This window comes from Streptomyces litchfieldiae, from assembly GCF_031845365.1.
In the GTDB taxonomy this organism is placed as follows: domain Bacteria; phylum Actinomycetota; class Actinomycetes; order Streptomycetales; family Streptomycetaceae; genus Streptomyces; species Streptomyces litchfieldiae.
The window spans coordinates 56095-112110 of the sequence record NZ_JAVREL010000020.1 but is presented as its reverse complement, the minus strand read 5'-3'; the positions used below and the strand labels follow the sequence as shown (position 1 = coordinate 112110).

The following is a 56016-nucleotide window of genomic DNA, read 5'->3' as shown; positions in this document are numbered from 1 at the left end:
CTGCGCGCGGTGAACATGTCGAGGGCGATCAGCGGCGAGCCGCCGCGCGCTATCAGCCGCCGCTCATAGGAGATGAAGCAGCCGAGCAGCACGAGGGAGCCGGCCATCATGACGAACGACCAGGCGGGCCAGCCCAGTTCGCGCCCCTGGGTGAGCGGGTACACGAGCATCAGCACACTGGCCGCCGCGAGCACCACGCCGACGACGTCCAGGCGCGGGGCGTCGGGGTCCTTGGACTCACGCACGAAGTAAAGCGCGGCGATGAACGTGGCGATGCCGACGGGCAGGTTGACCAGGAAGATGGGCCGCCACGACCAGCCGAAGAGGTCGGCCTCGACGAACACGCCGCCCAGCACCGGGCCCAGGATGACGGCCAGCCCGCCGATGCCGCCGAACATCCCGAAGACCTTGCCGCGCTCCTCCGCCGGGAAGGTCACATGGATGATGGACAGCACCTGGGGCACCATCAGCGCCGCCATGGCGCCCTGCACGACCCGGGCGGCGACCAGCATGCCGGGGCTGTCCGCGATGCCGCACAGCAGCGACGCGACGGTGAACCCGGCCATGCCGATGAGCAGCACGCGCCGCCGCCCGTAGATGTCGCCGAGCCGGCCGCCGGTGATCAGCAGGGTGGCGAAGGAGAGGGCGTAGCCGGCGGTGATCCAGGCGACCGCGGAATAACTGGCGCCCAGATCGCCCTGGATACTGGGGACCGCGACATTGACGATCGTCACGTCCAGCAGATCCATGAACGCGGCGAACAGAATGACCGACAGGGCCACCCAGCGCTTGGGATCCGGCGCGTCGGCGGCGGCCTCGGGCCGTTCCGCGAGATCCTTCAGCTCCCTCTCGCCGGGTTCCTCGGTGGTTTTCTCGGTGGGCACGGCCATGGGGCTTCCCGACCTTTCCTCACATCAGTCCGGGCAAGGACAAGCGCGCCCCGCCTGCCGGGCGTCCATCCGATCGTGCAACGAGTCGCCGGAGGGGCCAACGTTCACCAGTGCACTCTGTCAAGTGACGTATTCACAGCAACCAAGACACTTTAATACTAACTTGCTTGACCACTAAGTCTCTTGCGGAATACCGTTTCTGATGTGGGCCGGGGTGGACGCAGTGGCTCGGCCCGCCATGCCAAGAGCGCCCGCAAGGAGTTCTGATGACCACCAATGACAGCGATCGCGCCGACGCCACCGGTACGCCCGTCCGCAAGCGCGACCAGCCGCCCGGCGCGGTGGACTTCACGATGATGTATCTGACGCACGACGCGTTCCTGCGCGATCTGCGCCGCCTGGAGGCCGCGGTGGCGGCGGGCCGCGCCGGGGATCCGGCGGTGCGCAACGGCTGGCAGACGTTCAAGGAGCAGCTCCACAGCCACCACGTCGGCGAGGACGAGGCCGTCTGGCCGCAGCTCCGGGAGAAGCTCACCGCCCCCGAGGACATCGCGGTCCTGGACCTGATGGAGGCCGAGCACGGCCAGATCGACCCCCTCCAGGAGCGCATCGACGCCGCCTTCGAGACCGGCGGTCCCGAACTGGAGGCGGCCGTCAAGGAGTTCACCACCTCGATCGCCGCGCACATGGAGCACGAGGAGGACCAGGCCCTGCCGCTGGTGGAGACCCACCTCGGCCCCGAGGGCTGGGCGAACTACAGCCAGTTCATGCTCCGCACCCAGACCATGTCCGACGTCGGCGCCTACTTCGCGTGGCTGCTGGACGGCGCGAGCAACGAGACGCGCAACCGGGCGCTCGGCCCGCTGCCGCCCCCGCTGCGCTACATGCTGCACCAGGAGTGGGAGCCGGCGTACCGCAGTGTCCCGCGCTGGAGCGACACCCCGGCCTGACGGCCGCCGCGCCGCCGAGCACCGTGAAACGGCCCGCCCCGTGAAGGGGCGGGCCGTTCCGCTGCGCGGGGAGCGAACCGGCTTACTCCACGTGGAAGTTGGCCATCATCGCCATGTCCTCGTGTTCCAGGTTGTGGCAGTGCATCATGTAGCGGCCCTTGTGCCCGGCGAACCGGGCCAGCACCTCGACCACCTCGTACGGGCGGACGTCCACGGTGTCCTTCCACCCGGCGTCGGTCGGCTCCGGCGCCTCCCCGTTGCGGGAGATCACCTGGAAGTGCGCCAGGTGCAGATGGACGGGGTGGTGGAAGTCGCTGCTGAACCGCCAGAGTTCGACCGTGTCCAGCCGCGGGTTCGCCCAGGAGTCACCGGTGCTGAACGGGCGTCCGTTGACCGTCCACATCTCGTGGCCGCCCTCGTTGGTGAGCCGGAAGTCGAACGTCCGCTCCCGCACCGACTGGGAACGGGCCACCCGCACCGGCTCGGCGAGCAGCCGGTCGGGGACGCTGGAGTCGTCCTGCGCGCGGCGGGCGACGCGGAACTGCATCACCTGGCGCATGGCCCCGTCCTCCAGCGTGTTCACCAGGTTGACGCGGGTGTCCACCGGGAACTGGGAGAAGTCGACGACCACGTCGAACCGTTCGGCCGGCGCCATGGTGATCGTGTCGTGGGACACCGGCCGCTCCAGCAGCCCGACATCGCTGCCGATCTGGACGATGGGCCCGACCCGGCGCCCATCGGCCTCCAGCGTGAGCTGGTAGCGGCGGGCGTTCGACGCGTTCAGCAGCCGGAACCGGTAGCGGGTGGTGGTCACGTCGAGCACCGGCCAGGGCGCGCCGTTGACCAACTGCACATCGCCGAGGACGCCCGAGTGGTAGTCGGACTCCACGCCCGGCTCGCCCGACAGCGACGGGTCCAGCGAGGGGTAGCGGAACGAGCCGTCCTCCTCGAAGGCGCGGTCGCAGATCATCAGCGGTATGTCCCGCTCCCCCTGGGGCAGCGGGAGCCCCTGCTCCTCCTCGTCCCGCACCAGGAAGAAGCCGGCCAGCCCGCGCCAGACCTGCGGCGCGCTGAAGTCCATGCGGTGGTCGTGGTACCAGAGCGTGGCGGCCCGCTGTCGCAGCGGGTACTCGTACGTCTTCTCCCCCGCGTGGAGCGTCCAGTCCTCGGGCGCGACGTGCATCCCGTGGGCCGTGTCGGGCGTCCAGTTGCTCTCGGGGGCGTCGGGGTCACTGCCGACGGGCAGCACCAGGTCGGTGGGGTAGCCGTCGGAGTCGGGCGGGGTGACGCCGCCGTGCAGATGCGTGGAGGTGGGCACCGGCAGCGAGTTGCGCACGGTGACCAGCGCGGTGCGACCGCCCTGGGCGATGAACGTCGGGCCCGGGAAGGTCCCGTCGTAGCCCCACACGGTGGTCTGGAGGCCGGGCAGGATCTCCACGGCGGCCTTGCGCTGCTCGACCTCGAACCGGTCGACGCCGCCCTCCTGGCTGACCGGCCGGGCGACCTGGGGGATCGGCAGCGGCACGCCGAACGGCTCCGGCAGCGGGGCCGCGCTGGTGACGATCTTGCCGGTGGTCTCCTTCGTCAGCTCGCCGCAGGCCGTGACGCCGGCCGCCACCACGGCGGTGCCACCGGCGAGTTGGAGGACACGGCGCCGGGACAGCGGGCGGGCCTTCACTCCTCTCCCTCCGCCCCGACGAGCGCCCGCTCCTCGGCCGGCTCGTCCGCCGCGGCGTCGGGCGTGCGCGCCGGCCGCAGCAGCGCGAACGTCCACAGCACCAGGGCCGCCTCGACGGCGCAGATGGCCATGCCCAGCGGCATGTGGCCGCCCAGGGTCCGGCGGTCGCCGAGGATCTGCTGGATGGCGACCATGACCAGCAGGCCGAGCGCCGCCGCCATGGGCCACCGCAGCCAGCGGTTGCGCCGCCACAGCAGCACGGCCAGCACGACCTGGGCGAGCGTGAGGACGTTCAGCGCCATCGCGTACGTCTCGTGCCAGTCGAGCATTTCGATGTCACCGGTGACGAACAACCCGGCCACCGCGGCGAGTCCGATCGTGGTGATGAGGGCCAGGAGGCACACCGTCCGCAGCAGACCCACGACCACGCGGCCCGTCACGGGCCGGATGACGGCCACGTCCCCGGGGAGCGATCGCACTTCAGCGTCCGGCGCTCCCGTACTTAAGCGCTTCACAGAGTTACCCATTCCTTCCGACATGTCGCGGCCGGCACAGGCTGGTTCGTCCGTACCGATCGCCGGGCGCCAACGGTCATACGAATCCCCAGTAGAGGCGGTCCGGCCGTGTGCCGACCAAGACTTCGAACAAGATCTGTCACGTCTGATTCTTTCAGCCCCACTGGGACCGCACACGGGGCCACCGCAGCGCGGTGGCCCCCCAGGTCAGTCCGTCTCCGAACGCGGCGAGCAGCACCCGGTGACCGGCGCCGAGGGCGCCCTCGGCGGCGGCCCGCGCCAGCAGCAGGGGAACGGCCGCGGCGCCGGTCGGCGACCCGTCGCCGGCGGGCGGCAGGCGGCGTTCCGGCGGCACGCACAGCCGCTCGGCCACCTCCCGCAGCACCTTCGCCACGTCGCCGCGAGGGGCGGCCAGTTGGTCGATGTCCCGCGCCGACCAGCCCGCGGTGTCGAGCGCCTCCAGGCTGGCGGCGTAGACGCGTTCGGCGGTGTGCCGCGACGCGTCGGCGTCGGCGCGCTCGTCCTGCTCGCCGTCGCTGCCCAGCACCACGCGGCCGACGGCGCCGGCCTCGCGGGCGTGCCCGGCGCGGAGCACGACGGCCGCGGCGCCGCCCGGCGCGCCGGCGGCGGCGCGATCCGCGGCGACGAGCAGCACGCGTTCGGCGGCGCCGGAGGTCACCAGGCCCGCGGCGCTGGCCAGTCCGTACAGGAACCCGCTGCACACGGCCGCCACGTCGAACGCGGCCACGCCGCCGAGGCCGAGCCGGGCCGCGACGCGCGGGGCGGTCGGCGCGGCGGCGTCAGGGGTCGCGGTGGCCAGCACGACGGCTCCGGCCGCCACCGAGCCGGAGGAGGCGAGCGCGCGGCGCCCGGCGGCCACGGCCAGCTCGCAGGTGTCGGCCGACTCCCCGGCGGGCGGCGGCAGATGACCGCCGATGCCCTCCAGCACGGCGGCGCGGCCGGGCGGCGGGCGCAGCGGGGCGTATCCGGCGGCCACCAGCAGGGTGCTGCGGTGCTGAACGGGCACGCCCAGATGGTCCGACAGCCGCAGCAGCAGGCCCCGGCTGGGGCGCGCCCGGCCGTTCTCCACGAAGCTCAGGTGCCGCGCCGAGACCTCCGCCCGTTCGGCGAGCTCCAGTTGGCTGAGTTTCCGTCGGCGGCGCCACTCGCGGATGAGCGCGCCGGGTTCGGCGGATGTCTCGGTGAGGGCCACGCTTGGCATGCTAGGGAGCGGCCGGGCGCGGTGCCCTCGGCCGGGAAGTTCTTCGTCACCTCCCGGCCGTCATCAGCCCTGTTGAGCAAGGCAGTTCACAGATCGTCGGCGGAGACGATCGTGGGCTCGGGGATCGGAACGATGAACCGGCCGCCGTTCTCCAGGAATTCGCGTTCCTTGCCGATGATCTCCTCCGCGTAGTTCCAGGCCAGCAGCAGGTAGTAGTCCGGCGGGTTCTCCTTGCCGTACTCCGGGGTGCGCACCGGGATGTGGGAGCCGGGCAGCACCCGGCCGTGCTTGAGCACGGTGGTGTCGATGGAGAACTCCAGCTCGTCGGTGCCCAGTCCGCACACGCCCAGCAGCGTGTTGCCCTTGGCGGGGGCGCCGTAGCCGGCGACCCGCTTGCCGTCGGCGACCAGGGAGCGCACCAGGGCCGGCAGCTTCTCGCCGATCCCCGCCACGCGGCCGGCGAACTCGGCGTAGGTGGCGTCCTCGAAGAGCCCGAAGTCCCGCTCCTGCTCCCGCATCCGGTCCACCACGGGGCGCGGCTCCCAGGGGCCGTCGTCGCGGCCGACGAAGACGAGGATCGATCCGCCGTGCACCGCCAGCCGTTCGACGTCCACCACGCGCAGCCCGTGCCGGCCGAACAGCGTGGCGAGCGTGTCGACGGCGAAGTACGACAGGTGCTCGTGGTAGATCGTGTCGAACTCGTTGTGCTCCAGCATGTCCAGGGCGTAGGGCACCTCGACGGCGAACACCCCGGCGGGTTCGAGGAGTTCACGCACGCCCACGGCGATCTCGGCGATGTTGTCGATGTGCGCGAAGACATGGCGGCCCAGGATCAGCCGCGCGGGCCCGTACTCCTTCAGCACGCGGCGCGCGGTGGGCCCGGAGAAGAAGTCGGGCAGCGTCTCCACGCCGCGCTCCCCGGCCGCGGCGGCCAGGTCGCGGGCGGGATCGACGCCCAGGGTGCGCATGCCGATGTCCTGGAACGCCGAGAGCTGCTGCCCGGTGTTGCTGCCCATCTCGACGACGAACGAGCCGGCGGGCAGCGCGAACCGGTCACGGCACAGCGCGGCGACATGCCGCATGTGCTCGGCCATGGTGCGGGAGTCGGAGGTGACGTAGAAGTACCGGCGGTAGAGCACCTCCGGGTCGACCACATGGGTCAGGCTCATCAGCCGGCAGGACCGGCAGGAGACGACGCCCAGCGGGTAGGCGGGCTCGTCGTCGTAACTGTCGGCCGGTTCAAGGAAGCTGTTGGCCAGTGGCAGCGGGCCGAAGGAGACGACCTCCTGCCAGTCGTTTCCGTCGCAGACCCGGCAGGTGTCGATCAGCCGCACCGGCTCCCTGGTGTCCTCGTTCACGAACGTGCCTCTCTTCCGATGCCTGTACTGACGTGTCGTTCCGGGTCGGGCGCGGGCCGGCCGGGGAAGGGCCCGGACAGCGCCGTGGTGAGCATGTCCCGCCAGTGCGCCATCGGCGGCAGCCCGGCGGCGGCCCACCGGTCGTGCGCCAGCACGCTGAAGGGGGGCCGGGGGGCGGGGCCCGCGTGGTCGCGCGTGCTGCCGCGCGTCACCAAGTCGGGGTCGAGTCCGGCCAGTTCGACGGCCGCGCGGGCCAGGTCGAACCAGGTGGCCCGGCCGGCGGCCGTGCCGTGGTAGACGCCGCCCGGCGCGTGACCGGCGTGCGCGCGGCGGCCGAGCTCCACCAGGCGCTCGGCGAGCGCCGCGGCCCAGGTCGGCTGGCCGTGCTGGTCGTCGACCACCCGCAGCGTCCGGCCCGCCGCGGCGCGGCTCAGGATGGTGCTGACGAAGTTCTTGCCGTGCCGGCCGTAGAGCCAGGCAGTGCGCACCACGTGGCCGGTCTCCGGCAGCAGGGCCGCGACGGCCTCCTCGCCGGCGCGTTTGCTCCGGCCGTAGGCGTTGATGGGGCGGGTGGGGGCGTTCTCGGCGTAGGGGGTGGCGGTGTCGCCGGGGAAGACGTAGTCGGTGGAGACGTGGATCAGCCGCGCCCCGTTCGCGGCGCAGGCCGTGGCCAGGGTGGCGACGGCCCGGCCGTTGACCGCGACGGCCTCGGCCTCGTGCGCCTCGGCGCCGTTGACGTCCGTCCAGGCGGCGGCGTTGACGACGAGGTCGTGCCCCGCCACCGCGGCGGTCACCGCGTTCGCGTCGGTGATGTCGAGCGTGGCGCGGGAGGCCGCGGTCACCCGGGCGCCGGGGTCGGCGGCCAGGACGGTCAGCAGCTCACGGCCGAGCATGCCGCCCGCGCCCGTCACCAGCCAGCGCGTCATGCGCCCGCCACCGCCTCGGCGGCGGGCGCGCGCCACCAGTCGCGGTTCTCGCGATACCAGGCGACGGTGGCGGCCAGGCCCTCGGTGAAGTCGATCTCCGGGGCGAAGCCCAGCTCGTCGCGGATCTTCTCGGCGGACAGCGCGTAGCGCCGGTCGTGGCCCTTGCGGTCCGCGACGTGGTCCACGGCGCTCCAGTCGGCGCCGCAGGCGGCCAGCAGCCGGCCGACGAGCTCGCGGTTGGTCAGCTCGGCGCCGCCGCCGATGTGGTAGATCTCCCCGGCGCGGCCGTGCCGCAGGACGGTCTCGATGCCGCGGCAGTGGTCGTCCACGTGGAGCCACTCGCGGACGTTGCCGCCGTCGCCGTAGAGCGGCACGCGCTTGCCCTGGAGCAGGTTGGTCACGAAGAGGGGGATGAGCTTCTCGCAGTACTGGTACGGCCCGTAGTTGTTGGAGCAGCGGGTGATCACCACGTCCAGGCCATGGGTGCGGTGACAGGCCAGCGCCAGCAGGTCCGAGCCGGCCTTGGAGGCGGAGTACGGGGAACTGGGGGCCAGCGGCTGGTCCTCGCGCCAGTGCCCCTCGTCGATGGAGCCGTAGACCTCGTCCGTGGAGACGTGGACGAAGCGGCCGACGCCGTGCCGCAGCGCGGCGTCCAGCAGGACCTGGGTGCCCTGCACGTTGGTGGAGACGAACGGGAGGGCGCCGGCGATCGACCGGTCGACGTGCGACTCGGCCGCGAAGTGGACCACGGCGTCGTGGCCGGCCATCACCCGCGAGACGGTGTCGGGGTCGCGGATGTCGCCGCGCACGAAGGCGTAGTCGGCGTGCCCGGCGACCGGGGCGAGATTGGCGAGGTTGCCGGAGTAGGTGAGGGCGTCGAGCACGGTCACCCGCTCCGCTCCCCCGGTCAGCAGTCGCCGGACGAACGCCGAGCCGATGAAACCGGCGCCGCCCGTGACGAGAATGCGCATGGCTGCCGCTCCTTGTGGCGCTGGATGGTGAAACGGGCGGCCCGGCGCCGCCGTCCATGGGGTGGGTCCGTCTTCGAAGGGGGCGTCCGTCCGCCCGCGTCGTCTGGTGCGTGCGATCGCAAGGCGCCGGATCGCAGCTCGTACTTGTTCGTACTCGCGCGATTCGGCAACGCAGCGAGTGTGCGTGCCAGGCGGCGTGGGCAGGGCGGCCTCTTCGAAGACGGGCCCTGTCCCATGGTGGTCCGGCCGGGCCGCGGGATCTCCGCGGGGGTCTCCCGGAGGGCGGTCCCCCGCAGGCAGTCCGGCGGAGGGTCAGTCCTTGCCGGTGATCTCCCTCAGGTGGGCCTCGACGGTGGCGGGGTGGGGCATGGCGCGCATCTCCTCGCGCACCTCGGCGGCGGCGGTGCGCAGCGACGCGTCGTGCAGCAGGGAGTCGATGGCCTCCTTGGTCAGCTCGGTCGCCGCCTGGGCGATGCCGGCGCCGCGGGCCGCGATGAGCTGGGCGTTGGCGTAGCGCTCGCCCTCCTCCGGCATCAGGATCTGCGGCACGCCGTGCGCGAGCGCGGCAAGCGTGCTGCCGGCGCCGCCGTGGTGGACCAGGCCCGCGCTGGTGCGCAGCAGCAGGCTGAGCGGCACCCAGCCGCGGATCTCGACATTGTCGGGCACCGTGCCCAGCTCGGTGGTGTCGACGTTGCCGAGGGCCAGCAGGAACTCGGCGTCGATGTCGGCGGCCAGCGCGATCAGCTTGTTCAGCGGGGACAGGCCGCCGAACGCCGGGGCCATGGTGCCCAGGGTGACGGCGATGCGTGGCCGCTCGGGGGCGGTGCGGAAGTCCTCGGGAACGACGTAGCCGCCGTTGTAGGGAACGCAGCGCATCTTCCAGCCGCGGGTGTTCTGCGCGAGGCTGGGCGGGGCGATGTCGATGGCGTACTGCCGCTCGGGCAGTTCGACGCCGTAGCGCTCGAACAGCGGGGCGTTCCACTCGCGCAGCTTCTCGCTGAAGCCGTCGTAGTGGATCAGGCCGATGCCGTGCTCCACGACGGGCACGCCGACCTTGGCGGCGGCGAGCAGACCGCCCACGTACTGCGGCGAGTTGATCACCACGTCGGGGCGCCACTCCTCGGCGGCCCGGACGACGCCGTCGGTCATCACGGTCTGGTGGTTGGTCAGCTTGGCGTAGACGCGCTGGACGGCGTCGAAGTCCGCGTGGTCGATGCCCGCGTACTCGCCGGCCAGTTCTGGGTGCTTGGCGAACGTCTCCAGGACCATGCCCACGGCGTTGTGGCCCGGCATGATGTCCTCGACCGGCAGACCCGCGTCCTTCGCCTTGAGGCCGTCACCACCGGTGGCCATGAGCACCTCGTGGCCGGCGAGCCGCAGGGTCCAGGCCAGCGGTACCGTCGAGAGGGCGTAATTGGCTCCGGGGGTGGCTGCGAAGAGTACACGCATGATTGACTCCCTTTCCCTTCCGTCCATCCAATTTCGCCATCCGCGGGATCTCCGGTCCATTACCTGGCAGGTAATAACTCGCCACCGTCAGTGGGCCGTCAGGAAGGTGTCAGTGGCGCGTCAGTGCATTGTCAGACGCATGCCGCACACTATTGCTCTCCCCTATGAAAACAGGAGTTGCCGTGAAGGGTTTGGTTCTGTCGGGGGGTTCCGGTACCAGGCTGCGCCCCATCACCCACACGTCGGCGAAGCAGCTCGTTCCCGTCGCCAACAAACCCGTGCTGTTCTATGTCCTGGAATCACTCGCGGCGGCCGGAATTACGGACGTCGGCGTGGTGGTCGGCGAGACGGCCGAGGAAATCCGGGCGGCGGTCGGCGACGGTTCCCGATTCGGTCTGGACGTCACATACATCCGCCAGGACCGGCCGCTCGGCCTGGCGCACGCGGTGCTGCTGGCCCGTGACTTCCTGGGCGACGAGGACTTCGCCATGTATCTCGGCGACAACTTCGTCGTCGACGGGATCACCCCGCTGGTCGAGGAGTTCCACCGGGCACGGCCCGACGCGCAGATCCTGCTGACGAAGGTGGCCGATCCGTCGGCGTTCGGAGTCGCGGAGCTCGACGAGAACGGCCGGGTCGTCCAGCTCGTGGAGAAGCCGAAGTTCCCCAAGAGCGACCTCGCGCTGGTGGGTGTGTACCTGTTCACCCCCTCGATCCATGACGCGGTCCGCGAGATCCGGCCCTCCGCGCGCGGGGAACTGGAGATCACGGACGCGATCCAGCACCTCGTCGACCAGGGCCACGAGGTCCGTTCGTCGCTGATCTCGGGGTACTGGAAGGACACCGGGAACGTCACCGACATGCTGGAGGTCAACCGGCAGGTGCTGGAGAGCGTCGCCCCCCGCGTCGACGGGGACGTGGACGAGTCGAGCGAGATCATCGGCCGGGTCGCGATCGCCGAGGGCGCCCACATCCGCAACTCCCGCATCATCGGGCCGGCGATCATCGGCGCCGACTGCCGCATCACCGACACGTACATCGGCCCGTTCACCTCGGTGGCCGACGGCTGCCGGATCTCCGGCAGCGAGATCGAGTTCTCCATCGTGCTGGCGGACTCCGCCATCGACGGCGTGCACCGGATCCAGGCGTCGCTCATCGGGCGCCGGGCCGAGGTCACCGCCGCGCGCGAGGCGCCGAAGAGCCACCGGCTGGTCCTCGGGGACCACAGCAGCGTGCGCATCCGCATCTGACCCCCCTTCCTGAATCCGAAAGAGCCCACGGACAAAGGCCACGGCGAGGAGAGCCATGGACATCCGGCCGCTGGACATCGACGGCGCCTTCGAGATCGTTCCACAGCAGCACACAGACGTCCGCGGGACGTTCCTGGAGTGGTACCGCTTCGACCGGCTGGCCGACGCGGTGGGCCGTGACGTGCGCTGGGCGCAGGCGAGCCTGTCGCGCTCGGCGCGCGGTGTGACGCGCGGCATCCACTTCGCCGATGTGCCGCCGGGGCAGGCGAAGTACGTGACGTGTGTGCGGGGCGCGGTGTTCGACGTCGTCGTGGACCTCCGGGTGGGCTCCCCCACCTTTGGCCGGTGGCAGGGCGTGCGGCTGGACGACATCGAGCGGCGCGCCCTGTTCCTCGCCGAAGGGCTGGGGCACGGCTTCTGCGCGCTCACCGAGGACGCGTCGATGAACTACCTGCTGTCCACGACGTATGCGCCCGGCCGCGAGCACGTGGTGCATCCGCTGGACCCCGAGCTGGCCATCGACTGGCCGGTGGCCGACCCCGTCCTGTCCCCCCGGGACGCCGCCGCGCCGACGCTGAAGGAGGCGCGGGTCACGGGCCTGCTGCCGGACAACGCGGCCTGCCGGCGCTGGGTTTCCGGGGAGTTGACGAATAAGAATCCAATTCCCACAGCGAATTCGAGCCCTCTGCTACCGTGAAATCATGGAGAAATTCACGAGGCGTCATTACGACGTAAGGGAAATCCCGATCGCCGAACTGGTGCGGAAGACACTGGGCGTTCCCGATCTCGAAGGGCTCGACGCGAGCGACAAGGTCCACACCGTGGAAACGGACCAGAGCACGCACTACCACAAGCTCTTCTACGACAATCTGGACTCGTTTCTTCCCACCTACCGGAAGCTCGCCGCCGCCCTGCTCGGCAGCGACGCCGACCGGTTCTACATCCAGCGGGTGCCGACCTTCCGCGTGCACCTGCGGAACTCGGTCGCGGTCGGTTCCTGGCACCGCGACAGCGACTTCGGTCACGACCCCAGCGAGACGAACTACTGGGTGCCGATGACCCGTGCCTACGGCAACAACACGGTATGGATCGAGGGCGAGCCCGTCTCCGCCGAATACGGTGACGTGATCGAGTTCGACGGCGCGAACCTGTGGCACGGAAACGTCGTCAACGACACCGAGACCAGCCGCGTCAGCATGGACTTCCGCACCATACCGCGGGCGTCCTACCGGCCCAGCGAGAAGCGTTCAGCGTCCGCCGGGGTGCCCTTCACCCTCGGCGAATACTGGGACGTTCTCTGAGCGAGCCGACGGCCATGCGAACAACCACTCTGGCGGACGGCCGGACATGCGGGGCCATCGGTCTCGGCTGCATGTCGATGTCGCACTCCTACAGCCCGATGGAACGCGATGACGCGGAGTCGATCGAGGTCATCAACCGCGCCGTCGACCTGGGGATCACGTTCTTCGACACCGCCGACATGTACGGCCCGTTCACCAACGAACGACTGCTCGGCCTGGCGCTGGGCAGCCGTCGCGACGAGGTCCTCGTCGCCACCAAGTGCGGTCTGCTGGCGGGACCGGACGGCAGGCTCCGGCGGGACGCCCGGCCCGAGTACATCCGCGCGGCGTGCGACGCCTCGCTGAAGCGGCTCGGCACGGACGTCATCGACCTCTACCAGTTGCACCGCGTCGATCCCGCGGTGCCGCTGGAGGAGAGCTGGGGCGCGATGGCGGAGCTGGTGCGCGAGGGCAAGGTGCGCGCGCTGGGCATCTCCCATCCGACCGTGGAGGAACTGGAGCGGGCGCGGGCGGTGTTCCCCGTCACCGCGGTGCAGCACGAGCTCTCGGTGTGGGCGTCCTACACCCGCGAGGACGTGCTGCCGTGGTGCCGGAAGAACGCCGTGACGTTCCTCGCGTTCGCCCCGCTCGGCCGGGGGTTCCTCACCGGGCGGCTGCCCACGGCGCCGTTCCCGGAGAACGACTCCCGGTCCCGGGATCCGCGCTTCGCCAAGGGCGCCATGGCCGAGAACCAGGCCATCGTCACCGCCATCCGGATGGTCGCCGAGCGCCATGAGGCGACGCCGGCGCAGGTGGCGCTCGCCTGGGTGCTGGCGCAGGGCGAGGGCGTGTTGCCCATACCCGGCACCAAGAAGATCCGCTGGCTGGAGGAGAACGCCGCCGCCACCGAGCTGACGCTCAGCCAGGAGGATCTGGAGGACCTTGATGCCATGCCGCCGCCCGCCGGGCACCGGAGGTGGGTCTGAGCGAGCGGCGCGCCCCCGGAGGGCGGCACGGCGGGGTGGGTGCCCGCCGTGCCGCCCTCATTCTTTCGCCCCCGTGACACCGGGCGCCCAGGGGCAGCGCTCACGGCAAAGGCCCCGCCGGCGGCGGGGCCTTTCCCGAATCGTTGGGTGCCTGAATCGTTCGGTGCCGGCCGTCAGGCGCCGGCGGCGGTGCGCAGGGCGTCGACGCGGTTGGTGGACTCCCAGGTGAATTCGGGGAGTTCGCGGCCGAAGTGGCCGTAGGCGGCGGTCTGGGCGTAGATGGGCCGCAGCAGGTCCAGGTCGCGGATGATCGCGGCCGGGCGCAGGTCGAAGACCTCGGTGATGGCCTGCTCGATGCGATCGGTGGGGACGGTCGCGGTGCCGAAGGTCTCCACGAACAGGCCGACCGGCTCGGCCTTCCCGATCGCGTAGGCGACCTGGACCTCGCAGCGCCGGGCCAGGCCCGCGGCCACCACGTTCTTGGCGACCCAGCGCATGGCGTAGGCGGCCGAACGGTCCACCTTGGAGGGGTCCTTGCCGGAGAACGCGCCGCCGCCGTGCCGGGCCATCCCGCCGTAGGTGTCGATGATGATCTTCCGGCCGGTCAGCCCCGCGTCACCCATCGGGCCGCCGATCTCGAACCGGCCCGTCGGGTTGACCAGCAGCCGGTACCCGTCGGTGTCCAGCTTGATGCCCTCGTCCGTCAGCAGCTTCAGCTCCGCCTCGACGACGAACTCCCGGATGTCGGGCGCCAGAAGAGAGTCCAGGTCGATGTCGGACGCGTGCTGGCTGGAGACCACCACGGTGTCCAGCCGGGCCGCGCGGTCGCCGTCGTACTCGATGGTGACCTGCGTCTTGCCGTCCGGGCGCAGATAGGGCACCGCGCCGTTGCGCCGCACGTCCGAGAGGCGGCGGGCCAGGCGGTGGGCGAGGTGGATGGGCAGCGGCATGAGCTGCGGGGTCTCGTCGCAGGCGTAGCCGAACATCAGGCCCTGGTCCCCGGCGCCCTGCCGGTCCAGCTCGTCGTCGTCGCCCTCCACGCGGGCCTCGTAGGCGGCGTCCACACCCTGCGCGATGTCCGGCGACTGCGCGCCGATCGACACCGACACCCCGCAGGAGGCCCCGTCGAAGCCCTTCTTGGAGGAGTCGTAGCCGATCTCCAGGATCTTCTCCCGCACCAGGGCGGCGATCGGGGCGTAGGCCTGGGTGGTGACCTCGCCGGCCACATGGACCAGGCCCGTGGTCAGCATGGTCTCGACGGCCACCCGCGAGGCGGGGTCCTCCCGCAGCAGCGCGTCCAGAATCGTGTCACTGATCTGGTCCGCGATCTTGTCCGGATGCCCCTCGGTCACGGACTCCGAGGTGAAGAGACGACGAGGCACAGCAGATCTCCTTGGCGATGACGGTGAATGGTCGGTTGCACCGGTGAACTGCCGCATGCCGCGGGCGAGGCTGCCCGGCCCGCGTCAGATCGCGTACGACAGGTCCGCGGCTCTACTTTCCCGGTAGTCCAGGTCCGGGTCGTGCCCGAGGATGGCCAGCTCCGTCCGGCGCAGTACCGGAGAAGGCTCAATTCCGAGATCGTTGGCCAGGCGGGACCACATCTGACGATAAGTGGCCAGGGCCTCCGCCTGCCGTCCCGAACGGTAGAGAGCAAGCATCAATTGCTCGCAGAAACGCTCCCGCAGGGGATTCGCCGCATGCGCCTCGCGCAACTCGCCCAGAATATGGGTGTGGTTGCCAAGCGCGAGTTCGCTTTCGAAAAACAACTCCAGCGCGTGTATCCGGTATTCCTCATAGCGCACCGCGGCGGCCTGGCACAGGACGCCGTGGACATCGCCGCCGAACACCGGACCGCGCCACATGAGCAGGGCAGCGCGCAGGACCTCGGACGCCCGGCGCGGGTCCCGGGGCAGGCTCTCCTGCGCCCGGCGCACCTCGGACACGAAGACCGTGGCGTCCAGCTCGCCCTCGGCGACGAGGAGCTGATAACCGAAGGGATTGCCGACCAGCCGGGAGGAGGTCCGGTGCGGTTCCAGCGCGCCGATTTTCTTGCGCAGCCGGCTGATATGCGCGTGCAGGGCGTTCGCGACACCATCCGGCGGCGATTCCCCCCAGAGCTCGCCGACCAGGGACTCGGCCGGCACGATCCGGCCCTCGCTGGCCAGCAGGACCTGAAGCAGGGTGCCCTGAATTCCGCCGCGCACCGCAAACCTGCCGAAGGGAGAGTGAGCTTCCAATCTTCCCAGCAAAAAGAAATTCAGCATCAACGTCTCCGGTTCTTGCGCGGGCCGGCGCCTCGACTGGTTTCAGTTCAATATCGCTTCAGCCGCAATCCAGGCGTACTCATCGACGAATACGGTCAACGTAGACGGCAGCCGTCCGGACCGTCAAAGTCCCGACTGCTAATCCGTCACCTGCCGGGACGCGGAACGGCGCGCGTGGCCCTTGGCAACACCCGGGGGAATGAGCAGACTCGGAGAGATTGTCAGGATCATGTCCATTCTCAGGAGGAAGCGTGACCACACAGGACCCCACCTCCGCCAGACGCCCGGCCCGGTGGGCGCGGCTGATCGCCGCCGCCACCGGCTTGCTCGCCCTGACGGCCGTCCTCGTTCCCGGCGCCGCGGCCCAGGCGGCACCGGCTTTCACCGCCGCCCAGCTCGCCACCGCGGGCGAGGCGGTACGGGCCGCGGACGTCGGCGGCACCGCCTGGGCCGTCGAACCCGCCTCGGGCACCGTCCGGGTCGCGGCCGACGAGACGGTCTCGGCCGGGGAGATCGCCCGCATCGAACGCGCCGCCGGCCGCCTGGCCGGCGCCCTGGACATCGAGCGCGTTCCCGGCCGCCTGGAGCCGTTCCTCCAGGGCGGTGAGCCCATCTACGCCGACGCCGGGTGGCGGTGCGCGGCCGGGTTCAACGTCCGCTCCGGCACCACCGATTACTTCGTCACCGCGGGCCACTGCACCGAGGGCCACCCCAACTGGTACGCCAACGCCTCCCACACCACCCTGCTCGGGCCCACGATCGGCAGCAGCTTCCCGGGCAACGACTACGGGCTGGTCCGCCACGCCAACACGGCGGTGCCCCGGCCCGGCACGGTCGTCTGCAACGGCCAGGTCATCGACATCATCGGCGCGCGGAACCCGGCCGTCGGCGAGATCCTCTGGGTGGCCGCGCCCAGCGGCTGCCGCTCCGGGGGCGTCACCGGCCTCAACTACACGGTGAACTACGGCGGCGGCGACATCGTCTCCGGCCTGGGCCGGCTGAACACCTGCACCGAGCCGGGCGACAGCGGCGCCCCGGTCTTCACCGGCAACTACGCGGTGGGCATCATCTCGGGCGGCTCCGGCAACTGCGCCAGCGGCGGCACCACGTTCTTCCAGCCGATCCTGGAGATCCTCAACGCCTATGGTGTGACGATCACTTGACGCGACGCCGCCGCCTCCCGGCGCACGGGAGGTGGCGGGGCCCTGCCGCACAGGCAGCGGGCGGGCAAGCGCCCGCCCGCTGTCCGGTGCCGGGTCAGGCGAGCGTTCCGGCGGCGGCGTCTCGCAGCAGGGCGGACACATCGATGCGCTTGCCGCCCATGGCTTTGTTGATGGCGGCGATCTGGTTCTCCAGGTCGTCCACGACGGCCTCACGGCCCTGCTCCGCGATGGCGACCGCTTCCAGCCCGGCCGCGGCATAGCCGCAGACACCCCGTTCTCCCGCGGTGACCGCGAAGTCCCCCTTGGGCAGGGTGACCCGGTCCGTCCGGGCCCTGGCGATCAGCAGGAATCCGCCGGTCGCGAAGCCCAGCAACGCCCCCAGCGACCACTCCTCGATGCGGCCGCCGGCGGTGTCCTTGTCGCCGGACCCGGTCTGCGTATCGGCGTCCTCGGACGTGGGCGGTGTGACGACGGACGGGTCCAGAAGCGCCCCACCGAAGGTGCGGTTCTCCAGGATCGCGCGGGCCTGCACCGGGTCGGTGCCCCGGGTGATCACCACGGTGCCCTGGGCGCTGAGCTGATTCAGGGTGGTGGGCTGCTTCTGCGACGCCACCACCAGCTCGGACGACGTCGCTTCGTTCGTGCGGTCCTGGAAGCGCTCAAGGCACCACTGGTAAGCCTCGGCGGCGCGCCGGACCCGGTCCGCGGCCTGCCCGTGGAGATGGGCGTAGACCGAGGCGACGTGCGTCTCCCGGTAGGTCTCCCTGGCGCTGATGGCGGTCATGGTGACGCCCGTGAGCAGCCTCATGGCCTGCGTCCCGGACTCGGGTCTGTTCTCGGTCAACCGCGAGGCGATCACCTTGGTCGCCCCGATGAAGTCGGATAACGGCTTGTCGTCGATCGTCAGCATGTGCGGCATCTCTCTGCTCGCCCCGGGGACGAAGGATGACGCCCCCCCGTTCCGGCCCGTACGCGGGACAGAACCGTACAAGTATGGTGCCCCCGGCGGATTTTCGGGCGAGTTCGGCGGAACTGGGACGTGGGGGGCGGGCAGCGTCCGGCCCTACCTCCGTGGGGCCGGTCCTGGGGCGGCGGCCCACGCTTGCGTGTCGACACGTTGGTGTGCGGCCGGGGCCGTCACCGATGTGGCCCAGGAACGCTTCGTGGCTCCGCGCCGCCGGACCTAGGTTGGCACATAAGACGCTCTCCGGGCATATCGGCGGGCGGTTCGGCCGGGCCCGCCCCGCCCGCCGGTGTGACCGAGGGAGAATCATGGAACCCCTGTTCCGCATGCTGCTGGTGCGTCCCGCGGTGGGCGCGGGAGCTCCGCTCCGGCCCATCGCCCTCGGCGACGAGACCCCGCTCGCCCAGATCTTCGCCTCCGCCGCCGAGGACCGGCCCGCCGTTCTCAAACGCACCGCCGCCGATGTCGCCGGCAGCGCGCGGATGGTGCGCCGGAGCGGTGATCTCGACAGCGCGCCCCGGCTCGCCGCGTTCGCCGCGGCGCTGAAGGATCTGCTGGCGGGGCCGGGACCCGTGGGCCGCGCGGAGGTGGTGGCCGCGGCGCGGGCGGCCTTCGGCGCCGCCCCCGACGACGCCACGGTCGCCGCGCAGCTCGGCCAGGACCGGGCCCGTCTCGTGGAGAGCATTCTGGCGATCAAGCTCCTTCCCGAGCTGCACCGGCTGCCGCTGGCCGAGCTGGTCGACTCCCTGCGGCTGATCGCGCTCATCCGCCGGACGGCCGAGGACACCGACTTCCCCGAGGGCCCCGAGGAGTTGCGGCGGGCCCTGGTCGCGCCGGTACGGCTGCCCGGCGACGGGCGCGTGACGCCCGGGCCTCGCCGCCCCGCCCGCCCGACCCGGGGCCGGCGGAGGAGCGGCACCGCCTCATCGGGGAGCTGGTGGACCGGTATCGCCGGCTGGACCACGCCGTCGAGGAGCTGCACGCCCTGCCGGGAACGGCCCTGAGCAGCACACAGGTGACGGCCTCGCCGGGGCGGCTGCCCGCCGCGGAGTTGCGCCCGGTGGAGCTGGCGCGGACCGCCGTGGCGGCCCGGGGGCAGCTCTTCAAGGGGCTGAACGAGGTGATCGCCCGCCTCGGCCAGGATCAGGGAGGGCGGGAGGCGGCGGTGACCGCCGTGTCGGTGGCCGCCGGAGAGGTGCGCAAGGTGCCGTCGGTCACGCGTCTGCTCGCCGGCAGCCCGGCGGTGGGGGCACCCGAGGGCACAGTCGGCTTCCGGCTGTCGGCCCAGGCGGCCGCGGCGCTGACCCAGACGACCCGCCGGGCACTCGACGAGAACGGCCTCTCGGCGGCCGAGCACGGTCTGAGCCACCTGGTGAACCGGCTGACGGCGGCGAAGGCGCGCGCGCTCGGCGCGCTGGAGGAGCTGGACTCGACCACTTTCCACCACACGTTCAAGCACGTGGGCGACACGCTGGTCCGCATCAGCACCCCGGTCGCCACGAGGGTCAACTGGCTGGCCCTGGGCTCCACGGAGCACGCGCTGCCCGAACACGCCGCGCCGGCCGAGCGCGTTCCAGGCACGCACGGCGACGTGAAGCCCGCTGGAATCGGCGAATTGCTTCTGGTCCAGCAGCAGCTCGTCGGGTACGAGACCACCGACATCGCGCACGTCGAGAACGTGCTGCGCGGGGAGCGGCAGCTTCGTGAGCACCGCCGTCGCCGGGTCACCGAGGAGTTCACGCTGCGCGAGACGGAGACGACGACGGCCGAGGAGCGGGACCTCGAATCGACCGACCGCTTCGAGATGCGCCGCGAGACCGCGGAGACCATCAAGACGGACGCCTCTCTCAAGGCCGGACTGACCGTGTCGGGGAAGTACGGCCCCACGGTGGAGTTCTCGGCCAGCGCGGAGGGGGCGTTGTCCCGGAGCCGTGAGCAATCGACCGAGGCGGCCACGGAGTTCGCCAAGGAGGTCACCCAGCGCGCGTCCTCCAGAATCGCCGAACGGGTGCTGCGGAGGGAGACCCTGCGCGTCACCAACGAGGTCGAGGAGCGCTCCGAGCACACGCTGGACAACACCGGCGGGGCCGAGCACACCGTGGGGGTCTACCAGTGGCTCCAGAAGGTCTACCAGGCGCAGATCTTCAGCTACGGCATGCGCACCATGTTCGAGTTCATGATTCCCGAGCCGGGGGCGTTCCTGGTGGAGGCGTTCCGCCGGGCGAACGCCACCGCGCTGGAGGTGGACAAGCCGCCCGCCTTCCCGCTCAGGCCGGAGCAGATCAGCGAGGCCAACTACGGCTACTGGACCCGGGTTCTCGCCGCCACGTCCATCAAGGCGCCGCCCGAGCCCTATGTGACGAAGACCCATACCTTCAGCTCCCCCCAGGGGGAGCCGGAGACCAATGTCTCCCATGCCGCGGACATCGCCATCGACCCCGGCTACGAGGCGGTCTACGGGCATGTCGGGCACGCCATCAACGTGTGGGACAGCACCTGGAGCATCGACGTGGTCCTCGGGCGGCACACCCATCGGTTCGGCGAGGGCCGGCCGGCGCTGTGGAGCCGGGCGCTGGACGGGGAGACCGGCGCGGTACCGTTCGCGGTCAACACACTTGACGTGAGCACGGGCGCCGTGACCGTCGAGGTCGTGTGCCAGCGCACCGCCCGTGCCATGCAGCAGTGGCGGCTGGACACCCACGCGGCCCTGCGCGACGCGCACCGGGCCCGGCAGGCCGAGTACGAGGAGGCGCTGGCCCGGGCCCAGGCGGCGGCGGGCCTGGTCGTTCCCGGCAGACCTCCAGCGTTCAACCTGGAGCTGATGAAGGACGAGCTGAAGAAGGCGTGCGTCACCATCCTCACCGAGCAGCACTTCGATCTCTTCGACGCCATCGAGACGGGCAGCAACGGCCTGCCGCAGATCGACCTCCACGAGAACGAGGCCGAGGGCCCCTATGTCCGCTTCCTTGAGCAGGCGTTCGAGTGGGAGCACATGACGTGGCTCACCTACCCGTACTTCTGGGGCCGGAAGTCGCAGTGGACCGATCGTCTGGCCTTCGAGGATCCGGACCCCTCCTTCAACCAGTTCCTCAAGGCCGGGTACTGCCGGGTGTCCGTCCCCGCTCGACCGGGCTTCGAGGGCGCCGTCGACCACTTCATGACGTTCGGCGAACCCTGGCTGGGCGGCCCGCTCCCCACGATCACAAGCGACCTGTACCTGCCCATCTCCGAGGAATTGGCCGAGCGACTCGACCGCCCGGGCGACGAGGTGCCGGTCGGCGAACCCTGGCAGGTCCGGATTCCCACCACGCTCGTCCGGCTGCGCCCGGACGGCTCGCTCCCCACCTGGCGTCAGAACCAGGACGGCGCCTGGGTGGAACAGTGACGGCCCCGCCCGCGGCGACGCCGCGCACCACGGCGGGCCTCGGCCGCTACCGGAGCGAACTGGCGGACTGTGAACGCGACCTGGCGCAGGCGCTGCTCAACAGCCAGGCGTACGGTCCGGTGGGCGTGGCCATCATCCGTGAGACCGCCGCTCTGATGCGGAGGCACCTGGAGGTCGCGCCGGATTCCGTGCTCGCCTTCGACTCCCTGCACGAGGACGGCCGTTCGGGAGCGGCACTCTGGCGGTACCGGATGTTCCACCGGGCGTGGCTGCGATACGACCGGCGGCACGCGGACCCGCCGGGGTACGCCGCCAAGTACGCGGAGTTCGTCGCGTTCGCCAGGCTGGAGCTGGCTCGGTGGTCCGCCGAAGAGGTCATCCGCGTGCCCGAGGAGGGCATCGTCTATGTCGTCCGCCGCAACCGGGCCGCCGTGGAGATCATGGGAGTGGTGCTGGAGGAACTGGTCGGCCGGTTCGAACACCACACGACGGAAGCGGATTTCTACGGGATCTCGCCGCTGGACGCCTACCGTCGCATGCTGCTGGAGCGTGACGATCTCCTGGCCGCGCTGCGTCTGGGGCAGACACTTCCCCTGGACTCGCGGAAGTACCGCGTCGGTCTTCCCGCGCGCCCGGCGTGGGCGGAGGCCGTGGAGCTGGGAATCGGGTTCATTCCCGTCGTGGGAAGCCTGGTCGCCGCCTACGAGGCATACTCCGGCAAGGATCTCTTCGGCTATCCGCTCAGTCCCGTCGAACGTGCCGTGCTGGGGGCCTCCGTGCTGCTGCCGGCCGCCGCCCGCCTGGCGAAGGGCGGCCGGGCCCTGTACTCGGCCGGCCGGATGCAGCGCATGTACGGGCGGGAGGCCGCCGCCTGGTCGCGGGTGTTGGGCAGCGCCGAGCGGCTCAGCGCCAGTCCCGAGACGCTGCGCGTGCTGCGCGCCGCGGAAGCCGGGGTGGTCGCCCGCTCCCCGCTGTCCCGCGCGGAGAGCCTGGCGGTGTCGGAGGCCCTGGAGACCGCGGCGCTCGGCCGCACGGGGGTGCCGGCCGCCATGCCTGTGGTCCGGGCCGAGGTGCGCGAGGCGTTCCGGGCTCTCGCGCACAGCCACCCGGGCATCGCCGAACTCGACGAGCTGGCCGTCAACCGCGTGCTGCGCCGCGGCGCGAACACGGACCACGTCAAGGGCCAGTTGCTGGAGGAGCTGCTGGAGACCCAGGCGGCGCGATGGCTGCGGGATCCCGCGGGGCTCACCGCGCTGGGCCTGCGACCTCGGCGCGGCCCGCTGGAGTTCATCCCCGGCCACCTGATCCGTGACGCCCTCGGGCGGCAGCTCACCGACGGGATGATCGCCCTGCGCCGCGGCGGGAGGCTGGAGGTCCTGGTCATCTTCGAGGCCAAGGGCGGGCAGCGGGCGGCGCGTGAGCTGAGGATCACCCCCGCGGGCCGGGAGAAGTCGCCCGAACTCCGCGCCTACGCCGAGGACTGCCACCGGGAAGTGGTGGAACGGGCACGCCTGTCCGGGAGCGACGTCACCGTCTCCGTGGAGGAGATCGAGGCGGAGATCGCGCGGTCGGAGCGGGGCGGCCAGGTGCGGCGTGACATGGAGCGGCTGGTGCCGGTGGCGGGGGATGACCCCACCGGCCGGGCCACCAGGTTCACCGACATCTTCATCGGCGGGGTCAGCACGCCGGTGTGGGTCTCCCCGAGGCGGACGAAGATCTTCGGGGTGGTGCCCCGCGACGTGCGCCCCGGCCGCATGGTGGAGGATCTGCGGGCCCTCGGCTACGACTTCGAGATTCTCGGCCTGCCGATCACCCAGCGGCAGCTCACCGAAGCGGCGGCGACGCTCACGAAGGTCTTCGAGGCACTCTGAGGGCAGCCGCGGCACGGGACGGCAACGGGGCCGGGAGCGATGGTGCACCGGGCGCGGCTGGCGCGCGGAAAGCCGTTGCCGGCCGGCGGCGGGTGCGTGAGGCTTTGGTGAGCCTGACGGGCCATCGGTGGAAGGGACCCCGCATGTCTGCTCAACTACCGGTCGACGTAGCCGAGTTCTACCGGACCCAGTCGACCGTCACCGACCCGGGCGAAGCGGGCCGGGCGTTCCTCGGCGGGCTGCCGAGTGACCCTGGCGCGCTGGCCCGAGTCGTCCGGGGGCTGATCATCCACCGTCTGGAGGCCGATCGCTTCGACTACCGGCCACCGGAGGAGCGGCTGCATCACGACGCCGAGACCCGCTACGTCGACGACATGCTGCGGATCATCCGCGAGCGCCGCGACGCACCGCTGACCGAGCGCCGCGAGCCGGACGAGCGGTTGGTCGGCACCTGCCGGGACTTCGTCGTGCTGCACGTGGCCCTGCTGCGCGAAGCCGGGATTCCGGCCCGGGCCCGGGCCGGGACCTGCACGTACTTCTCACCGCACCACTGGGTCACCGAGTACTGGGACACGGCGCGCGGCTGGACGCTGGTCGACCCGGAACTCACCTTCGCGGCGGGCGAGGAGACGCACGGGTTCCCGTTCGACCCCTACGACGTTCCCCGGTCGGACTTCCTGCCCGGGGGAACGGGCTGGCGCCGGGCGCGGGGACACGACGCGGAACAGCCGGACTCCCCCAACTGGCCCGTGCTCGTCAGTGATGTGCTGCTCGACCTGGCCACGCTCAACAAGGTGGAGATGCTGCCCTGGGACAGTTGGGGCGCGTCGGACCTGCTGGAGAACGGAGAGCCGGCCGCCGGGGAACTCCGGCTCCTGGACTCCGTGGCGGCGGTGACCGGACTGCCCGGCCCGCCCCTCGCCGAGCTGCGGCGGATCTTCACGTCCGACGACCGGCTGCGCGTCCCGGCGGCGGTCACCTCGTACACCACGCACCTCGGCGTCCGGAAGGTCACCCTGCGCCGCTGAAGCCGGTTGGCGCTCAGCGCTCGTTGCCCGCGCGCAGCCAGGCGATGTAGTCGGCGACGGCCCGTTCGGTGTCGTAGGCGGGCCGGTATCCGGTGTCCTGCTGGAGACGGGTGATGTCGAGGTGGTTCCGGGGGCCGGCCTCGCCGGCGGGCAGCTCGATCCGGGCGTCGGGGACGACCGTCCTGATCGCGGCGGCGACCTCGGCGTTGCTCGTCGCGCGGCCGGAGGCGACGTTGTAGGTGCGGTGGCCCAGCCGGTCACCGAGCTGGAGGAGCGCGATGGCCCGGCCCGTGTCCTTCACGTAGCACAAGTCGATCGAGTCCTCCGCGTGCGCGGGGGCGCGCAGATGGGAGAGGTCCGGCTCGGTGCCGCGGGCGGCGGCGTGGACGAGCTCGGGGGCGGCGAAGAACGGATCGACGTGGCCGCGCGGTCCCCACGTGGCGGAGATGCGGTAGTTGACGATGTCCATGCCGGTGGCGCCGGCCAGGTGGTCGTTGAGGAGCTCACCGATCTTCTTGAACGCCGGGATCAGGTGGGGCGACGTCATGGGCAGGGGCATGTCCTCATGAAGCGCGCCCTCGCCGGCGACGCCGGAGTACACGCCGATCGTGCTCGCGACGCCCACCCGCGCCACGCCCCAGCTCCGGGCGGCCTCCAGGATGTTGAACAGGCCGCCCAGCGCCCTGCGCGTCGCGTCGATGGGCTCGTCGGAGCCGGGGGGCCACGGCATGGACCCGGCGAGGTGCACGATGCCGGTGATCTTGCGGCGTGTGCCGATGTCGAGCAGCGACGGCAGATCGGTGATGTCGGCCCGCTCCACCGCCGCCCGCGCGGCGTCGAGGAAGGCCGGCACCTCGGCTTCGCGGCGCTGGACCAGCACGCAGTCCTCGCCCATGTCCTGAAGCGCCCGCACGGTGTGGGAGCCGATGAAACCAAGACCCCCGGTGACCAGAATCATTTCCGACACTCTCCCAACGTCTCTCCTCGAATCCGTGGCCGCCGGTCATGTGGCCGGTGGCGGATGAGGCGGACAGGAACGACCCGCTTCGGCTAACCTCGAAGCGGAGCAATGTTCCAGAACTATACGGAGCAACGTTCCGATTTGTCAACGGCCATCGGAAGGAGAGCGCGGTGTCCACCACAAGCCCGTCCGAGGAGGTGCCGGCCCGGAGCAAGCGGGCCGACGCGCAGCGCAACCGGCAGACGCTGCTCGCCGCCGCCGCCGAGGTGTTCGTCACCTCCGGCGTGGACGCGCCGATCCGGGAGATCGCGGCCAAGGCCGGCGTCGGGATGGGGACGATCTACCGCCACTTCCCCACCCGGGCGGATCTCGTCGTCGCCGTCTACCGCCACCAGGTCGAGGCGTGCGCCGAGGCCGGCCCGACGCTGCTGGCCAACGCCGACTCCCCGCTCGCGGCACTCCGTCAGTGGGTCGACCTCTTCATCGACTTCCTGGTCACGAAGCACGGACTCGCCAACGCGATGCAATCGGACAGCAGCGGCTTCGACGCCCTGCACAGCTATTTCATCGACCGCCTGGTGCCCGTCTGCGCGCAGTTGCTCGACGCCGCGGTCGAGGCCGGCGAGATCACGTCCGGTACGGACGCCCAGGAACTGATGCGCGGCATCGGCAACCTCTGCGTCGGACGCGACAGCGACCCCAGCCGCTACGACCCGCGCCGACTGGTCGACCTGCTGCTCCGGGGACTTGAGCAACCGCGGGCCACCTGAGGGAAACTCCGTTGACGCCGGCGTGCGCCCGCGATTAGAACGTGTGACTCGCGGGCCCGGAGGAACGGGGCGCGGCGACCCCACACAGGAATGGAGGGCCACCTCGTGCGCACGAGTGGCGTCCGGCAGCAGAAGGCCCGCGGCGCGGCCGAACCCGGCAAGCCGTGAGGCGGCCGCGAGCCCGTGACGGCGCCGCGTGGGCGATTCCGGTGGCACTGGCCATCGACGCCATCGGCACCGGACTCTATCTCCCGCTGTCCATGGTCTACTTCCTCACCGTCACCGACCTGTCGGAGACCCGCGTCGGCCTGCTGCTGACCGCCGCCATGGCCTGCTCGCTCCTGCTGCCGCTGCTCGTCGGGCGGATCGTCGACCGCGTCGGGCCCCGGCCGGTGGTGATCGCGGGGCAGTTGATACAGGCCACCGGGTTCTTCCTGTACCTGGGGGTGAACGGTCCGGTGTCGCTGTTCCTCGCGGCGCTGGCCGAGGCGGTGGGGCTGCGGGTGTACTGGTCGTCGGTCTTCACGCTGATCGCCGAGCAGGCGGACGGGGAGGCCAAGGACCAGTGGTTCGCCCGGGCGGGCATGATCCGGGCGGCCGGCACCGGCGCCGGAACGGTGCTCGCGGGCGTGCTGCTCGGGCTCGCCTCGGAGCAGGCGTACCGGGGAATGGTGCTGGCGAACGCCGTCTCCTTCGTCGCCGCGGCGCTGATCGTCGGGCTGTTCGTGCGCGGCGCGCCGCGGCCGGCCGGCGGACCCGGCGGGCAATCCCCGGACGCGGTAAGGCAGTTGCTGCGCAACCGGCCGTATCTGGGGCTGATCGGCGTCAACGTCCTGTTCAACATCTGCACGGTCTTCCTCGCCGTGGCGATCCCCGTCTACGTGATCCGCGGGCTGCACGCGCCGGGCTGGGCGGTCGGCGTCTTCTTCACGATCACCACGGCGGTCGTGGCCACCTGCACGGCCGAGGTCACCCGCCGCGCCCGCCGACGCACCTCCCGGGGCGGCGCGATGGCCTGGGGAGGCCGCCTCTGGGCGGCCTGGTGCGCCGCCGCCGCCCTGGCGGTGCTGCTGCCGCGCGGCCCGCTGCTGGTCGGCTACCTGGCGCTGGTGATGCTGCTGTGGGCGACGGCGGAGATGATGCACGGGCCGGCCTCGAACGCGCTCTCCGCGGACGCGGCGCCGGAGGGGATGCGCGGCACCTACCTGGCGGCGTTCCAGTACTCGTTCGCGACGGCGGACATGGTGACGCCCGCTCTGTTCGGCGTCCTGTACGGCGTGCACCGGGTGCTGCCGTGGGTGGCCGTGGGCTGCCTGGCGCTGCTGGCGAGCGTGGCGATCCGGCCCCTGGAGCGGCGCCTGACGGGTGACACGGCGCGGGCGGCGGCCGGGCCCCACGGCTGAACGGGCGTTGCGCGGCGGGCCCTTACCTCTCAGGTCATCGCCTCGCCGCGCGTCGCCGTGCCACGATCGGCGGCGAACGGAGCCCGACCGACCGGAGGACACCATGCCCGCCTACGTCATAGCCCACCTGCGGGATTCGGCCCCGCACCCGGAGATCGCCCAGTACATCGAGCGCCTGCCCGGCACCTTCGAGCCGTACGGCGGCCGTTACCTCGTGCACGCCACGCGGCACGAGGTGAAGGAGGGCAGTTGGCCGGGGCACGTGGTGATGATCGGTTTCCCCGGGATCGACGAGGCGCGGGCCTGGTGGGAGTCTCCCGCCTACCGGGAGATCGCACCGCTGCGCTCGCGGCACATCGAGGGCGACATCATCCTGGTCGAGGGCGTCCCCGAGGACTACCGCCCGACCGAGGCCGTCCAGGCGATACGGGAGGCTCTGTCCGCCGAGCAGCCCTCCGGCCCGGCGGGCCGCCCTTGACCTCAACCCAGCTTGAAGTTGGAGCATTTCCTCACCGCACCAATAAGGGGAGGAAACGCGATGCGCGTGGCACAGGTGACGAGGTTCGGCGGGCCCGAGGTGATCGAGGCGGCGGAGCTGCCGGACCCCGTTCCCGGGCCCGGCGAGGTGGTGATCCGGGTCGCCGCCGCGGACACGATCTTCGTGGAGACGCAGATCCGGGCGGGCTGGAACGCCGACAGTTGGGGCATGGTTCCGCCGTACGTTCCCGGCGGCGCGGTGGCCGGTGTCGTCACCGCGACCGGCGCGGGTGTGGACCCGTCCTGGACCGGCCGTCCGGTGGCCGCGCACACCCGGCCGAACGGTGGCTACGCCGAGCAGGCCCTGGTCCCGGCCCAGGGTCTCATCCCACTCCCGCGGGGCCTTGACGCGGAGACGGCGGCCGCGCTCATGCACGATGGCCCGACCGCCCTCGGCCTGTTCACCAACGCGCGCGTCCGGGCAGGCGAATCGGTCCTGATCCTCCCCGCCGCCGGGGGCGCCAGCAGCCTGCTGGTCCAGTTGGCGAAGGCGGCCGGGGCCCATGTCACGGGCGCCGCCCGCGGCAGGCGCAAGCTGGACGCCGTACGCGAACTGGGTGCCGACACCGTCGTCGACTACGCGGAGCCCGGCTGGCTCGACGGCCTCCGCGCGGACGTGATCTTCGAGGGCGTGGGCGGTGAACTCGGCGCCGGCGCCCTGCGCGCGGCCGCGGCTGGCGCGCGCGTGGCCGCGTACGGGGCGCCGAGCGGCGAATTCTCCGAGCACGACCCGGCGGAGCTGGAGCGCCGCGGCATCCGGCTCTCCGGCATCGAACAGGTGCAGTTCGCACCGGACGAACTCAAGGAGATCACCGCCAGGGCCCTGACAGAGGCAGCCGCGGGCCGCATCCGCCCGCTGATCGCTCAGCGCCTCCCACTGGAGCGCGCCGCCGAAGCGCACGCGGCCATCGAGTCGCGGAGCGTCGTGGGCAAGATCCTGCTGGTGCCGTAGGGAGTGGCCGGCGATCAGTGGCGGAGCCGGATGACGATTGCTGCGGCGGTGACGCGGACCGGAAGAGCTAGCCTCGCGCTTTCATGAAGCGGGCTGTCCGAGGGCTGGCCGGGTAAGCAAAAAACGCCTCTGACCAGCAAGAATGAGGACTTCCTAGGTTCTTGTTCCCGTCCGATGAACCGACGAACCGTCACGAAAGATCGAGGCCTTTCCGCTCCCGCTTTCCACGCCTTGTCCAATGTCCCGCTTAAGCCTGTCTTGCAGGAAAGGCGTTCCCGCGGATTTTGAAAGCGCGAGGAAAGTGGCGCCCCTCATCCTGAATCGTCAGCAGGCGCCGCGCCGGTCGGCGGCCACTCACCGCCCGGCGCACGCCCGTCGCACGGAAGGAAGGTATGCCATGGAACGAGAGCTGGAGATCGAGGAGACCGAGGTCTACGAGGCCCCGGTGCTGGCCGAGGCCGGCGGCTACACCGAGACGACTCAGGGCGGGATCGGTCACTGGTGGGACTTCTCCGGGTTCCGCCCCCTGGCCTGACCCGGTGAGTTCCTCTGTGGGCGGACGCTGGTTCGTGGTTTTTCCGGACCACGAGGCGGCGTCCGCCGTCTTCGACCGCATCCGGAACACCGGCTGCCAGGTGGTCCGGCATGCCTCCGGACGCCCCTGGCTGGCCGGTTGCTGGGACGGCTCCGCGGCCCGCCTCGCCGAGACGGGTGACGTGCGGCTCGCCGTTCTGGGAGTCAGCACGCTGGACACCGGGCAACTGCGCGTGCGCGCACGGGCCGTACGCACCACCTCCGACGTGGAGACGGCCGTACAGGGAAGCGCGGGCGACCACTTCCTGCTCGCCTCCGTGGCGGGCCGGGTGTACGCCCGGGGCACCGCATCCGGCAGCCGGCGGCTCTACCGCGCCGAGGTGGACGGCGTCACCGTCGTCGCGGACCGCGCCCGTACCCTCGCCCGGTTCACCGGGGCCGCGGTGGACCTCCGCCACGTTGCCGCACGGCTCGTGTCGGTGGCGACGCCTCCGTTCCCTCTCGATCAGGCGTCGCTCTTCGAGGGCGTTCGGGCCGTACCCCCGGGGCAGGCCGTCCTGCTGGAACGCGCGGGCGAAGCCACCGAACGCCGCTGGTGGCGGCCCCCGGAGTCCGAACTCCCCCTCGCCGAGGGCGCGGAGGGCCTTCGCGAGGCCCTGCGCGCGGCGGTGCGCGCACGGGTGGCGCCCGGCCAGCGGTGGGCCGCCGACCTCTCCGGCGGCATGGACTCGACCTCGCTGTGCTTCCTGGCCGCGGAGGCCGGCGCGGAGCTGGTGACCCTGACCCTGGACCCGGGTGCGCCGGGTGACGAGGACCTCGCCTACGCGCGCCGTGCCGCCGCCGGGCTCCCGGCCGGCACCCCGCACCTGGTCTTCGACGCCGCCGATCTGCCGTCGTACTACACCGGCCCCGAAGGCGGCCTGGGCGGCGGCGAGCCGGAGGACGAGCCGACGCTGGGAATCCGCGACCGGGCCCAGCAGGAGCATCTGGTCGGTGTGGCGCACGCGCACGGGGTGACGCGACGGCTGTGCGGACAGGGCGGGGACCAACTGGTCATCCCGCCGCCCTCGCACCTGCACGATCTGGTGCGGCGCGAACCGCGGCTCGCCACACGCCACTTGGCCGCCTACGCCGCCAAACAGCGCTGGCCCCGCGCGGCCACGGTCCGGGCACTGGCCGACCGGCGCCCGTTCCGGGCCTGGCTCGCCGCGGAGGCCGGACACATCACGGGAGACCGCGGACCGGCCGGCGACGTCCAGCTCGGCTGGGGCCTGGCGATGTCCCTCCCCCACTGGGCCACGGACCGGGCACGCGAGTCGACCGCCGAGCTGCTGCGCGAGGCGGCCGCCCGCACGGAGCCGCTGGCGGACACCCGCGGGAGGCACCTGTGGCTGTACATGGCCCGGCAGGCCGGACGGGTCGCGTTGCTCTACGACCGCCTGGGCATCGCGCTGGACATGCCCTTCTGCGACGACGCCGTCCTCGAAGCCTGCCTCCGGGTGCGGCCGCACGAGGCCACGACCCCCTGGGCGTACAAGCCGCTCCTGGCCACCGCCATGCGCGGCATCGTCCCCGAACCGCTGCTCCAGCGCACCACCAAGGGAAACGCCACCCCGGAGTGGCACCGGGGCATGCGGGCCCACCGGCGCGGCCTCGCCGCCTGGCTGGAGGACTCGCGCCTGGTCGCCGCCGGACTGGCCGAGCCACGCGCCCTCGCCCGCGCCTGGCTCAGCCCCGGCACGCTGCCCGCCCACGAGGGACCCCCCGCCGAGGCCTCGGTGGCCCTCGAATCCTGGCTGCGCGCCCTCGAACGGCACCCCGTCCCGCGCTACCTGGAGGAGCACACCCATGAGCACGAGCATGCGACTGAGTCCTGACGTCGTCACCTGCGACACCGACGACGGCCTCGTCCTGCTGGACAGCCGCCGCGGCCGCTACTGGCAGCTCAACGCCACCGGCGCCGCCATCGTCCGCGGCCTGCTCGCCGGCGCCGCGGTGGAACGGATCGCCACGGAACTCTCCCGGAAACAGCCCGTCACCGCCGACCGGGCGGCCGAGGACATCCGCACGCTCGTGGACCAGCTCACCCGCGCCCGGCTGATCGAGGGGGAGAACGCGTCATGAGCCAGATCCTGGACATCTCCGGCGAACGCCCGTCCCTGCTCCGCCGCATCCCCGTCCGCCTGGCGGTGCTCGTGGCACGGCTGCTGGCACGCCAGCCGCCCAAGCGCATCGTCGCCGTCCTGCACGTTCTGCGGAACCGCGCGACCCCCGCGACCTACGAGCAGACACTGCGCGCCCGGACCCACGTGACGACGACCTCCACCCGCTGCGCCGGCATGTACTGCCTGCAGCGCTCCCTGGCCACGGTGCTGCTGTGCCGGATGCGGGGCGTGTGGCCGACGTGGTGCAGCGGGGTCCGCACCCCACCCTTCGCCGCCCACGCCTGGGTCGAGGCCGAACGCCGCCGCGTCGGGGAGCCCGACGAGGTGCACTCCTACCGCGTCCTGCTGAGCGTCCCCCCACTCGGCGAGCCGGAGCGGGCGCCCTGATCGGCGAGGAGGGCCGCGCAGGAGCCGTCCGGGCCGAGGTCGGGGTCGTAGACGGTGACGTTGAGCCCCACGCACCGGTGCGAGTCCGCCAAGGTCCGGAGCAGAGGCGCGAGTTCGCCGGGCAGCCGCCCGCCGTCGTCGGGGCTGTCCACGGGGGCATCACGGACGGATCCAGCGCACGTCGGCGTCCAGGTGCAGCCAGAAGCCGTCGAGAGCGGGGGCCTTAAGCGTCCGCAGCGCCGCCTCGACCGCCCGCCATGGTTGTTCCGGCGCTTCACCGGGCGTTCACCCCCTGTTGCTCGCGGGGCCGACCGGGCGCCGTGGAGGCGGGGTGACATGGGCGGGCAGGGGCGCACGATCCCGGCAGGCGGGGGAGCGCCGTTCTCGGGGGTGGTGGCGATGAACGCACGCGCGGGACTCAAGGCAGCCGTACCGGTGGTGGCGGCGATGGCGTTGCTGGCCGCCTGTTCGCAGTCGGACCACACCGAGATCGCCACCTTCACGGACGAGCACGGCCGGGCGTGCACCGCCGCCGTGGTCGTCGACTCGGAGGACGGCGACCGCGAGGTGCAGAGCCTGGACTGCGACTATCCGCCCGAGGGCAGGGAACCCGGCCCGTCCGGCTACTCCGACCTGCCCTGACCGCGAGATGGATTTGCCACGGCGCGCCCGGCGGGCGAGGCTGGCAGAGCCTGCCCGACCGAGCGAGGAGCGTGTGTGAGCGATCGTCCAACCCCCAGGACCCCACGGCAGAACCGGGCCCGGGTGCTGCGCACCGAGCACGTCACCCCCCATGTGATCCGGGTGGTCCTCGGCGGTGACGAGTTGAGGTCCTTCTCCCTGGGGCCCTACACGGACAGCTACGTCAAGCTGGTGTTCCCGCTGCCCGGGGTCGCCTACCCGGAGCCGTTCAGCATCGCGGCCATCCGCCGCGACATGCCGCGGGACCAGTGGCCGCACACCCGCACCTACACCGTGCGCGCCTGGGACCCCGAGGCCGGCGAGCTGACCATCGACTTCGTCCACCACGGCGACGAGGGTTTGGCCGGCCCCTGGGCCGCCAACGCCCGCCCCGGCGACGTGCTGTACTTCATGGGCCCCGGCGGCGGCTACGCCCCCGACCCGGCCGCCGACTGGCATCTGATGGCCGGGGACGAGAGCGCGCTGCCCGCCATCGCCGCGTCGCTCGCCGCGCTGCCGGCGCCGGCCGTCGCCCGGGTCTTCGTCGAGGTGGCCGACCCCGAGGAGGAGCAGAAGCTCGACGCGCCCGGCGGCGCGGAGATCGTCTGGCTGCACCGCGGCACCGCACCCATCGGCGAGAAGCTGGTGGCGGCGGTGACGGGCGCGGCGTTCCCGCCCGGCACCGTTCAGGCGTTCGTCCACGGCGAGGCGCACTTCGTGAAGGAGCTGCGCCGCCATCTGCGGCTCGACCGGGGCCTGTCGCGCGATCAACTGTCGATCTCGGGCTACTGGCGGCGCGACACCGACGAAGACGGCTGGCAGGCCGGCAAGGCCGAGTGGAACCGCCGCGTCGAGGAGGAGCAGGAGGGCGCCGCGGACGCCGGGTAAGTCGCTGGCCATCGCGCGACCGGGCGGGCACCATGGGCGACCATGAGGAGCAGCCACGCGGCGGCGACCGACAGCCTGCACGGACTGGCCCTCGGCGACGCCTTCGGTGAGCGGTGGTTCCCGCTGATGCGCGGCCCGGCCGAGGCGCGGGCGCAGATCCGGGCCCGGACCACTCCGGCGGAGCCGGTCTGGCACTGGACCGACGACACGGCCATGGCGCTGGGGGTCCTGCGCGCGCTGCGCGCCGACGGGGAGATCCGGCCGGAACGCCTCGCCCGGGTCTTCGCCGACACCTATCGGGCCGACCCGGCGCGCGGCTATGGCTACGGCATGCACCAGTTGCTGCCGCGGCTGGCCGGTGACCCGGCGGCCTGGCAGGCGGGTGCGGCCGAACTGTTCGGCGGCCAGGGGAGTCTGGGCAACGGGGCGGCGATGCGGGTGGCGCCGCTGGGGGCATGGTTCGCCGGGGAGCCGGAGCGCGTCGTCGCGCAGGCCGAGCTGTCCGCGCGCGTGACGCACCACCACCCCGAGGGCGTGGCCGGCGCGGTGGCAGTCGCGGTCGCCGCGGCCTGCGCCGCCGGGCCGCCCGACCCGGGCGAGCGCGCGCCGGCGTTCCTGCGCCAGGTCGCGCGCCGGACGCCGCCGAGCGCCGTGCGCGACCGGCTGTACCGGGCGGCCGAGCTGTCCGGCGACGTGCCGCCCTGGCGGGCCGCGGACCTGCTGGGCAACGGACAGCGGATACGCGCCGACGACACCGTGCCGTTCGCGCTGTGGTCGGCCGCGCGCCATCTGGACAGCCTGGTGGACGCGCTGTGGACCACCGCCGAGGGGCTGGGGGACGTCGACACCACCTGTGCCATCACCGGCGGCGTCGTCGCCGCCCGCACCGGGCTGGCGGGGGTGCCGGCCGAGTGGCTCGCGCGGCGTGAGCCGCTGCCCGCCTGGGTGGACGCCGTCAGCCGGGACTGACCCCGGTGCCGACCGACGACACCGGCGAGACGCCGGCCAGCCGGCAGACCGCGATGAACAGCAGCAGCGGATGGGTGTACGGGGCGGCGTCCTCCGGCCAGTGGACCAGGCGTGCCACCGACCGGCCGGTACGGCCGACGGCCGCGCTGGCGGCGAGCGGTCCCGGCAGGCAGGCGCCGGGCCAATAGCGGGCCGTGGTTGGCCAGTTGAGGCCGACCTGCGACTCGCTGGGCACGATCCACCACCAGTGGCCGCTCACCGCGAAGACCGCGCCGGCGCGCGGCAGGCTGTTCATGATGCTGCGGCCGTGCTCCTCGGAGACACCCACGGCGTCGCCCCCCAGGGCGTCCGGCGTGGTGACGGGCAGATGGAGCCGCCCGGGGCGGAAGACGGGCGCCGTCACCGGGGGCGCGGCGTCGATGCGAAGTCGGTCCATGACGCGCCCGCGGCTACGCGCACCGGGGCAGGATCGCCCAGACCGCCTGGCCGCGGGTCTCCGGCGCGTCTGGTAGGGGCTGTCGTTTGGGTCGCCGTGGATCAGGCTGCGTCGTCTGGCTCCCCCAGGCCCTTGGGGGCCTGGGAGGTACCCCCATGTATGGCAAGGCGCCGGATCGCAGCTCGTACGGATGGGGGCACCTCCCAGCCGCCAGGCTGGGGGACGTACTCGCGCGATTCGGCAACGCAGCCTGGGGGCACCTCCCGGACGGAGTCTGGGGGAGAGATGCCAAGGGGCGCGGCCCCGCGGGGATCCAAACGACAGGCCCTCGACCCCAGGCGGTGCTGAGGGCGGCGACCAGGGCGAGGCCCCGGCCGTGCTCGTCCCCCGGCCGGGCCACGCGGGCCTCCGGCATGCGGGGACCCCGGTGCTGGTCGACGACCTCGACGGCCAGCTTGTCCTCGGTGTCCCGCAGCACACAGACGAACGCGTCACTGCGGGGGTGCGCGATCACGTTCGTCGCCAGCTCGGAGAGGACCAGCAGCGCGTTCTCCCGGGGCTCGTCGGGCACCTGCCAGGCGCACAGCACCCGTCGCGCGCGGGCGCGCGCGACGGGGACGGATCTGGGCACCGCGGGCAGCCTGAAGCTCTCTCCGGGGTGGGGTGACCGGCACTGCCACGCCGTCGTGCGCGGCTCCGGCACCGCGCTCGCCGTGCCGCGGGCGGAACGCCGCGGCCGGACAGTCCCCCAGAGAGGCGCGGTGGCGGAAAGAGCCATGCTGCCGCCTTTCGTCTGCCGATGTCCCACGCGCACCTGTTTGCCCAGGTGAGGCGCGTCCACCACACTATGACACTGCCAAGTTCAGGTCGCAATAGGTAACTTGAAAATTGCAGATCGCCAGATGCGGAGTCGTCACATGGTGGTGACAGCGGCATAGGACACGCGCGCGTCTGCCGTTCCGGTTACCGTCCGTGGCCATGGGCGCCACCCGGCGTCTACTGGGGACATGGACGGGATTCCGGACGCGGTGCCGCCGATACTCGCCGTGGACGGCGAACTCCCCAGCGGCGCTTGGGCGTACGAGTACAAGTGGGACGGGTACCGGTGCTGTCTGCGCGTCGCGCCCGACGGCACCACCCGGCTCACCAGCCGCAACGGCAACGACCTCACGGCCGTCTACCCCGAACTGGCCGGCACGCTCGGCGCCGCGCCCGGCGGCCGGGCCGCCGTGCTGGACGGGGAGATCGTGGCGCTCAACGACGCGGGACGGCCCGACTTCGCCCTGCTCCAGCGCCGGCACCAACGCCGCCCCGGTCCCCGGCTGCTGGCCCAAGTGCCGGTCGTCTACTTCGCGTTCGACATCCTGCTGCTGGACCGCGACCGGCTGCTGGCCGAGCCCTACGAACGGCGGCGCGCCGTGCTCGCCGGCCTGGGCGCGGACGCGACGGAGACCACCGAGGGCCGGCTGGCCGTTCCGCCGTACTACTCCGGCCCCGAGATCGGGCCCCAGCAGTTGCTCGGTGTCGCCGAACAGCACGGGCTGGAGGGGCTGCTCGCCAAGCGGCTCGACTCCCCCTACCAGCCCGGGCGCCGTTCCCGGCTGTGGATCAAGAAGGCCCTCGTCCGCACCCAGGAGGTGGTCGTCGGTGGCTGGCAGCCCGGCGAGCGGCGGCGGGCGGACACCGTGGGCTCACTGATGCTGGGCGCGCACGACCCCGAGGGCCGGCTGCGTTACATCGGCCACGTCGGCACCGGCTTCACCGAGGCGGCCCTCGCCGATATCCTCGGCCGGCTCGCCGCGCTGGCCCGCGCCACCAGCCCGTTCGCCGACGCGGTGCCCCGGGAAGGGGCCCGGCGCGCCCACTGGGTCGAACCACGGCTGGTCGGCGAGGTCGCCCACCGCACCTGGACCCGGGACCGGCGGCTGCGGCAGCCGTCCTGGCGCGGGCTGCGACCTGACCGGGAGCCGGAGGAGGTCACCCTCCCGGACCTTCCGGAGCCGCCCCCGTGACGCCGGGGCTGTCGTCCGGCGGGATGCCGGGCAACGGCCGTGCGGCGACCGGCCGCAGACCGTCCATCAGCACCCCGAGGGTGCGCCGCCACTGCTCGCCGCCCGCCTCGACGCCCAGGCAGTTCGTCGTCCCGGCGGCGGCCTGGGCCAGCACCGCGATGTCCCGCCACGAGACATCGGCGCGCACGGCACCGGCCGCCTGCGCGCGCACGGTCAGCTCCGCCAGCGCGTCGCGCAGCAGCGTGGTGCGCTCGCGCAACGGCTCGGACAGCTCCGCGTCCGGCCGGGCCACGCGCCTGGTGAACTCCGCCAGGCCGCGGTTGGCGACCTGGGTGCGGGCCAGCTCGGTGACGAACGAGGCGAGCGCGGACTCCGGATCACCGTCGTCCAGGGCCCGCCGGGCGGCGTCCGCCATGAGCTCGGTGGCCTCCAGGAGCACGACCTCGATCAGCGCCTCCTTGGAGCCGAACCGCCGGTAGAGCGTGCCGATCCCGACCTCGGCACGGGCGGCGATGTCGGCCGCCGCCACGTCCAGGCCGTGCTGGGCGACGGCGGTGCGGGCCGCGTCGACGAGCCGCAGCCGCTTGCGCCGGGAGTCGGCACGCTCCCTGCCTTCCGGGGCGGGGGCGTTCCCGGCGACAACCATGGCGGAAGACTACCCCGATCGGATGATCTCAATCCTTTCGGACCGGGCCAGTCCGAGCGGACGGACGCCGTCCGGAACCGGCCCGCTCCCTGTCAACTCTCCAGCGGCGGCCAGGCGTTGGCCAGCAGCCGGGCGAAGTGCTCCGGGAACCACTCGCCGGCGGGCGGGCCGCCCGGCAGGGCGTCGGTCGGGGGCTGGCCGGGGAACCACGCGTACTCCGCGCACATCCGGTCGCCGCCCATTCCGCCGCCGCCGTCACCGTTGTCGGGCGAACCGTCCGACTCCCCCGGCGGCTTGGCCCACACGTACGCGTCGATGCCCGGCGCGGGCGCGGCGGCCGGCCGTTCGCCCAGCCCGGCCTTCGCCACGTTGCACCAACTGGCCGCGGTGGTACGGCGGTCCAGTCGGCTCTGGTTCACATAGGTGTTGACGTCGGTCGACGTCCCGGGACCGGTGGGCCGGTCGGGGCCGCCCCAGCCGTTGCGCGAGGTGTCGACGAGCACGCCGATGTCCGGGGCGAAGCCGCGGTCGATCAACTCGTCGCGGAACGCCAGGGCGTAGGGCACCTCGTCGATGTAACGGTTCCAGTCGACCCACCGGCTGATGCGCACGGGCTGGCCGCTGATGACGTCGTCCACGTCGAAGAACCCCTCGTGCAGCACCGAGTAGTTGGCGACGTTGGCGATGATCCCGTGGACATCCGCCGGCGAGGCGCCCGACGTGGTGGCCGCCTGGGCGAGGAGGTCGGCGGCCGGTCCCAGGTTGTCGTCCCAGCCCAGGCTCGCGTGGTGGCCGATGTCCAGATAGGAGTACGCGTTCGGCAGCGTGGCCAGCCGGTCCAGGGCGTAGCCGATGCCCCGCAGGTAGTTGCCGTTGGCCTTCATCTGGTCGCACTGCGGGGTGGCGGACGGCCGGGGCGAGGTGTGGGTGACCAGGGTGGCCACCGCGCCCGGCTCCACGACGGCGACCACCCGCAGGTCCGCGTAGTCGGGATCGGCCAGGATCTCGACGATGGGGTCGATGAACTCCGTTTGATACCGGCCGATTTCATCGGGCCCCAGCTCGCTGTCCGAGACCAGCTTCTCGCAGTCGCGGCCGGGCAGGTCGCGCAGCACGAGCTGCACGAGATCGGCGCCGTGCGCCAGCGCCTCGTCGAGGTGGTCGCGCAGCCCCATGCCACCGCCCGCGTCCTGGATCTCGGCGATGTGCTCCAGCCAGACGGCGGTCGGCTGATCGGCGACCGCGGCGCCGCCCGGCTCGCCGACGGCGTTCGCGGACCAGACGGGGTTCACATAGACCTTTGCGCCCGCGTACGGGTTGTCCAGGCGGGTGGCGCCGGTCGCCGGCTCGGCCGCAGGCGCCCCCGTCGGCAGGGCGACGGCCGCGGCCAGCGCGATCAGGGCGGCGGACGCGAGGCGCCCGCGTAACGGCAGGCGGCTGCCGGAGTGCTGGGTCATGGCGTCGTTTCTCCTCACGGGCGGCTCGCGGCGAGGATGTGGGAGCGCTCCCAAGATAGCCGTCGGGCGAGGTTGCCGGAAGACGCGCGGCGCCGGGGATTTCGTAGGGTGCCGCCATGGAACTCACCGTGCTGGCCGCCGAGGCCCGGGCCCTGATGCGGAACGGACGGCGTGCCGTTCTCGGACTCGCGGGGCCACCGGGGGCGGGCAAGTCCACCCTGGCGCGGGCGCTCGTCGACGCGCTGGGCGGCGTGGCGGCGTATGTGCCGCTGGACGGATTCCACCTCTCCAACGAGCAGTTGGACCGGCTGTCCCTGCGGTCCCGCAAGGGGTCGGAGCCCAGCTTCGACGTGTGGGGGTACGCGGCGCTGCTGGGGCGGCTGGCCGAGGACGGGACGCGGGAGGTGTATGTGCCGGACTTCGACCGGACGCTGGACGAGCCGGTCGCCGCCCGCCACCGGGTGCCGCCGGAGGCGCGGCTGATCGTCACGGAGGGGAACTATCTGGCCTGTGACCTGCCGGGCTGGCGCGAGGCCCGGGCGCTGATGGACCGGCTGTGGTACGTGGACGCGCCGGCCGAGGTGCGCGATGCCCGCCTGATGAGCCGCCACACGGGCCACGGCCGGGACGCGGCGGCGGCCCGCGCGTGGATCGACGGCAACGACCGGCCCAACGCGGACCTGGTCGAGCGCTTCCGCGACCGCTGCGACCTGGTGCTGCGGCTGTCGACCGACGCCGGTTAGTCCGGCCCCGGCGGCCGGGTTCAGTCCGCGCGGCTCGTCGTGGCGACCGTGACGCCGAGGCCGATCATGGTGAGGCCGCCGGCTCCGCCGACCATCGCCAGGCGGCGCGGCGAGCGGGCGAACCAGTCGCGCGCGGTGGCCGCCGCCAGTCCCCAGACGCTGTCGCAGACCACGGCGATGGCGTTGAACACCAGGCCGAGCAGCAGCATTTGGGGAATGACGTGGCCCTTGCTGTGGTCGACGAACTGCGGGAGCACGGCCGCGAAGAAGACGATCGTCTTGGGGTTGGCGACGCCCACCGCGAACCCCTCCCAGAGGGTGCGGCGCCCGCCGGGCGCGGGGGCGTCCGCGCCGAACGAGGCGTGCAGCGAGCCGCGTTGCCGCACGGCCTTGATCCCCAGGTACACCAGGTACGCGGCGCCCACCAGCTTCAGCGCGGTGAAGACGAGGACCGAGCGCTCCACGACGGCGCCGACGCCGCACGCCACGGCGATGACCAGCGTGTAGGCGCCGAGGGTGTTCCCCACGACGGTGGTCAGCGCGGCCCGGCGTCCCTGGGCCAGCGCGCGCCCGACCACGAACAGCACGCTGGGACCGGGGACCACGATGAGCAGGAACGACATCGCGGCGAACGCCAGGAGGCGGTCGGTGGAGACCATGGGCGCATGTTAGCCGGGCGAACTCCTCGGCCACGCGCCCTTTTTCGCGGGCCCGGGCCGCGCGGTCCGGCGGCGGCCGACTGACATACTCGTGGCGATTTTTGGACCGTCTTTAGCGTCCGCGCCGAATATTCCCTCATGACGGTCGTGAGTGAAGAGGATCTGCCGCTGGCCGCCGAGTTCCCCGAGGCCTCCCGCGAGGAGTGGCAGCGCCTCGTGGCGGGCGTCCTGCGCAAGGCGGGCAAGGGCGAGTTCGAGGGCCGGGCGGCCGAGGACGCGTTGGCGACGCGGCTGGCGGACGGCATTGTCACCCGTCCGCTGTACACCGCCGAGGACGGCGTCGAGGACCCGGGGTTCCCGGGTTTTCCGCCGTTCCTGCGGGGTGGCAGACCAGAGGGAACGGCAGTGGCCGGCTGGGATGTGCGGCAGCGGCACGCCGACCCCGATCCGGCGCGGGCGAACGAGGCGGTGCTCGCCGATCTGGAGAACGGCGTCACCTCGGTGTGGCTGGCGGCCGGCGCGGGCGGGGTGCCCGTCGCGGGGCTGGCCCGGGCGCTGGAGGGCGTCCTGCTCGATCTGGCGCCGGTGGTGCTGGACGCGGGGGCCGAAACGGACGCCGCCGCCGGTGAGTTGCTGCGACTGTACGGCGAGCGCGGGGTCGCGCCGGACAAGGCGGTGGGCTTCCTCGGCGCTGACCCGCTGGGGCTGGCGGCCCGCACGGGCGCCGTGGCCGGGGTGGCCGAGCGGCTGTCGGCCGCGGCGGAGCTGGCCGCGCGGTGCCGGCGGGAGTGGCCGAAGGTGACCGCGCTGACGGTGGACGCGCTGCCGTATCACGAGGCCGGCGGTTCGGCCGCCCAGGAGCTGGGCTCCTCGCTGGCGACCGGTGTGGCGTATCTGCGGGCGCTGACCGCGGCCGGGCTGGGCGTGGAAGAGGCGTGCGGGCAACTGGAGTTCCGGTACGCGGCCACCGAGGACCAGTTCCTCACCATCGCCAAGCTGCGCGCCGCGCGCCGGCTGTGGGCCCGGGTCGCCGAGGTGTGCGGCGCCGAGCCCGCTGCGCGGGCGCAGCGGCAGCACGCGGTGACCTCGGTGGTAATGATGACGCGGCGCGACCCGTGGGTGAACATGCTGCGCACCACGGTGGCGTGCCTGGCCGCCGGGGCGGGCGGCGCGGACGCCGTCACCGTGCTGCCGTTCGACCACGCGCTGGGGCTGCCGGACGCGTTCGCGCGGCGGATCGCCCGCAACACCTCCTCGATCCTGCTGGCGGAGTCCCATCTGGCGCGGGTCATCGACCCGGCGGGCGGCTCCTGGTACGTGGAGCGGCTGACGCGGGAGCTGGCCGAGGCCGCCTGGGCGTGGTTCCAGGAGACCGAGCGGGCCGGCGGCCAGGCGGCGGCACTGGAGTCCGGCCTGGTGGCCGAGCGGCTGGCGGCGACCTGGGAGAGCCGGTCGAGGAATCTGGCCAGGCGCCGGGAACCCATCACCGGCGTCAGCGAGTTCCCGAACCTGGACGAGGCGCCGGTGGAGCGCCCGGCGGTGCCCGAGCCGGTGGGCGGCGGTCTGCCGCGGGTGAGCCGGGACGAGGCGTTCGAGGCGCTGCGGGCCCGTTCGGACGCGCATCTGGCCGCGACGGGCGCCCGGCCGCGGGTCTTCCTGGCCGCGCTGGGCCCGGCCGCGGCGCACACGGCGCGTGCGACGTTCGCCGCCAACCTCTTCCGGGCGGCCGGCATCGAGCCGGTGCAGGACCCGGTGACCGTGGACGCCGGCTCGGCCGGGGCGGCGCTGGTCGGGAGCGGCGCGGCGGTGGCGTGCCTGTGTTCCAGCGACACGCGTTACACCGAGGAGGCGGAGGCGGTCGCGGCGGCGCTGAAGGCGGCGGGCGCGCGGTGGGTGTTCCTGGCGGGCCGGCCCGGTGAGCGGCGCGAGGCGTACGCGGCGGCCGGCATCGACGACTTCGTCTTCGCGGGCGGCGACGCGGTCGCCGTCCTGACCTCGGTCCTGGACCTCTTGGGAGTGGCGTGATGCAGATCCCCGACTTCTCGGACGTCGGCCTGGGGCCGGCCGCCGGCGCTGGCAACTCCGATCAGTGGCGGGCCGCCGTCAAGGAGGGCGCCGGCAAGAGCGCCGACGACCTGGTGTGGGAGACGCCGGAGGGCATCGGCGTCAAGCCGCTGTACACCGCGGAGGACGTGGCGGGCCTGGACTTCCTGGGCACCTACCCGGGCATCGCGCCGTATCTGCGCGGCCCCTACCCGACGATGTACGTCAACCAGCCCTGGACGGTGCGGCAGTACGCCGGGTTCTCCACGGCGGAGGAGTCCAACGCGTTCTACCGGCGGAATCTGGCGGCCGGTCAGAAGGGCCTGTCGGTGGCGTTCGACCTGCCGACGCACCGCGGTTACGACAGCGATCACCCGCGGGTGACGGGCGATGTCGGCATGGCCGGGGTGGCGATCGACTCGATCTACGACATGCGGCAGTTGTTCGACGGCATCCCGCTGGACCGGATGAGCGTGTCGATGACGATGAACGGGGCGGTGCTGCCCGTTCTGGCGCTGTACATCGTCGCGGCGGAGGAGCAGGGGGTGACGCCGGACAAGCTCGCGGGGACCATCCAGAACGACATCCTCAAGGAGTTCATGGTCCGGAACACGTACATCTATCCGCCGCAGCCGTCGATGCGGATCATCTCCGACATCTTCGCGTTCACCTCGCAGCGGATGCCCCGGTACAACTCGATCTCGATCTCCGGCTATCACATCCAGGAGGCCGGGGCGACGGCCGATCTGGAGCTGGCCTACACGCTGGCCGACGGCGTCGAGTACATCCGCGCGGGCCGTGACGCGGGGCTGGACGTGGACGCGTTCGCGCCCCGGCTGTCGTTCTTCTGGGCGATCGGCATGAACTACTTCATGGAGATCGCCAAGCTGCGGGCGGCCCGGCTGCTGTGGGCGAAGCTGGTGCGGCGGTTCGACCCGAAGAACCCCAAGTCGATGTCGCTGCGCACGCATTCGCAGACCTCCGGCTGGTCGCTGACCGCGCAGGACGTCTTCAACAACGTGACGCGCACCTGCGTGGAGGCGATGGCCGCCGCCCAGGGGCAGACGCAGTCGCTGCACACCAACGCGCTGGACGAGGCCCTGGCCCTGCCGACGGACTTCTCGGCGCGGATCGCCCGCAACACCCAGTTGCTGCTCCAGCAGGAGTCGGGAACCTGCCGGGTCATCGACCCCTGGGGCGGCAGCGCGTATGTGGAGCGCCTCACCCACGACTTGGCGCGGCGGGCCTGGCAGCACATCGAGGAGGTCGAAGCGGCCGGGGGCATGGCCAAGGCGATCGACGCGGGGATTCCGAAGCTGCGCGTGGAGGAGGCCGCGGCCCGCACCCAGGCCCGTATCGACTCGGGCCGGCAGCCGGTCATCGGCGTCAACCTCTACCGGGTGGAGGAGGACGAGCAGATCGAGGTGCTGAAGGTCGACAACTCCTCGGTGCGCGCCCAGCAGGTCGAGAAGCTGCGGCGGCTGCGCGAGGAACGGGACGACGCGGCCTGCCAGTCGGCGCTGCACGAGCTGACCGCGGCCGCCGGTGATGACGGCAAGCGGGCCGGCCTGGAGGGCAACCTGCTGTCGCTGGCGGTGAACGCGGCCCGCGCCAAGGCGACGGTGGGCGAGATCTCGGACGCGCTGGAGAAGGTGTACGGGCGGCACTCGGCGCAGATCCGTACCATCTCCGGGGTGTACCGCGAGGAGACGCAGGGCTCGCCCGGGGTGGCGCGCACCCGGGACCTGGTGGCCCGGTTCGAGGAGGCGGAGGGGCGGCGTCCGCGCATCCTGGTCGCCAAGATGGGCCAGGACGGGCACGACCGGGGCCAGAAGGTGATCGCGTCCGCGTTCGCCGACCTGGGCTTCGACGTCGATGTCGGCCCGCTGTTCCAGACCCCGGCCGAGGTCGCCCGGCAGGCGGTCGAGGCGGACGTGCACATCGTCGGGGTGTCCTCGCTGGCGGCGGGGCACCTGACGCTGGTGCCGGCGCTGCGCGAGCAGTTGGCCGGGGAAGGCCGGGAGGACATCACCATCGTGGTGGGCGGCGTGATCCCGCCGGACGACGTGCCGGCGCTGCACGAGGCCGGCGCCGCGGCGGTCTTCCCGCCCGGTACGGTGATCCCGGACGCCGCGCACGAGTTGCTGACGACGGTTGCCGCCGCGCTCGGCCACGACCTGTAAGGGGGGCGCGGATGCCACGCGCGATCGACGTCGACACGTACGCCAAGGGGGTGCTGGAGGGATCGAGGTCCCACATCGCCCGTGCCATCACGCTGGTGGAATCCACCCGGGCCGATCATCAGCGGCTGGCGCAGCGGCTGTTGCTGGATCTGCTGCCGCATGCCGGGCAGGCGCGGCGGGTCGGCATCAGCGGGGTGCCGGGGGTGGGCAAGTCGACGTTCATCGACGCGTTCGGCAGCATGCTCACGGCCCGCGGGCACCGGGTGGCGGTGCTGGCCGTCGATCCGTCGTCGACGCGCACGGGCGGCTCGATCCTGGGCGACAAGACGCGGATGGAGCGGCTGGCCGTCGATCCGGCGGCGTTCGTGCGCCCCTCGCCCAGCGCCGGCACGCTGGGCGGGGTGGCCAAGGCGACGCGGGAGAGCATCGTCGTGATGGAGGCGGCCGGGTACGACGTGGTGCTGGTGGAGACGGTGGGCGTGGGCCAGTCGGAGACGACGGTGGCGGGGATGGTCGACTCGTTCCTGCTGCTGACGCTGGCGCGCACCGGGGATCAGCTCCAGGGCATCAAGAAGGGCGTGCTCGAACTCGCCGATGTCATCGCCGTGAACAAGGCCGACGGCCCGCACGAGCGGGACGCCCGGGCCGCCGCCCGGGAGCTGGCCGGGGCGCTGCGGATGCTGCACCCCGCCGAGGAGGGGTGGACGCCGCCGGTGCTGACGTGCAGCGCGCTTCAGGGCGCCGGTCTGGAGACGGTGTGGGAGCGGCTGGAGGGGCACCGGTCGGCGCTGGACGCCTCGGGCCGGCTGGCGGAGAAGCGCCGCGACCAGCAGGTGGAGTGGGTGTGGTCGATGGTGCGGGACCATCTGCTGGCCGGGCTGCACCGGCATGAGGAGGTGCGCCGGCTGGCCCCGGTCGTGGAGGAGGAGGTCCGCCGGGGGACGCTGACCGCGACACTCGCCGCCGAGCGGCTGGTGGCGGCGTTCCGCACCCCGGACGGCGGCTGACGGGCGCCCGCCGGTGTGGTTCCGCGTTGGTCCGGCCAGGTGCACTGGGGGGCGAACGCACCGGTCGCGCGGGTCCGGTGTGGTCCGATATGTCGCATGAGTGTGACTTGTGAACCGGAACGACACCCGCGCGCGGCGGCGACGCCGCGGCGCTCGCTCATGGCCGCGGCCGTCGCCGCGCCGGTCCTGGCCGGAGCGACGGCGGGCGCCGCCCGCGCCGCCTCCCCGGGACCGGTCCAGCCGGTGCCCACCGTCCTGGACGACTGGACGGACGTCGGGTCGGCGCTGGGCCGCCGGGGCAACATGAACCGCGGCCTCATCTACCGTGCGTCGTTCCCGCGCCTGGACCTGCGCGTGGTCTGCCAGCGCGTCACCGTCACCCCGGAGCTGGCGCTGGGCTCGCATGTGGGGTTCATCCGCTACGCGGACGGCAGCACGATGATGATGGGCGATCTGACGGTCACCGAACGGGAGATGGCGGGGGTCCTCGCGCCCCTGCACGAGCACGGCGTCGAGACGACCGCGATCCACAAGCATCTGCCCGCCCACAGCACCGACGTCTGGTGGATCCACGCCCACGCGCACGGCCACGACCCGGTGCCGCTGGCCCGCGCGGTGCGCGCGGCGATCGACGCCACCGGCACCCCGCCCCCGGGCACGCCGCCGCCGGAGCAGCCCCTCGACCTGGACACGGCGGGGCTGGACGCCGCGCTGGGCGCGCGGGGCACCGTCTACGGCGACGTGTACAAGTTCGTCCTCGTCCGCCGCGAGCAGATCGTCCGGGCGGGGCTGGCGCTGCCCCCCGGCCTGGGCTCCACCACGGCCCTGAACTTCCAGCCCGTGGGCAGCGGCCGGGCCGCGTTCGCCGGCGACTTCGTCATGGTCGCCGATGAGGTGCTGGAGGTGCTGACGCTGCTCGGGCGCGGCGGGATCCGCATCGTCACGCTGCACAATCACGACCTGCGGGAGGACCCGCGGCTATTCTTCGTCCACCTGTGGGCCGTGGACGACGCGGTGCGGATCGGCCGGGCGCTGCGCCCCGCGCTGGACGTCACGAATGTGGAACCGGTCGGCTGAACGCGCGCGGCCAGGCGCGCCCATGGATGCGCGGCCGGAAGGAGAACAGCGGCCGGGCCGATGGGGGTGGCGATCCGGCCGGTGCCGGAGTCGTACCGCCGGGCACGAAGCCGTCCACGAAGGCGCGCCAGGACCGTTCCGGCCAGCTCAACGCCGTTTGCAGGGCACCAGTTCGGCGGCGAGGAACAGCGCGTACCGGAACCGGGCGGGGCGGGCGCCGGAGTCCGCTCGCGCCCGGCGTGCGCCGGATGGCTCAGTCGCGCAGCACCGCCCCTGGCCCGCGCTCGGCACGGACGAACGCGGGGAACTCGGCGGGGCCGCAGTGGAGTTCGCGCCAGCCGGGGCCGGACACCGGCGGGCAGCCGAGCAGCGGGCTCCACTCCCCCGGCGGCACGTAGAGCACGCGCCGGCCACCCGGCTCCAGCACGGGGGCGACCAGCACGTCCGGCCCGAACAGGTACTGGAGACCGGCGTCGCGCGCGGCGCGGTCGCCGGGGTAGGCCAGCGGCATCGGCCGCATCAGCGGCAGCGGCTCGGCGGCGGCCTCCGCTGTGTACGCCCGGAGGCGGTGCCGCAGCCGGCAGGCCGCGATGGCGGCGCCGCGGGCCGGCTCGGGGTAGGCGGTGGGCTCGCGGCGGCCCACGCCGTGGAAGCGCATGAGGGGTGTGAACGCCGCCCACTGCGCCCAGCGGCCGTAGAGTTCCGGCTCCACGTCGGCGGGCAGCGCGTCGGGGGTCATGGTGGCGCGGATCTCCTCGGCGAACCGGTAGGAGTCCGGCGTCCAGTAGCCGCCCGCGTCATGGGTGACCAGGGAGACACCGCTGAGCGCCAGGGACAGCAGGGCGCGCAGCGTGGAGACCATGCCGCCCCAGGTGGACGGCAGATCGCCGGCCCAGTGCGCCGGATCCCGCTGGGAACCGGCCGTGCCGGAGCGGGAGATGGAGACGAAATCGCCGTCGCGCGCCAGCAGCCCCGTCTCGCGCACGGCGTCCTGGTAGATCAGCCCGTAGCTGTTGTGCCGTTCGGTGCCCCGGGTGCCGTCGGCGAACACGGCCTCCTCCGGGATCTCCTCGCCGAAGTCGGCGAGCACCGCCGCGTTCCGCTCCTCGCGCAGGGTGCGGGTGAGCCGGGCCGACCACCAGGCCCGGGCCTCGGGGTTGGTGAAGTCCAAGACCAGCGTGTCGGGGTTGTCGGCGGTGGCGGCGGGCTCGCCCGCGGGGTCGCGGATGAGATAGCCGCGCGCGGTCAGTTCGTCGCCGATCGGCGTGCCGCGTTTCACATAGGGGTTGATCCACAGGCTGGTGCGCACGCCGCGTTCCTCCAGCGCGCGGGACCAGCCGGCCGGGAAGCGGCTCCGGTCGGCGCCGGCGCTCCACGACGCGCTGTCCAGCACGGACTCCGCCAGCCACTCGTCCACGTGGACGACGTCCACCGGGCAGTCGGCCGCCCGTAGTTCGTCCACGGTCCGCACGACCTCGTCGGCCGTGAAGTAGGAGCACCGGCCCATCCACACCCCGAAGGCCCACGGGGGCAGGGCGCGCGGGCGGCCGGTGAGGGCCTGGTAGCGGCGCAGGATACCGGGGCCGTCCCCGGCGATGAGGAACAGGTCCAGGTGTTCGCCGCCCATCTCGACGGCGGCGGCCTCGGAGTGGGTGGCGCCGAGATCGGCCTCCACCGTGGCGCCGGTGTGCGCGTACAGGCCCCAGCCGGCGTCCGACCACAGCAGCGGGACGTTGAGATAGGCCGAGTCGCGGCCGGCGGCCCGGCTCTCCTCGGTGTTGCGCAACGTGCGGTGCCGGCCGCGCAGATCGATGCCCTGATAGCTCTCGCCGCCGCCGTACACGGCCGCGTCCGGCGCCAACTGAATGGTCTCGATCCAGCGGCCGGCCGGGTGGCCGGGGGACGGCGGGCAGTAGCCGGCGCGGAAGGGAACGGTGTCGGCCTCCGGGTCGGCGAAGCGCCGGTACGCGCCGAACCGCAGCCCCTGCCCGCCCTGCCAGACCGCGTGCACGCCGGGGCCGCTGATCTCCGCGCCCTCCGGCACCCGGGTGACGCGGGCCGGGTGGTCCGGCAGGTCGGACACGATGGGCGAGCCGTACTCCGGGGTGCCCCTGGTGCCCTCCTGGCGCAGCCGCAGCACGCCCTCCACGGGCACGGTGCACGCCAGCCGCAGCGTGCGGCCCGAGGCCAGCGTGACCCGCAGATGCGCGCCGTCCGGCTCGGGATCGGCCGCCACGTAGGCGTCCGTCTCCGTCCCCGTCTCCGTTGCCATCGCCACCTCCCTCTGCCCACGGTCGGTTCTCCGCCCACGGTCGGTGACGGCGAGTACCCGGCGTCCGGCGCGCGGAAACGAGCCGTCCGGGCGCCGGGCGGGCGCCTCAAGGCCGGGTGGGCGGCGGCCGATGACTGGGGCATGCCGATGACCCCGCGCGCCGGGCGCTCCCGGGCCGGGGCGCGCGCTTCGCGTCGTGGGACGAGGCGCGCGCATAGGTCCCGCCTCCGCGGGAACCGGTGTTCCCGCCCGGGAGCCGAACAGACCGTTCCGGGCCAGACGGGAGAGGTGAGATGGTGACCGAAGTGCTGTTGCTGCTGCTGGCGGTGGCGCTGACCCTGGCCTGCGCCGTGTTCGTCGCGGCGGAGTTCTCGCTGACCACGGTGGAGCGCGGCGACCTGGAGCGGGCGGCGGCGGCCGGGCAGAGCGGCGCCGCCGGAGCGCTGAAGGCGGCCCGGGCGCTGACGTTCCAGCTCTCGGGGGCCCAGTTGGGCATCACGGTGACCTCGCTGGTCATCGGCATGCTCGCCGAGCCGTCGCTGGCGTCGCTGCTGCGCGGCCCGCTGGACGCGGCCGGGCTGCCCACCGGGGCCGCGTCGTCGCTGGCGGTGGCGCTGGGCGTCGGGATGTCCACGGTAATGCTGATGGTCATCGGCGAGCTGGTGCCGAAGAACTGGGCCATCGCCCGGCCGCTGCGCGTGGCGCGGTCGGTGGCGGGGCCGCAGCGGGCGTTCACCGCCACGTTCGGCCCGTTCATTCGGCATCTCAACGAGACGGCGAACCGCCTGGTGCGGCTCCTCGGGCTGGAGCCCACCGAGGAGCTGGCCTCCGCCCGCACCCCGCAGGAACTGATCGCGCTGGCGCGGCACTCGGCGGCGGAGGGCGTGCTGCCGCCGGACTCTGCCGAGTTGTTCGTGCGCACGCTGCACCTGGCCGAGCTGACCGCCGAGAACGTGATGACGCCGCGGGTGGACGTGCGGGCGCTGCGGTCCACCGCCACCGCGGCGGACGCGGCGGAGCTGACGCGGGCCACCGGGCTGTCGCGGTTCCCGGTGTTCGAGGACGGGCTGGACGACGTGGTCGGGATCGTGCACATCAAGGACGTGCTGGCGCTGGACGAGGCGGCCCGGGCCGCGGCCCGGGTCGCGGAGCTGGCCACCGAGCCGGTGCTGGTGCCGGACTCGCTGCCGGTGGACCGGCTGCTGGAGCGGCTGCGCGGAACACGTTCGATGGCCGTCGTGGTCGACGAGTACGGCGGCACGGCGGGCGTCGTGACGCTGGAGGACATCGTCGAGGAGGTCGTCGGCGAGGTGCGCGACGAGCACGACCCGGCCGCGGGGCCCGGCCTGGCCCGCACCGGGGTGCGGATGTGGGAGGCCGACGGCGCGGTGCGCACCGATCAGCTCGCCGCCGTCGGGCTGCCCGTGCCGGACGGCCCGTACGAGACGATCGCCGGGCTGCTGGCCACCGCGCTGGCGCGCATCCCGGCCACCGGCGACTCGGTGACGGTGGACGGCTGGCGGCTGACGGTCCTGGCCACCGCCCGGCACCGGGCGGAACGGGTCCGGATCACCGCGCCCGGGCCCGGCCGGGAGGCGTCATGACCGCGCTGCAACTCGCCCTCGGGGCCCTGATGTTGGTGGTCAACGCCTTCTTCGTCGGCGCGGAGTTCGCCCTGATCTCCGTCCGCCGGGACCAGATCGAGCCGCGCGCCGACGCCGGGGAGCGGGGGGCGCGCACCGTGCTGTGGGCGCTGAGGCACCTGTCGCCGATGATGGCGACCGCCCAACTGGGCATCACTGTCTCCTCACTGGTGCTGGGCGCGGTGGCGGAGCCGGCGATGGAGCATCTGCTTAAGCCGGTCTTCGACGCGGTGGGGGTGCCGAGCGCGCTGGTGCACCCGCTGTCGTTCGCGATCGCCCTGTCGCTGGCGACCTATCTGCACATGCTGGTCGGCGAGATGGTGCCCAAGAACATCGCGCTGGCCGAGCCGGAGCGTTCCGCGCTGCTGCTCGGCCCGCCGCTGGTGGCCCTCACCCGGGCCCTGCGCCCGGTGATCTTCTCCGTGAACGCCTTGGCCAACGCGCTGCTGCGGCTGCTGCGGGTGGAGCCGCGCGACGAGGTGGCGTCGGTGTTCACCGACGACGAGCTGGTCCGCATGGTGCAGGACTCCAGCGACGCGGGACTCCTGGAGGCCGGAGAGAGCCGGCGGCTGCGCGACGCGCTGGCGCTGGGCAGCAGGACGGTGGCGGAGATCGTGGTGCCGGTGAGCCGGATGGTGACCGTCGACCACCGGGTCACGCCCCGGCAGCTCGAGCGGGCCGGGGCGATCTCCGGCTTCTCGCGGTTCCCCGTCACCGGCCCCGGCAGCACGGTGCTGGGCTTTCTGCATGTGAAGGACGCCCTGGGCCGGGCGGCCCGGGACCGGCCGTTCCCCCGGGAGGCGCTGCACCCGGTCGTGCGGGTGCGGCTGGACACGCCGCTGGACGACGCGCTGACCGCGATGCGGGCCGCCGTCACGCACCTGGCCGCCGTGACCAGCGCGAAGGGGACGCTGCTGGGCTTCGTGACCATGGAGGACGTGCTCGCCGAGCTGGTCGGCCGAGCCGCGAATGGGCCGTGAGGGCGGCGGGTACCCGGGTGCCGTCAGCAGAACGACACACGATCGACGGAACCGGAGGACACCATGGGCAAGACCAGCCCCATCGACGTCCAGAAGGCCCTGAAGAACGCGCACTACCCCAGCGACAAGTCGGAGCTGGTCCAGACGGCGAAGAAGAACGGCGCCGACAAGAGGCTGGTGAAGAAGATCGCCAACCTCGACCAGGAGCGCTTCGACGGCCCGAACGACGTCGAGAAGGCGATGTTCTAGGGGCCGTCTCCGAAGGGGGCGTCCGGCCGCCCGCGTCGTCTGGTGCGTGCGACCGCAAGGCGCCGGATCGCAGCTCGTACTTGGTCGTACTCGCGCGATTCGGCAACGCAGCGAGCGTGCGTGCCAGGCGGCGCGGGCAGGGCGGCCTCTTCGAAGACGGGCCCTGGCGGTCCGGCACGCGTTCCGCCCCCGTCGCCGTGGCGACGGGGGCGGAAGCGCGCGGTGACACCGGGCCGTCAGGCCACGGCCGACAGCTCCGCCGGGCGGGCGGCGGCCGGCACCGGCGCGAGCGCCGGCACCTCGGCCGGCCGGGTGGCACGGCGGCCGTGCGCCAGCAGGCCGGCGCCCGCCGCGCCCGCGATGACCAGACCACCGATGACCAGGGCGGCCCGGGCCCCGGCCAGCTCCATGAGCAGGCCGATGGCGGGCGGGCCGATCAGGCCCCACCCGGTGCTCAGGCTGCGCCACACGCCCAGCACGCGGCCGCGCATGTGCGGCGGCGGGTCCGTCTGGAGCACGGTCGTGCCCGCGGTGTCGGAGACGGACTCGACCATCGCCATCGGGATGACCAGCAGGATCAGCAGCGCCAGCGAGGGCGACAGCCCCGCGGCGATCTGGAGCACCGCGCCCGCGCCGGCCATGGCGGCGACGAGCCGCACCGACGGGCGCTGGAGCATACCGGCGAGCAGGGCGCCGACGATGCCGCCGATGGCCAGCGCGGTGGAGACCGTGCCGAACGCGCCCGCGCCGGCGGCCAGCGGGCCGGTCACCAGGACGGCGAGCGTCAGCGTGTAGTTGCGGCCGAAGATCGCGCTCAGGCCGGTGATCGCGGCGAGCGCGACCAGCCGCGGGCGGCCCGCGAAGAACCGCAGTCCCTCGCGCGGGTCCGCGCTCACGCGCGCGGCCGGCCGGGGCGCCGGGGCCGCCGCCGGGGCGTCCGTCTCGGCCGTGTGGTCGACCAGGCGCAGGAACGGGATGACGGCCGCGACGAACGCGAACGACAGGCCGTTGGCGACGAACGCGGCGGCGGTGCCGAACAGCACCACGGTGCCGCCGGCCAGGGCCGTACCGGCGAGCCGGCCGACGCTGTGCACGGCCGAGCCCAACGCGATCGCTGAGGGCACGTCCCTGGTGGGCACCAGGTCGTTGCCCAGCAGCGCGGTGGCGGGGGCGTCCACCGTGGCGATCACGCCGGTGACGGCCGCCAGGACCAGCAGCGTGGTCACGTTCAGCATGTCGAACGCCACCAGCGCGGCGGTGACGAAGGCGACGAGGCCGAGCGCGGCCTGGCTGAGCGCCGCGGTCAGCTTGCGCGGCCAGGCGTCGACGGCGGCGCCGCCCACGAGTCCGAGCAGCAGCCCGGGACCGGCCTGGACGGCCAGGGAGAGTCCGGTCATCGCGGCGGAGCCGGTGACCTGGAGCACGAGCAGGTTCTGCACCGTGAGCTGCATCCAGGTCCCCGCGTTGGAGACCAGGTTCGCCAGGGACCACCAGCGCATGCTGGGGTGGCGCAGGGACCGCCAGGGGGACCGGCGGGTTTCGGGCGGGGTGGAGGCAGGAGCAGACATCGCCAAGGGGGAGAGGGAGAAGGGCCGGCGCGGCTGCGCGCCGGAACAACGCCGCCCACCATGACAGACCCGCCCCGGGCCGGGAAGACCAAGATCGTCCCGGGACCGTCCTCACCCCGTGGATCCCTTGTGCGCCAAGGGTTCTGGGCGTTGAGTGCGCTTGCTCACACGCGCATGACGATCTTGCCGGTCTCCTTGCGCTGGAACATTTCGTACGCCTCCGGCGCCTCGTTCAGCGACAGGTGGTGGGTGGCGAACTCCTCCACGCCCAGCGGGTCGTCGGCCGCCAGCAGGGGCAGCAGGTCGGGCACCCAGCGCCGGACGTTGGCCTGGCCCATCCGCAACTGCACCTGCTTGTCGAACAGGCTCAGCATGGGCAGCGGGTCGGCCATGCCGCCGTACACGCCGGTGAGGGAGATGGTGCCGCCCCGGCGCACGAGCTCGATGGCCAGATACAGCGCGGAGAGCCGGTCGACGCCGGCCTTCCCGGCGATCGCCGCCGCCGCCTTGCCGGGCAGCAGGCCGCTGAGGTCCTGGATGATCTTCCCGGCCGTGCTGCCGTGCGCCTCCATGCCGACCGCGTCGATGACGGAGTCCGCGCCCCGGCCCCGGGTGAGTTCACCGACGGCCGCGGGGATGTCGTCGTGCTCGGTCAGGTCCAGCGCGGTCACCCCGCGTGCCCGGGCGGTGGCCAGTCGCTGGGGCACCAGGTCGATGCCGATGACCTGGGCGGCGCCCTGGTGCAGGGCGATGCGGCAGCACATGTCGCCGATCGGGCCCAGGCCCAGCACGGCGAGCGTGCCGCCCTTGGGGACGTCCGCGTAGGCGACGGCCTGGAACGCGGTGGGCAGCACGTCGGAGAGGAACAGATAGCGGTCGTCGGGCACATCCGGCGGGACCAGCACCGGCCCGTAGTGGGCCTGCGGCACCCGCAGATACTCGGCCTGGCCGCCCGGCACGGCCCCGTAGAGCGAGGTGTAGCCGAAGAGCGCCGCGCCGGTGCCCTGGTCGCGGACCTGGGTCGTCTCGCACTGGGTCTGGAGCCCGCGGTCGCACATGAAGCACGAGCCGCAGGCGATCTGGAACGGGACCACGACCCGGTCGCCGGGCGCGAGGTCGGTGATCGCGGGGCCGACTTCCTCCACCACGCCCATCGGTTCGTGGCCGAGGATGTCGCCGGGGGTCATGAACGGTGACAGCACCTCGTACAGGTGCAGGTCGGAGCCGCACAGCCCGGTCGACGTGACCCGGATCACCGCGTCCGTCGGCTCCTGGATCCGGGGGTCGGGCACCTCCTCGACCCGTACATCGCGCTTGCCGTGCCACACGACAGCCTTCATGGGACTACCTCCTGGCCTGCTCGGTTCGGCCCGGCGAGTACCCAGAGCCGGGCGGCTCAGCCGTGCTGTCCGGGCCCGGGGGCGTGCGGCACCGACTCGGGCAGGTCGCGGCGGCCGGTGCGGCGGGCCTGGTCCAGGGCGGAGATGCGCGGGTGGTGCAGGTCGAACGCGGGCGCCTCGGAGCGGATGCGCGGCAGCGCGGTGAAGTTGTGGCGCGGCGGCGGGCAGGAGGTGGCCCACTCCAGGGAGCGGCCGAAGCCCCAGGGGTCGTCCTCGGCGTGCCGGGGCGCGTACCTCGCGGTGCGCCACACGTTGTAGAGGAACGGCAGCGTGGACATGCCCAGCAGGAACGAGCCGATGCTGGAGACGGTGTTCAGCGTGGTGAAGCCGTCGGAGTGCAGGTAGTCGGCGTAGCGGCGCGGCATGCCCTTGGCGCCCAGCCAGTGGTGGACGAGGAAGGTGCCGTGGAACCCGGTGAAGAGGGTCCAGAAGTGGATCTTCCCGAGCCGTTCGTCGAGCCTCCTGCCCGTCCACTTGGGCCACCAGAAGTGGAACCCGGCGAACATCGCGAAGACCACCGTGCCGAACACCACGTAGTGGAAGTGCGCCACCACGAAGTAGGTGTCCGTGACGTGGAAGTCCAGCGGCGGGGAGGCGAGCAGCACGCCGGTGAGGCCGCCGAGGAGGAAGGTGACCAGGAAGCCGACGCACCACAGCATGGGCGTCTCGAAGGAGAGGGAGCCCCGCCACATGGTGCCGATCCAGTTGAAGAACTTCACGCCGGTGGGCACGGCGATCAGGAACGACAGCAGCGAGAAGAACGGCAGCAGCACCGCGCCGGTGGCGAACATGTGGTGCGCCCACACGGTCATGGACAGGCCGGTGATCGCGATGGTGGCGCCGACGAGGCCGATGTAGCCGAAGATCGGCTTGCGGCTGAAGACCGGGATGATCTCCGTGATGATCCCGAAGAACGGCAGCGCGATGATGTAGACCTCGGGGTGCCCGAAGAACCAGAACAGGTGCTGCCACAGCAGGGCGCCGCCGTTGGCCGAGTCGAAGATGTGGGCGCCGAAGAGGCGGTCGGCGGCCAGCGCGAACAGCGCGGCGGCGAGCACGGGGAAGGCCATCAGGACCAGCACGCTGGTGAGCAGGATGTTCCAGGTGAAGATCGGCATCCGGAACATCGTCATGCCCGGCGCGCGCATGCAGACGATGGTGGTGATGAAGTTGACCCCGCCGAAGATCGTGCCGAAGCCGGACAGCGCCAGGCCCATGATCCACATGAGCGGGCCCAGGCC

Annotated in this window: 51 protein-coding genes and 1 pseudogene (2 of these 52 cut by a window edge); 30 read left to right on the top strand and 22 right to left on the bottom strand. The window is 72.6% G+C overall.

Annotation, left to right across the window (positions count from 1 at the left end):
- On the bottom strand, positions 1–890 hold the 5' portion of the coding sequence (locus RM590_RS28125) for an MFS transporter (protein ID WP_311707548.1). It extends 856 nt beyond the left edge of the window; the window shows 890 of its 1746 coding nt (coding positions 1–890); it begins with the start codon at positions 888–890; its stop codon lies beyond the left edge, outside the window.
- Between the two features lie 266 nt (positions 891–1156).
- On the opposite strand from RM590_RS28125, the gene RM590_RS28120 reads away from it, so the two are divergent.
- A complete protein-coding gene (locus RM590_RS28120; protein WP_311707547.1) occupies positions 1157–1840 on the top strand; it encodes a hemerythrin domain-containing protein in 684 nt (227 codons plus the stop codon).
- Between the two features lie 82 nt (positions 1841–1922).
- On the opposite strand, the gene RM590_RS28115 is transcribed toward RM590_RS28120, so the two are convergent.
- The 7 genes from RM590_RS28115 to RM590_RS28085 all read right to left on the bottom strand — a co-directional run bounded on the left by RM590_RS28115 (position 1923) and on the right by RM590_RS28085 (position 9959).
- Positions 1923–3518 (bottom strand): multicopper oxidase family protein, encoded by a 1596-nt coding sequence (locus RM590_RS28115; RefSeq protein ID WP_311707546.1) that lies wholly within the window; start codon positions 3516–3518, stop codon positions 1923–1925.
- Complete coding sequence (locus RM590_RS28110; protein ID WP_311707545.1) at positions 3515–3997, bottom strand: hypothetical protein; 483 nt, start codon at positions 3995–3997, stop codon at positions 3515–3517. Before RM590_RS28110 ends, RM590_RS28115 begins: the two co-directional genes overlap by 4 nt.
- A 190-nt stretch (positions 3998–4187) precedes the next feature.
- Positions 4188–5246, bottom strand: a complete 1059-nt coding sequence (locus RM590_RS28105) for a 3-oxoacyl-[acyl-carrier-protein] synthase III C-terminal domain-containing protein (RefSeq protein WP_311707544.1) — start codon at positions 5244–5246, stop codon at positions 4188–4190.
- A gap of 95 nt (positions 5247–5341) precedes the next feature.
- A complete protein-coding gene (locus RM590_RS28100; protein WP_311707543.1) occupies positions 5342–6613 on the bottom strand; it encodes a class I SAM-dependent methyltransferase in 1272 nt (423 codons plus the stop codon).
- Positions 6610–7539, bottom strand: a complete 930-nt coding sequence (gene rfbD / locus RM590_RS28095; protein WP_311707542.1) for a dTDP-4-dehydrorhamnose reductase — start codon at positions 7537–7539, stop codon at positions 6610–6612. Before rfbD ends, RM590_RS28100 begins: the two co-directional genes overlap by 4 nt.
- On the bottom strand, positions 7536–8510 hold the full coding sequence (gene rfbB / locus RM590_RS28090; protein ID WP_311707541.1) for a dTDP-glucose 4,6-dehydratase: 975 nt from the start codon (positions 8508–8510) through the stop codon (positions 7536–7538). Before rfbB ends, rfbD begins: the two co-directional genes overlap by 4 nt.
- A 312-nt stretch (positions 8511–8822) precedes the next feature.
- Positions 8823–9959 (bottom strand): nucleotide disphospho-sugar-binding domain-containing protein, encoded by a 1137-nt coding sequence (locus tag RM590_RS28085; RefSeq protein ID WP_311707540.1) that lies wholly within the window; start codon positions 9957–9959, stop codon positions 8823–8825.
- A 182-nt stretch (positions 9960–10141) separates the two neighbouring features.
- On the opposite strand from RM590_RS28085, the gene RM590_RS28080 reads away from it, so the two are divergent.
- The 4 genes from RM590_RS28080 to RM590_RS28065 all read left to right on the top strand — a co-directional run bounded on the left by RM590_RS28080 (position 10142) and on the right by RM590_RS28065 (position 13475).
- Positions 10142–11209, top strand: a complete 1068-nt coding sequence (locus RM590_RS28080; RefSeq protein ID WP_311707539.1) for a glucose-1-phosphate thymidylyltransferase — start codon at positions 10142–10144, stop codon at positions 11207–11209.
- 61 nt (positions 11210–11270) lie between these two features.
- Positions 11271–11906, top strand: coding sequence for a dTDP-4-dehydrorhamnose 3,5-epimerase family protein (locus tag RM590_RS28075; RefSeq protein ID WP_311707571.1), 636 nt, complete (start codon positions 11271–11273; stop codon positions 11904–11906).
- Between the two features lie 4 nt (positions 11907–11910).
- Positions 11911–12510 (top strand): streptomycin biosynthesis protein StrG, encoded by a 600-nt coding sequence (locus RM590_RS28070; protein WP_311707538.1) that lies wholly within the window; start codon positions 11911–11913, stop codon positions 12508–12510.
- A 14-nt stretch (positions 12511–12524) separates the two neighbouring features.
- On the top strand, positions 12525–13475 hold the full coding sequence (locus RM590_RS28065) for an aldo/keto reductase (protein ID WP_311707537.1): 951 nt from the start codon (positions 12525–12527) through the stop codon (positions 13473–13475).
- A 173-nt stretch (positions 13476–13648) separates the two neighbouring features.
- On the opposite strand, the gene metK is transcribed toward RM590_RS28065, so the two are convergent.
- Both metK and RM590_RS28055 read right to left on the bottom strand, forming a co-directional pair.
- Positions 13649–14857 carry a methionine adenosyltransferase gene (metK, locus tag RM590_RS28060; protein ID WP_311707536.1) on the bottom strand — a complete coding sequence of 403 codons (1209 nt, stop codon included), beginning with the start codon at positions 14855–14857 and terminating at the stop codon, positions 13649–13651.
- An 84-nt stretch (positions 14858–14941) separates the two neighbouring features.
- Positions 14942–15742: an AfsR/SARP family transcriptional regulator gene (locus tag RM590_RS28055; RefSeq protein WP_311707535.1), complete on the bottom strand. Its 801-nt coding sequence runs from the start codon at positions 15740–15742 to the stop codon at positions 14942–14944.
- Between the two features lie 251 nt (positions 15743–15993).
- Here RM590_RS28055 and RM590_RS28050 point away from each other — a divergent pair, with 251 nt between their 5' ends.
- The gene (locus tag RM590_RS28050) at positions 15994–16905 is read left to right on the top strand and encodes a S1 family peptidase (RefSeq protein ID WP_311707534.1); all 912 of its coding nucleotides are present in this window, start codon (positions 15994–15996) and stop codon (positions 16903–16905) included.
- 94 nt (positions 16906–16999) lie between these two features.
- Here RM590_RS28050 and RM590_RS28045 read toward each other — a convergent pair whose 3' ends face one another.
- Positions 17000–17815 (bottom strand): hypothetical protein, encoded by an 816-nt coding sequence (locus RM590_RS28045; protein WP_311707533.1) that lies wholly within the window; start codon positions 17813–17815, stop codon positions 17000–17002.
- Between the two features lie 362 nt (positions 17816–18177).
- On the opposite strand from RM590_RS28045, the gene RM590_RS28040 reads away from it, so the two are divergent.
- The 4 genes from RM590_RS28040 (at position 18178) to RM590_RS28025 (ending at position 24153) form a co-directional block, all read left to right on the top strand.
- Positions 18178–18873 carry a hypothetical protein gene (locus RM590_RS28040; RefSeq protein ID WP_311707532.1) on the top strand — a complete coding sequence of 232 codons (696 nt, stop codon included), beginning with the start codon at positions 18178–18180 and terminating at the stop codon, positions 18871–18873.
- Positions 18807–21254, top strand: a complete 2448-nt coding sequence (locus RM590_RS28035; RefSeq protein WP_311707531.1) for a hypothetical protein — start codon at positions 18807–18809, stop codon at positions 21252–21254. Before RM590_RS28040 ends, RM590_RS28035 begins: the two co-directional genes overlap by 67 nt.
- The gene (locus RM590_RS28030; protein ID WP_311707530.1) at positions 21251–23125 is read left to right on the top strand and encodes a pre-toxin TG domain-containing protein; all 1875 of its coding nucleotides are present in this window, start codon (positions 21251–21253) and stop codon (positions 23123–23125) included. The genes RM590_RS28035 and RM590_RS28030 overlap by 4 nt, the downstream gene beginning before the upstream one ends.
- Positions 23126–23268: 143 nt before the next feature.
- Positions 23269–24153, top strand: coding sequence for a transglutaminase-like domain-containing protein (locus RM590_RS28025; protein WP_311707529.1), 885 nt, complete (start codon positions 23269–23271; stop codon positions 24151–24153).
- A 13-nt stretch (positions 24154–24166) separates the two neighbouring features.
- On the opposite strand, the gene RM590_RS28020 is transcribed toward RM590_RS28025, so the two are convergent.
- Positions 24167–25111, bottom strand: a complete 945-nt coding sequence (locus RM590_RS28020; protein ID WP_311707528.1) for an NAD-dependent epimerase/dehydratase family protein — start codon at positions 25109–25111, stop codon at positions 24167–24169.
- Between the two features lie 173 nt (positions 25112–25284).
- Between RM590_RS28020 and RM590_RS28015 the strand changes: the two genes are divergently transcribed.
- From RM590_RS28015 to RM590_RS27980, 8 genes are all read left to right on the top strand, one after another.
- The gene (locus RM590_RS28015) at positions 25285–25884 is read left to right on the top strand and encodes a TetR/AcrR family transcriptional regulator (RefSeq protein WP_311707527.1); all 600 of its coding nucleotides are present in this window, start codon (positions 25285–25287) and stop codon (positions 25882–25884) included.
- Positions 25885–26093: 209 nt separating this feature from the next.
- Positions 26094–27287, top strand: coding sequence for an MFS transporter (locus RM590_RS28010; RefSeq protein ID WP_311707526.1), 1194 nt, complete (start codon positions 26094–26096; stop codon positions 27285–27287).
- Between the two features lie 103 nt (positions 27288–27390).
- Positions 27391–27765: a DUF1330 domain-containing protein gene (locus RM590_RS28005; RefSeq protein ID WP_311707525.1), complete on the top strand. Its 375-nt coding sequence runs from the start codon at positions 27391–27393 to the stop codon at positions 27763–27765.
- A 60-nt stretch (positions 27766–27825) separates the two neighbouring features.
- A complete protein-coding gene (locus RM590_RS28000) occupies positions 27826–28776 on the top strand; it encodes a zinc-binding dehydrogenase (RefSeq protein WP_311707524.1) in 951 nt (316 codons plus the stop codon).
- 397 nt (positions 28777–29173) lie between these two features.
- A complete protein-coding gene (locus RM590_RS27995; RefSeq protein ID WP_311707523.1) occupies positions 29174–29311 on the top strand; it encodes a lasso RiPP family leader peptide-containing protein in 138 nt (45 codons plus the stop codon).
- Between the two features lie 4 nt (positions 29312–29315).
- A complete protein-coding gene (locus tag RM590_RS27990) occupies positions 29316–31187 on the top strand; it encodes an asparagine synthase-related protein (protein WP_311707522.1) in 1872 nt (623 codons plus the stop codon).
- On the top strand, positions 31159–31434 hold the full coding sequence (locus RM590_RS27985; protein ID WP_311707521.1) for a lasso peptide biosynthesis PqqD family chaperone: 276 nt from the start codon (positions 31159–31161) through the stop codon (positions 31432–31434). The genes RM590_RS27990 and RM590_RS27985 overlap by 29 nt, the downstream gene beginning before the upstream one ends.
- Complete coding sequence (locus RM590_RS27980; protein ID WP_311707520.1) at positions 31431–31862, top strand: lasso peptide biosynthesis B2 protein; 432 nt, start codon at positions 31431–31433, stop codon at positions 31860–31862. Before RM590_RS27985 ends, RM590_RS27980 begins: the two co-directional genes overlap by 4 nt.
- On the opposite strand, the pseudogene RM590_RS27975 reads toward RM590_RS27980, so the two are convergent.
- Positions 31808–32105 (bottom strand): annotated as a pseudogene (locus tag RM590_RS27975) (arginase family protein); the annotation flags it as partial. The gene RM590_RS27980 and the pseudogene RM590_RS27975 overlap by 55 nt on opposite strands.
- Before the next feature lie 156 nt (positions 32106–32261).
- Between RM590_RS27975 and RM590_RS27970 the strand changes: the two are divergent.
- The 3 genes from RM590_RS27970 (at position 32262) to RM590_RS27960 (ending at position 34400) form a co-directional block, all read left to right on the top strand.
- Complete coding sequence (locus RM590_RS27970; RefSeq protein WP_311707519.1) at positions 32262–32504, top strand: hypothetical protein; 243 nt, start codon at positions 32262–32264, stop codon at positions 32502–32504.
- Positions 32505–32579: 75 nt separating this feature from the next.
- Positions 32580–33431, top strand: coding sequence for a siderophore-interacting protein (locus tag RM590_RS27965; protein ID WP_311707518.1), 852 nt, complete (start codon positions 32580–32582; stop codon positions 33429–33431).
- 42 nt (positions 33432–33473) lie between these two features.
- The gene (locus RM590_RS27960) at positions 33474–34400 is read left to right on the top strand and encodes an ADP-ribosylglycohydrolase family protein (protein ID WP_311707517.1); all 927 of its coding nucleotides are present in this window, start codon (positions 33474–33476) and stop codon (positions 34398–34400) included.
- On the opposite strand, the gene RM590_RS27955 is transcribed toward RM590_RS27960, so the two are convergent.
- Both RM590_RS27955 and RM590_RS36095 read right to left on the bottom strand, forming a co-directional pair.
- Complete coding sequence (locus RM590_RS27955; protein WP_311707516.1) at positions 34387–34836, bottom strand: hypothetical protein; 450 nt, start codon at positions 34834–34836, stop codon at positions 34387–34389. The two genes, RM590_RS27960 and RM590_RS27955, sit on opposite strands and share 14 nt — an antisense overlap.
- 13 nt (positions 34837–34849) lie before the next feature.
- Positions 34850–35614, bottom strand: a complete 765-nt coding sequence (locus tag RM590_RS36095; RefSeq protein WP_394813988.1) for an ATP-binding protein — start codon at positions 35612–35614, stop codon at positions 34850–34852.
- Positions 35615–35843: 229 nt separating this feature from the next.
- Here RM590_RS36095 and ligD point away from each other — a divergent pair, with 229 nt between their 5' ends.
- Positions 35844–36848: a non-homologous end-joining DNA ligase gene (ligD, locus tag RM590_RS27950; RefSeq protein ID WP_311707515.1), complete on the top strand. Its 1005-nt coding sequence runs from the start codon at positions 35844–35846 to the stop codon at positions 36846–36848.
- Here ligD and RM590_RS27945 read toward each other — a convergent pair.
- Together RM590_RS27945 and RM590_RS27940 are read right to left on the bottom strand one after the other, a co-directional pair.
- The gene (locus RM590_RS27945) at positions 36814–37494 is read right to left on the bottom strand and encodes a TetR/AcrR family transcriptional regulator (RefSeq protein ID WP_311707514.1); all 681 of its coding nucleotides are present in this window, start codon (positions 37492–37494) and stop codon (positions 36814–36816) included. The genes ligD and RM590_RS27945 overlap by 35 nt on opposite strands.
- A gap of 92 nt (positions 37495–37586) precedes the next feature.
- A complete protein-coding gene (locus RM590_RS27940; RefSeq protein WP_311707513.1) occupies positions 37587–38951 on the bottom strand; it encodes a glycoside hydrolase family 6 protein in 1365 nt (454 codons plus the stop codon).
- 116 nt (positions 38952–39067) lie between these two features.
- On the opposite strand from RM590_RS27940, the gene RM590_RS27935 reads away from it, so the two are divergent.
- The gene (locus RM590_RS27935; RefSeq protein ID WP_311707512.1) at positions 39068–39694 is read left to right on the top strand and encodes a nucleoside/nucleotide kinase family protein; all 627 of its coding nucleotides are present in this window, start codon (positions 39068–39070) and stop codon (positions 39692–39694) included.
- A gap of 20 nt (positions 39695–39714) precedes the next feature.
- Here RM590_RS27935 and RM590_RS27930 read toward each other — a convergent pair whose 3' ends face one another.
- Entirely contained in the window at positions 39715–40353 is a 639-nt protein-coding gene (locus RM590_RS27930; RefSeq protein WP_311707511.1) for a LysE family translocator, read from the bottom strand.
- A gap of 138 nt (positions 40354–40491) precedes the next feature.
- Here RM590_RS27930 and RM590_RS27925 point away from each other — a divergent pair, with 138 nt between their 5' ends.
- The 4 genes from RM590_RS27925 to RM590_RS27910 all read left to right on the top strand — a co-directional run bounded on the left by RM590_RS27925 (position 40492) and on the right by RM590_RS27910 (position 46663).
- Positions 40492–42378, top strand: a complete 1887-nt coding sequence (locus RM590_RS27925) for a methylmalonyl-CoA mutase family protein (protein ID WP_311707510.1) — start codon at positions 40492–40494, stop codon at positions 42376–42378.
- Complete coding sequence (gene scpA, locus RM590_RS27920; protein WP_311707509.1) at positions 42378–44579, top strand: methylmalonyl-CoA mutase; 2202 nt, start codon at positions 42378–42380, stop codon at positions 44577–44579. The genes RM590_RS27925 and scpA overlap by 1 nt, the downstream gene beginning before the upstream one ends.
- An 11-nt stretch (positions 44580–44590) precedes the next feature.
- Positions 44591–45586, top strand: coding sequence for a methylmalonyl Co-A mutase-associated GTPase MeaB (gene meaB / locus RM590_RS27915; protein ID WP_311707508.1), 996 nt, complete (start codon positions 44591–44593; stop codon positions 45584–45586).
- A gap of 96 nt (positions 45587–45682) precedes the next feature.
- Entirely contained in the window at positions 45683–46663 is a 981-nt protein-coding gene (locus tag RM590_RS27910; protein WP_311707507.1) for an LppY/LpqO family protein, read from the top strand.
- Positions 46664–46916: 253 nt separating this feature from the next.
- Here the strand turns inward: RM590_RS27910 and RM590_RS27905 are convergent, their stop codons facing one another.
- On the bottom strand, positions 46917–48935 hold the full coding sequence (locus RM590_RS27905) for a glycoside hydrolase family 31 protein (RefSeq protein WP_311707506.1): 2019 nt from the start codon (positions 48933–48935) through the stop codon (positions 46917–46919).
- Between the two features lie 296 nt (positions 48936–49231).
- Between RM590_RS27905 and RM590_RS27900 the strand changes: the two genes are divergently transcribed.
- The 3 genes from RM590_RS27900 to RM590_RS27890 all read left to right on the top strand — a co-directional run bounded on the left by RM590_RS27900 (position 49232) and on the right by RM590_RS27890 (position 51807).
- Complete coding sequence (locus RM590_RS27900; protein WP_311707570.1) at positions 49232–50539, top strand: hemolysin family protein; 1308 nt, start codon at positions 49232–49234, stop codon at positions 50537–50539.
- Entirely contained in the window at positions 50536–51558 is a 1023-nt protein-coding gene (locus tag RM590_RS27895; RefSeq protein WP_311707505.1) for a hemolysin family protein, read from the top strand. Before RM590_RS27900 ends, RM590_RS27895 begins: the two co-directional genes overlap by 4 nt.
- Before the next feature lie 63 nt (positions 51559–51621).
- Positions 51622–51807, top strand: a complete 186-nt coding sequence (locus RM590_RS27890; protein WP_311707504.1) for a DUF2795 domain-containing protein — start codon at positions 51622–51624, stop codon at positions 51805–51807.
- A 236-nt stretch (positions 51808–52043) separates the two neighbouring features.
- Here the strand turns inward: RM590_RS27890 and RM590_RS27885 are convergent, their stop codons facing one another.
- The 3 genes from RM590_RS27885 to ctaD form a co-directional block, all read right to left on the bottom strand.
- A complete protein-coding gene (locus tag RM590_RS27885) occupies positions 52044–53306 on the bottom strand; it encodes an MFS transporter (protein WP_394813987.1) in 1263 nt (420 codons plus the stop codon).
- Positions 53307–53539: 233 nt separating this feature from the next.
- Positions 53540–54715, bottom strand: a complete 1176-nt coding sequence (locus tag RM590_RS27880; protein WP_311707502.1) for a zinc-dependent alcohol dehydrogenase — start codon at positions 54713–54715, stop codon at positions 53540–53542.
- Between the two features lie 56 nt (positions 54716–54771).
- Positions 54772–56016: the 3' portion of an aa3-type cytochrome oxidase subunit I gene (ctaD, locus tag RM590_RS27875; protein ID WP_311707501.1), read on the bottom strand. The gene runs 477 nt beyond the window's last position; only the last 1245 of its 1722 coding nucleotides appear in the window; the start codon falls outside the window, past its right edge; its stop codon occupies positions 54772–54774.

Excerpts from the sequence above, each read along its gene's own strand:
- RM590_RS28120 (WP_311707547.1), top strand. The coding sequence starts at position 1,157 with ATGACCACCAATGACAGCGATCGCGCCGACGCCACCGGTACGCCCGTC.
- rfbD (WP_311707542.1), bottom strand. The coding sequence starts at position 7,539 with ATGACGCGCTGGCTGGTGACGGGCGCGGGCGGCATGCTCGGCCGTGAG.
- rfbB (WP_311707541.1), bottom strand. The coding sequence starts at position 8,510 with ATGCGCATTCTCGTCACGGGCGGCGCCGGTTTCATCGGCTCGGCGTTC.
- RM590_RS28085 (WP_311707540.1), bottom strand. The coding sequence starts at position 9,959 with ATGCGTGTACTCTTCGCAGCCACCCCCGGAGCCAATTACGCCCTCTCG.
- RM590_RS28070 (WP_311707538.1), top strand. The coding sequence starts at position 11,911 with ATGGAGAAATTCACGAGGCGTCATTACGACGTAAGGGAAATCCCGATC.
- RM590_RS28065 (WP_311707537.1), top strand. The coding sequence starts at position 12,525 with ATGCGAACAACCACTCTGGCGGACGGCCGGACATGCGGGGCCATCGGT.
- RM590_RS28055 (WP_311707535.1), bottom strand. The coding sequence starts at position 15,742 with ATGCTGAATTTCTTTTTGCTGGGAAGATTGGAAGCTCACTCTCCCTTC.
- RM590_RS28045 (WP_311707533.1), bottom strand. The coding sequence starts at position 17,815 with ATGCTGACGATCGACGACAAGCCGTTATCCGACTTCATCGGGGCGACC.
- RM590_RS28040 (WP_311707532.1), top strand. The coding sequence starts at position 18,178 with ATGGAACCCCTGTTCCGCATGCTGCTGGTGCGTCCCGCGGTGGGCGCG.
- RM590_RS28025 (WP_311707529.1), top strand. The coding sequence starts at position 23,269 with ATGTCTGCTCAACTACCGGTCGACGTAGCCGAGTTCTACCGGACCCAG.
- RM590_RS28020 (WP_311707528.1), bottom strand. The coding sequence starts at position 25,111 with ATGATTCTGGTCACCGGGGGTCTTGGTTTCATCGGCTCCCACACCGTG.
- RM590_RS28005 (WP_311707525.1), top strand. The coding sequence starts at position 27,391 with ATGCCCGCCTACGTCATAGCCCACCTGCGGGATTCGGCCCCGCACCCG.
- RM590_RS28000 (WP_311707524.1), top strand. The coding sequence starts at position 27,826 with ATGCGCGTGGCACAGGTGACGAGGTTCGGCGGGCCCGAGGTGATCGAG.
- RM590_RS27995 (WP_311707523.1), top strand. The coding sequence starts at position 29,174 with ATGGAACGAGAGCTGGAGATCGAGGAGACCGAGGTCTACGAGGCCCCG.
- RM590_RS27985 (WP_311707521.1), top strand. The coding sequence starts at position 31,159 with ATGAGCACGAGCATGCGACTGAGTCCTGACGTCGTCACCTGCGACACC.
- RM590_RS27980 (WP_311707520.1), top strand. The coding sequence starts at position 31,431 with ATGAGCCAGATCCTGGACATCTCCGGCGAACGCCCGTCCCTGCTCCGC.
- RM590_RS27970 (WP_311707519.1), top strand. The coding sequence starts at position 32,262 with ATGAACGCACGCGCGGGACTCAAGGCAGCCGTACCGGTGGTGGCGGCG.
- RM590_RS27960 (WP_311707517.1), top strand. The coding sequence starts at position 33,474 with ATGAGGAGCAGCCACGCGGCGGCGACCGACAGCCTGCACGGACTGGCC.
- RM590_RS27955 (WP_311707516.1), bottom strand. The coding sequence starts at position 34,836 with ATGGACCGACTTCGCATCGACGCCGCGCCCCCGGTGACGGCGCCCGTC.
- RM590_RS36095 (WP_394813988.1), bottom strand. The coding sequence starts at position 35,614 with ATGGCTCTTTCCGCCACCGCGCCTCTCTGGGGGACTGTCCGGCCGCGG.
- ligD (WP_311707515.1), top strand. The coding sequence starts at position 35,844 with ATGGACGGGATTCCGGACGCGGTGCCGCCGATACTCGCCGTGGACGGC.
- RM590_RS27945 (WP_311707514.1), bottom strand. The coding sequence starts at position 37,494 with ATGGTTGTCGCCGGGAACGCCCCCGCCCCGGAAGGCAGGGAGCGTGCC.
- RM590_RS27940 (WP_311707513.1), bottom strand. The coding sequence starts at position 38,951 with ATGACCCAGCACTCCGGCAGCCGCCTGCCGTTACGCGGGCGCCTCGCG.
- RM590_RS27935 (WP_311707512.1), top strand. The coding sequence starts at position 39,068 with ATGGAACTCACCGTGCTGGCCGCCGAGGCCCGGGCCCTGATGCGGAAC.
- RM590_RS27930 (WP_311707511.1), bottom strand. The coding sequence starts at position 40,353 with ATGGTCTCCACCGACCGCCTCCTGGCGTTCGCCGCGATGTCGTTCCTG.
- RM590_RS27925 (WP_311707510.1), top strand. The coding sequence starts at position 40,492 with ATGACGGTCGTGAGTGAAGAGGATCTGCCGCTGGCCGCCGAGTTCCCC.
- scpA (WP_311707509.1), top strand. The coding sequence starts at position 42,378 with ATGCAGATCCCCGACTTCTCGGACGTCGGCCTGGGGCCGGCCGCCGGC.
- meaB (WP_311707508.1), top strand. The coding sequence starts at position 44,591 with ATGCCACGCGCGATCGACGTCGACACGTACGCCAAGGGGGTGCTGGAG.
- RM590_RS27910 (WP_311707507.1), top strand. The coding sequence starts at position 45,683 with ATGAGTGTGACTTGTGAACCGGAACGACACCCGCGCGCGGCGGCGACG.
- RM590_RS27905 (WP_311707506.1), bottom strand. The coding sequence starts at position 48,935 with ATGGCAACGGAGACGGGGACGGAGACGGACGCCTACGTGGCGGCCGAT.
- RM590_RS27895 (WP_311707505.1), top strand. The coding sequence starts at position 50,536 with ATGACCGCGCTGCAACTCGCCCTCGGGGCCCTGATGTTGGTGGTCAAC.
- RM590_RS27890 (WP_311707504.1), top strand. The coding sequence starts at position 51,622 with ATGGGCAAGACCAGCCCCATCGACGTCCAGAAGGCCCTGAAGAACGCG.
- RM590_RS27885 (WP_394813987.1), bottom strand. The coding sequence starts at position 53,306 with ATGCGCTGGTGGTCCCTGGCGAACCTGGTCTCCAACGCGGGGACCTGG.
- RM590_RS27880 (WP_311707502.1), bottom strand. The coding sequence starts at position 54,715 with ATGAAGGCTGTCGTGTGGCACGGCAAGCGCGATGTACGGGTCGAGGAG.